The organism is Paenibacillus sp. N3/727 (assembly GCF_022637315.1).
Lineage (GTDB): Bacteria > Bacillota > Bacilli > Paenibacillales > Paenibacillaceae > Paenibacillus_AQ > Paenibacillus_AQ uliginis.
Window position 1 is genome coordinate 3,975,001 of record NZ_CP093336.1, and the last position, 57,671, is coordinate 4,032,671.

Below are 57,671 nucleotides of genomic sequence, written 5' to 3' on the forward strand. Positions count from 1 at the left end.
AATCGCGTATTACATTATCTTTCATTACATTCCAATGTACGGGGTGCAGATCGCATTCAAGGACTTCATTGCATCCAAAGGCATTACCGACAGTCCTTGGGCCGGACTCAAACATTTCGAACGCTTTTTTAACAGCTATTATTTTGAACGACTTATTATGAATACTCTCGAAATTGGCCTGTACGAACTTCTCGTCGGATTTCCCGTACCCATTATCCTAGCTTTACTTATTAATGAAGTCAGAAGCAAGCTTTTCCGCAAAACGGTTCAAACCATCACATACGCTCCCCACTTTCTATCTACCGTTGTGCTTGTTGGTATGCTATTCATATTTCTCGATCCCAATTCCGGATTTATTAACATGCTCATCCGTTTATTTGGAGGGGACCCAGTATCCTTTATGACCGAACCGGGGTGGTTCAAGACGATTTATGTATTCTCCGGCATATGGCAGCAGATGGGCTGGAGCTCCATTATCTACCTTGCAGCCTTAACAGGTATCGATCCACAACAGCATGAAGCAGCCAAAGTCGACGGCGCATCCAGACTCAAACGAATACGGCATATCAATCTCCCGGGCATTATGCCGACCATCATTATTTTGCTCATTATGAATGTAGGTTCTGTTATGGCTGTAGGCTTCGAAAAAGTATTCTTGATGCAAAATGACCTGAACCGGGAAAGCTCAGATGTCATTGCCACCTACGTATATCGCAGCGGTATCATCAGCGCCCAATATAGCTTCTCTGCAGCAGTCGGATTGTTCAACTCCATTATTAACTTCATTCTACTCCTTAGCGTTAACTTCATCTCCAGAAAGGTGGGACAGAACAGCCTATGGTAAAACAATCCAGGGGTGACCGAATATTTGATATCATCAATCTTCTGCTGCTCGGGTCTGTCCTAATAATCGTTCTGTATCCACTTGTCTTCGTAGCCGTCGCATCCATTAGCGATCCTGCAGCTGTTGTTAATGGAGAGGTATGGTTGATCCCTAAAGACATTACTTTTGCCGGATACGAAAAAGTATTCTCTAATAAAGAAATCCTGAGAGGATATATGAACACGATCATTTATACGGTGGTCGGTACCATCGTAAACATTATCATGACGATATTGGCTGCTTATCCGCTCTCTCGAAAAGATTTACGCGGGCGCAATCTCATTACAGCTATGTTTGTCTTTACGATGTTCTTCAGCGGGGGCCTCATTCCGACCTATCTGATCGTTAAGCAGCTTGGCATGGTGAACACCATGTGGGCCTTGATCATTCCTAATGCGGTTGCGATCTGGAATATTATCATCATGCGTACGTTTTTCCAGCAGAGCATACCTATTGAAGTTCAGGAATCTGCACAGATCGATGGCTGCAGCAATATTAAGATCCTATTTAAGATTGTGCTTCCGCTCTCCCTGCCGGTTCTTGCAGTCATGACGCTTTTTTACAGTGTCACGCATTGGAACTCATTTTTCAATGCACTCATTTATCTTACTGAACGTGAAAAATATCCGCTGCAGCTCATTTTGCGTGAAATCCTAATCCAGAGCAATATGCAGGATATGATTCAAACGAGTGAAGAGTCGCTTGCCAAGAGTGTTATGGAGGCGGAATCCATTAAATATGCCGTTGTTATTATCGCCAACTTACCTGTTCTTATGTTATATCCATTTTTGCAGCGTTATTTCGTTAAAGGCATGGTTATTGGAGCTATTAAAGGCTGATAACCCAATAACAATACATAGGGGGTATTTCTTTGAAGAAATTGAAGGCAATCTTTCACATGTCCATCACGGCTCTATTGGCTCTCTCCCTGCTCGCCGGTTGCTCCGGCAGCGGCTCTTCTCAATCACCAGGGGATACAGAACCGTCCAGCAACTTCAACCCAACAGGCTTGCCCATCGTAAAAGAACCAATTACACTAAAAATGATCGCCGGTAAAGCGCCAACAACAGCGCCAGACTGGAATCAGACGATGCTGTGGCAAGAATACGAAAAGATGACAAACATCAAAATCGAGTGGGAAATGGTACCGACCGACACCATGGCGGAGAAACGTAACATTCTGCTCGCAGGTAATGACTACCCGCATGCCTTCTTCACTGCAGGGATACCACCTGCTGATCTACAGAAGTACGGCCAGCAAGGTGTGTTTATTGAACTCAATGACCTGATCGATAAGCATGCGCCGAACTTGAAGGCCATTATGGATCAATACCCGGATGTTAAGAAAGGGCTAACGATGCCTGACGGGAACATTTACTCCTTTCCAACGATCTACGATCCGGAATTCACGTCGGTACTGTCTTCATCCAAGATGTGGATCAAGAAGGACTGGCTGGACGCCCTCAACCTTAAAGAGCCTGAGACAACGGATGATTTCTATAATATGCTGAAGGCATTTAAAGAACAGGATCCGAACAAGAACGGGCAAAAGGATGAGATCCCTTTCCAGGCCGTAGGCATCGATGCGCTCCACAATTATTTGAAAGGAGCTTGGGGACTAAGCAACCGTGGTGTCCGGAATGCCAATGTCGACGTTGATCCGGGTACCGGAGAACTCCGGTTTATCCCGACTCACCAGAACTATAAGGAAATGCTTCAATATATGAACAAGTTATATAAAGAAGGATTGCTCAGCCAAGACATTTTCACAATAAAGGCTAATCAATATTACGCCACTGGTTCAAAGGGAGTGTTCGGGTCCACCATAACAACAAGCCCATACACATTGATGGGCCAGCCGGATTATATCGGTGCCAACGCATTGAAAGGCCCTCACGGAGACCAAATCTGGTCAGCTACGGGTTCCCCCCTTGCTATACCGGGCGCATTCGTCATTACGGACCGCAATCCGAATCCGGTTGAAACGGTTCGCTGGATCGATCATCTATACAGCGAAGAAGGTAGCAAGATGTTCTTTATGGGTTTTGAAGGAAAATCATATAACGTGAACTCGAAGGGTGAGTATGAATATACCGATGAGATCAATAAGAACCCGAGTGGCCTGACGTTCGAGCAAGCGTTGGTTAAGTATGTGGTATGGCCGGGTGGTGGCTATCCGAATATTGTACAGCAGAAATATTTCAAGGGGGCTGAGAGCCGGCCGGAAGCTGTAGAAACAGCAACTCGATTCTCAGCGCACCTGCCAGAAGAAATCTGGCCAACCTTCACATTTACATCAGAGGAGAATGAAGATATGTCTACGATCGGTTCAGATATCGATAGCTATGTAACCGAGATGCGGGCCAAATTCGTCTCCGGTAACGCCTCATTCGATGAGTGGGATCCGTATGTGAAGACTTTGGAGCAGATGGGCGTTGAAAGGTATATGGAAATATATAAAAACGCTTTTGACCGTTATAAGCAAGGATAACGGCAGATTAGAGGCGGTCGAGGATTATCTTATATTCCTCGACCGCTCATGTATTTTCTATAAGATTATGAATAGGGGTGATCCATACACGGATGATCAAGAGTCAGCGATTCTACCGCTATTTGCTTTCTTATATCTTACTGACCGTCATTTCTCTGTTGATCATGAGCGGCGTCGTCTATAAGCAGTTTTTGAGCACTTTACGTTCAGAGGTCGAGCATTCGACCATCAATTCCCTTGATCAGTTCCGTCTGGCGATCGACCAACGCATACTGGAGATGGATCGGATGGCGATGCAAATATCGAGCAATGCCCAGCTGAAGCCATTCAAAGCAACCTCCCACGGATACGGTCCGTATGAAGCTATCGAAGAATTGAAGCAATATCTATCGACCAACATGTTCATTAGTGACATTATCATTCGTTATAATGGCCGCAATCCTGAGCAATTGTATGCAGCGAGCGGCACCTATGATGTCGACCTGTTCTTTGAAGACATTTTTCAGTTTAAGAACTGGGACCAATATGAATTTGTAAAAATGAGTAATACACTCAATGCACCTCTCATGCGGCCGATGGATACCGTGCAGTATAATCACATCGTCAATGAACGGTACGCGACCTATTCGGTACCTCTCATAGCAAGCTCTGACACCCCATATGGTGTCGTTATGTTTTTAATTAACGAAAGCGCTTTCCAAAAACTTGCGACAAACGTGCTTGGAGAATATAACGGGACACTGTATGTCCTTGATCATCAAGGCACTGTCTTGTATGAGTACACGAAAGGTAATCATGTCAGTGGGCTCTTAAACGCTACACTGGATACGATTCGAAGTCATAATGGGGCTTGGAATATTACCAGCCTCGAGCATAACAAAGATCATTACACGACGGTCAAGCATGATTCCGATCGACGCGGCTACAGTTATGTAGCTGTTATGCCTTCAGACCAGATTATGCACAAAGTTAATCAGGCGCGATTACTGTTTAATTTGACTGCGGCTGTCATTTTCCTAGTCGGCGTTATTTTGGCAATCGCTTTATCCGTCCATAATTATAAGCCTCTTCAGAAGCTGATCGGAGTAATCTCCAATCAGAACCAAGCTGTCCAGCGATCATCGGGTACATCAAGGGCAAAAGATGAGCTCGACTTTATCTCCAACGCGGTTGTGCAGATGGCAAAGGAAAATGAAGGCTTAATTCACCAGCTTCATAGACAGGCGATTGTCCTGCGAGACCAAGTGCTGCTCTCACTTATTACAGGCAAGTTCAAGTCGCGTGAGGAATGGGAAGATAATCTCCAATTCTCCAGTCTCCGTATGGATGGTCCACATTTTGCTGTACTGCTGTTTCTCATTGATAACTATCAGACGTTTCGTAGGGACAATTCAGATTCGATGCAGGATCATCTAAAAAGAAGCCTTATCAAGATTCTTGAGGAACTGTCTGAGGAAGGCGGACGTGGCTTCGGTGTGGAATTGATTGATGGGCGCAGCATTGTATTCTTGTTTAACTTGTATGAAGGCTATGACAAGGATGAAGTGTTGCATGATTTTGCAATGAAGACGAAACAAATTCTTCAGCAGTATTTCCGCTTTACAGTGACGACTGGCATTGGCAGTATCGGCAATGATATTACGTCTATCTCCCAATCATTCATTGAGGCAAGCCATGCCGCTCGCTACCGGCTCATCAAAGGAGAAGATCAAGTTATCTTCTATTGCGATATTGAGCAGGATAGCGCCCGAGAACGCTGGTATCCGGTCGAGACCGTGGAACAGCTTATCCGTGCGATCCGGCAAGGAGATAGTAAAGCTGTGGTAGAGGCTGTACATAAAGCATTCGGACAGATAACAGAGAAAAAAATGCCTATTGATGCGGCTGAGTTCATCTGCTTTGATATCGTCAACAACAGCGCGAAGACCCTTATCGAGCTTGATATCGATCTCGATGAAGTAACCAACGAGGCACTGGAGCGGCTATTCGTACCGCATCTCGAAACGATCGAAGAGCTCGAACGCCTTGTTACCGACATTTGCTGCAATGTGTGCCGCTTTGTTGCAAGCAAGAAGGAAAGCAAGAATGTGGTGTTATTACACCAGCTGAAAGACTACATTCATGACCAATACACGAACCAATCTATCTCCCTGGAATCCATTGCGAAGCATTTCGGAATATCTCCTTCGTATGCAACCCGTTTCTTCAAAGACCATACTGGTGATTCCCTTATGCGATATATCGATGGAATGCGAATGGATCAAGCCAAGCAGTTGTTAACGACAACGGATCTGAAGCTTAAAGATATTCTAGATGAAGTGGGGTATGTAGACTCAACTAACTTTATTCGAAAATTCAAGAAGAATGAGGGTGTAACGCCGATTCAGTACCGTAATATTATGAATTCAGATATTTAATAAATGGAAGTATCGACCCACCAAATTACGAAAAGCAGGCCTCACAAGAGTGAATTTCTCAGGTGGCCTGCTAGTAATCTATTTGATCGGAATAATAAGACGTATGGCGGTACCTTCTCCCGGTGCTGTTTCGATGTGGAACTTGGCGCCGATTCCCCGTGCACGTTCCTCCATGCTGAAAAGCCCTACTCCTTTTTTTCCACCATCCCGAATAATTCCTTTGCCTTTATCAATAATGCCAACCTCTATGTGTGTCTCATCCTGCTTAATCACGACTTTAACCTGATCCACATCAGCATATTTACCAACATTCAATAAGGCTTCCTGGATGATCCGGTATATGACCGTTTCCTGTTGGTAATTTAATCGTTTGGTCAAGCTGGACTGAAAATCCACCCTTATGCCGTAATGCTCCGTAAAATTTTCGATATAGGTTCGGATAGCAGGCACAACACCAAGATCATCCAGAATGGATGGCCGAAGCTCCCATGCAAGTCCGCGAACATCTTCAATAATATGAGAAACTTGTTGGCGGATAATCGATAGTTCCTCTACAGCTGAAGCGTTCTTCGCAACATCTGTCTCTAAAGAAACCTCTGAATGCTCCTGCTCGGCAATAAGGAGACGGTCCATACTTATTAGAAGTGAAAACAAGCTCTGGCCTATACCGTCATGTAATTCACGGGAAAATCGTTTGCGTTCTTCCTCCTGAATTTCCATAACCTTAGCCATCATATGCTTCAGCTCTTCTTCGACCTCTTTCAGTCGAGTAACTTCATGCCGGATCGCCAAATACTGTACGGGCTGGCCCGCTTCGTCAAGTAAAGGTACAATCGTTGTATCAACCCAGTAATATATTCCGTCTTTCGCTTTATTTTTAATTTCCCCGTGCCATACGAAGCCTGATTTAATCGTTTCCCACAGATTTTGCATAAAGGATTTGTCGTGGTGCCCTGAATTAATGATCCGATGATCCTGTCCCAGTAATTCTTCGCGTGAATATTTAGATATCTGGCAAAATTTATCGTTAACAAAAAGAATACGGCCTGTATGATCTGTAACAGCAACAATCGATGACTCATCCAAGGCGATTTTCAAATCGTTTAACTGCCGTAGCGAATTTTTCACATTTTCCAAAAGATGCTGATCAGCATGAATTTCATCCAACTGGTTCAAAAGCTCCATCACATGCTGACCAATCACCTCGGGATAATGAGCACCTTTATTTTTATTCAAAAGTAAGCAGCCCCTTTTTCATAGCATATTTAATTAAATCGGGACGCGTTTTGAGCCCTAATTTCTCCATCAGATTGCTTTTATGACTTTCAACCGTTTTGACGCTGATGATCAGATTTTCGGCGATTTCCTTGTTAGAATATCCTTTGGCAGTCCAGGACAGCACTTCCTTTTCACGCTCCGACAGAGATTCGAATTCATCCGCTCCCTCCCCGTTCTTCACCTTTTCAATATACTGACCCATTAATCGCTTCGTAGCTAATGGCGTCAAATAAGCGCTACCTGCAGCCACGTAACGGATTGCTGTTAGCAGCTCTTCATGAGGAGCGTTCTTCAAAATATACCCGGAAGCGCCTGCTTGAATCGCACGGAATAAATATTGCTCATCGTCATGCATTGTTAAGATTAATATGTATATATCCGGCAGCAGCTTTTTTAGCTCCTCCGTAGCTGTCATTCCGTCTTTACCATGCGGCATGCTAAGATCCATCAAAATAACGTCCGGCAGCAGAACTTTCGCCAAACGAATTGCTTCATCCCCATCCGCCGCTTCACCAACCACATCAATATTTTGTTTTTCCCCAAGAAGCAGCTTGAGTCCGGATCGAACAACTGCATGGTCGTCCACGATTAACAGACGTATCATAGTTCTCCCTCCTATATCCGTTCCAGCAAGTGTGACATATATCATGATATAAGAAAAAAACAATCCCGGCAATCGAGGATTGTTTGTCTGATTATATAAATAGGGTTTTCCTTTGTTAATTAACGTTGATCTACAACTGCTGCCTCTTGGTCTCTTCCCAAAAATGCTCGGCTGCAGATTCCAGCTGTGTCAGTTCAGACACCCCGTAAATCTCGCCCTTCCTTCTGCCCATCAGCAGTATTCCTGCGGTTTCGTTATGCTCTCGCTGTATAGGTGTCGCCGCTGATACGATAAGATGTTCAGCAAGCATCATATAATCACTATCTCGCCTCTGTTCATCCGATAAGCAGGTTTTCTGGACCGTCCGGCCGATTCGGATCACATCACCGGCTATACCTTGACCTGGACGATTCACCATATAACGAAATTTTTCATTGGTGTAACCGGAAGCTGCAACCCATCGAATCTGCCTCTCGGAAGCAGCATATATCGCAACTGCGCAAAAATCACTATCCGTCAGCTTGCGCAATTCCGATAAACGTTCTTCCCAATCCATTACTCCGGCCATCATAACGGGTCCCTCCATGCTTACATTGTACTTACATCATTTATTGTAGCCCTAACCGTCAGGATTGTACCTCAGGGTATTCCCTGAAAATAATCTAAGGGTGTAAGTATGAATGCGTGCTAGGATACCCGATAGCTTACGGGATTTCCCCGCTATCTTCTGTGATGAATCTCACAAAAAACAGGGAATGCCCCCATTAATAATTCAGAGCCTTCCCCGATGTTCCAAAAATGCCCCTTACGCTATGATAAATGTAACAAGACGACACGGGGGGCAACTTTCAATGGCTATGACAATTGAGCACCAACAAACTTTTAAAACATGCGGAAAACGTAAGGAAACAAAAATTGGATCATCGAATCAATATGGTATCGCACAATATTTGTCAGAGGAACAATTTCAATATTTGCAAGACATCATGCAGACGAGAAAAATAACAAAAGGCTCTTATTTGTTCTGGGAAGGCGATAAAGCCGATAAACTGTACTTCATCATTTCAGGTCAGGTGAAACTTCTAAAATCGACCGAGGAAGGTAAAGATCTGATCATTTCGATATTGCAAAACGGGGATTTCATCGCACAGTTCAACGGTTTGCAGAACGCCCAATACAGCTTTAGCGCCGAAACCATGAGCAATGTACAAGTAGGAGTGATTTTGCGTAAAGACCTCGATGAGCTATTGAATCTACACGGAGATATCGCTATACAATTTATGTATTGGCTCGGAATGAACAATCAGATTATCGAGACCAAACTGCGGGATCTGCTTTTATTTGGGAAAGCAGGCGCGCTTGCCTCGACATTAATCCGCATGAGCAACACATATGGGATTCCAGCAGTTGATGGATCTATCCATATTCAGCTTAAACTGACCAATACAGAACTAGGCGAAATGATCGGGTGTACCCGAGAAAGCGTTAATCGTATGCTTGGGGATTGGAAAAACGATGGGACGATTGAGTTTGAAGAAGGTAAGATGATCATCCGCCAGATTGCAAATTTGCGCGAAATTTGCAGATGTCCTGATTCTCCGAGATGCCCGGTTGCAGTTTGCCGGCTTTAAGCTGAACTTCATGCGCTAAAAGAAGGGGTGTTCCAAAGGTCCATTGACCTGGAACGCCCCTTTGTCTGTTGTAAGATGCTACGTGTACGAATCGCTTCAATCTGGATGAATACTTACTTTTGCATCAATCGCCCAACAATGACGTGAGCCGTCTTCTCACCATTAGCGATACAATCTGGAATTCCCACACCGTAATAGGAACAACCAGCCAGCAAAACATTCGGATAGCTTTGTTCCAGCTTCAGCTCCAGAGAATTCACAATTTCACGATGTTTCAGATGGTAGTTAGGCATATTTTCATGCCACTTCGTCACTTCTGCCGTAACTGGCTCTGCGGTCAGTCCCAAACTTTTCGTAATGTCCTGAAGTGCTACCGACTTTAGTTCTTCCTCCGACAGACGGATTAATCTTGCGTATTCCGGATTGGAGCTTTTATAAAAAAGTCTAAGCAGAAGCCGTCGTCCCTTGGACGTATGCTCCCATTTACGGCTAGTCCAAGTACAGGCGTCGCACAGCACATCACTTTCTTTTACGGAAATGAACCCGGTCCCATCACTCGGCAGCTCGCTGTCCGGTACATCAAATCCAAGGTAGATGCTAATCATCGATTTCGTATGAAGCTGTGAAAAATCCTCAGCAAGCTGGTTATCCTGAAGCAGCTCCTGAGCCTGCCGGCTGTTGTTGCTGAGCACAACATAGTCCGCTTCGATCTTCCGACCATCCTCCATGGTGATGATATAACGTTTATCCATTTTCTCAACAGACTCCGCTTTTATCCCTTTGTAAATTTGAGCATCCGCCAGCAACTCCTCCATCCGGTCGATCAGGACCGACATCCCATTTTTGAATGAGATAAACTTTTTGTTTGCTGCACCTAAATAGATGTGTTTGTTTTCGGATAAGCCCTTTATAATGCTGCCATATTTGTTTTTATATTCGAGCAAAAAAGGAAATGTGGATGCAATCGTTAAATCATTCAGCTCTCCGGAATATACACCCGAAACGACCGGTGCAATTTGCTTCTGAACCAGTTCCGTTCCGAGAAAAGTTTCCAGAAACAATCCAAGCGAATCATTAATCGTGAACGTTTCGTTTGTTGTATAAAAGTCTTTAAGCGCTTCCACTTTGCCCTCAGCAGAAATCAACTCACTCTGGACCAAAGATTCTAATCCGGTGGGAATGCCAAAAACGGCATCCGCGGGAATCTTTTTCAAGCCGTCTTCTGTGTAAATATAGGAGATTCCGGTCGCGTTATACACAACCTGATCGCTTAACCCCAGCTCTTCTAGAAAAGGGGAAACGTTCGACTTGCGGGCAACGATGGAATCAGCTCCGGTCTCCATGGTAAACTCCCCGTCTGAGAACGTGCGGATTTTCCCACCGAGCGTATCATCACCTTCCACCAGCACCAACTGCATGTCCAAATTGTTCGCATTCATCTCTTTCTGAAGATAATTTAATGTAGACAGACCGGTAATTCCTCCACCAATGACTACGGTTGTTGTCATTATGAATACACCTCGTATATATAAGTTAGGATCATGCATAATACCCCTGATAAACATTCTATCCAAATCAGAAGTATACCATAAGGGTAAGCGTCCCGTTCAGCACTTTCCCTTCAATTATGTGAACATGAGGGTGAAATATGTCCAATCGTTAGGCAGTATTTCACTTGATAATAGAAGGCCAAAAAAACTCTGCGAATGCTTAGCAGAGTTTTTTATCAGAGATGAAACACCAAATTCACATAAATTCGGCTAGCTCTAACTTGGCTTTAAGGCAGCCTTATTATTGTTAAATAGCTCCTCAATTCGGTTGCAGGTGTCTGTCGGGTTTTCCATACCAGCCCAAAGTAAATTCAGTTCATCAAACAGCATTAAAATTTCGGACTGACTCAAATTTAGTGAATGCAGAGGATGTGCATGTGGCAGAACATCCAAATACCGGTTATAATGCTTCGGGTGAATATCAGGAGTCAACAGTGAATCATCTTCTGCCACGGAACGAAGAACGGGAATCGTACATCCATATTGCTTAATCAGTTTCTGCGCTTCTTCCCCAGTCATAAAATCAACCAACCGCTCCGCAACACTTCGATGGCTGCTACTCGCACTGATGGAAAGGCCGCCACCGAGAAGAAGTGTTGCGGGTTTCCGCCCTTTCGGAAGCTGCATGACATCCCATTCGATGGAATGATCCCGGAATTCGTTCATGAAATAATACGTCGACATGATCATAGCCACTCTTTCTTTCATGAACAGCCTTTCCGCAAGATGACTGCTGCCGTGCGAATAAATCGGAGACACATGCTCTTTGTACATGAGTGACAGGCAGAATTCCAATGACTCAATATTTCTCTCATTCGCCATCGTACTGCGGCTTCGGTCTTCTGTCATCATCTTACCGTCATTCTGCATAAGGAACACGGGCCAACGGTTAGGCGAGGAAGAGAAACCGAAACCAAACTGCTCAATCATACCATCTTCATTAGGCTTGACTGTACATGTCTTGGCTGTATGCAGTAGGTCTGACCAGTTCTCAAGCAATGTCTCGTCCGACAGACCATACTGACGGAAGATCGATCGGTTAAAACAGATTACGACAGGCGAGAAAATAAACGGTGCTGCCAAGATGCGGTTATCATGTTGAAACAATCTGAATACCTCCGGGTAGGATACTCCCTCCTTTAATAAATGAGGGGGCACATAACCCGTGACCATATCCGTGCGTTTGCTTTCCACCCAGTGGCGGTAATGTGAATCAGACATCATAAACACGTCAGGCCCCTGCTGATCCTCTAGTAGAGCAATGATCGTGTCCGTGTAGTTGTCTTCCGAGTATAGGACAATCTCAACTTTTACAAACGGATGTTTCCGCTCAAAAGCTTCAATGATTTTTTGAACAATATGAATCTCATAAGAACTGGAGAACCAAGCCAATTTCAAGACGACAGGTGAAAGATCCTCACCCGGCAGCTTAACTCGGTTTCCTTTACCTGCAATTTTCTCAATTAATCCTTCATTAACCAGCTCTTCAAGTGCCTTACGTATAGAAACACGGCTCATTTCATACTTCTGGCTTAGCGTATTTTCCGGCAATATAAATTCACCAGGCAGCAGTGTGCCGCTGACAATTTCATTTCTAAGTTCCTGAAGAAAGCGTTCATAACGCTCGTTAAATTCATTTCTTCTACGCAACAATATATACCGCTCCTATACATGTCTATAAGTACCAGTATACCATGTGTGGCATGCCGTTTCCATAGTCTGTCATTTCTAATTCTCTGCTGTTATCGTCCGAGGTGTTGATCCAGAAAACGGTATGCTCTGTCGCGTATATCAAGCGGAAAATCATGCCCTTCCGCACCGAACCAGCATTCGAAAACCTGTTCCTTGTTCAAAAAACGGTAAAGACTTTCAATGTCGGCCAATCCTGCTGCATTCTCACGCCAGTTCGGAAAAATGTTGTCTCTCGTTCCGCACCACATGAACATTGGCGTAGGAACTGCTAGTGCAGCAATTTCATGCCATTCAAATGAGTAATGGTTTCGGTTGATCTCTTCGGTCAGCGATGGGATGTGGGAGAACCATTCCCGCTTTCCCCATCGATTCGGCTCCGGGTCCCCAGTAAACATGGAAAAGCCGCAGCTGGACACCACAGCATGAATTCTGCGGTCTATTCCTGCCAAAAACCAACCGTTATATCCGCCGAGAGAATGACCAATAACTCCGATCCGGTTCGCCTTTACCTGAGGAAGCGAGACCAGTATATTAACGCCGCGGATATGATCAGCCAGCATTTTTCCGACCGCGGTCCATGCCGGATTACGGTTATAGAAAGGCGCTGTCTGAAAAGGGTTCTCCCCTTCGTACACCCGATCCCCGAAGGTAATCGAATCCGGAGCGAGAACGACATATCCTCTCTTCACGAGCTCCAGTCCATATCTGCGATTGTCCCGTCCTTCCTTGAGAGAGATATCTGCTTTCCCAATCTCTGTGGTTGGATGAAGCGCCAGAACGGCAGAAAGATTCTTATTAGCCTCACCTGACTGCCGAGGTAATAATAGATAGGCAAAAACCTTATCTCCATCTCTTGTCTCATACCGGATATATAAGCGACGATGATCCTCTTCTTCTGCTTCGGAGATGACTTCATAACTCCCATCACTCCAAGCTTCAAAATTCATCCCTTCTATAGGAGGTGTACCGAGCATCTTCAGCCAGTTCGAACGGATTTGAGCTTCTTTAACCTCCCAATCTTCTATTGAATTGATACCTTGAAGAAGTGGCCTCATGATGCTGTCTTGACTATTAATCTCGGTCTGAGCTGCTTTTTGTACATGATCCATACTTTTGATTTCACTCCTCTCCCCATTCAAAGCGCCAGAGCTCGGCTCCGCTGCCGTAATAAACCCCGCCGTTTATATAGGCAATACCGCATGTCGCTTCTTTCGGCAGTTCAGCAAGTTGATCCGGAACGAACACTCCTGGTGTTACGGTAAACAACGCTCTGCTTAGCAGGCCAAGAACAATCGGTCGCCCCTGATAAATAGTCTTGATCAGTCCCTGTCTGACAACCGATCCCCAACAAGATAAATCCTGTTGATAGACAACGATCCCCTTTGAAAGGTCGAAGATGAAAAACATACTGTCAGAAGTTAGGCCATAGATGAGATCGTCATCACTCGCCGACAGTTGAGAGATTTCTCGGGCTTCAGGGATAGGTATCCACTGCTGTTCAACCTTACGGTTAGAAAAGTTCAACTCATAAAGAACAGCCTCGGAAGCGATTGGTTCGCCCCCACCCGGTGTTTCAATACTGCTTCCACCGATAATACGGCCATCCGATAAAGTTGTAAGTGAGACGGTGCTTTGACCATGTACAACCTGATGATGCTCCAGTATGGTCACTTGCTCTGTCTCCAGGTCAACGATTCCTAATCCGCCGCCAACCGCGCCATATCCCGGAAATCCGCCATACAGCACATGACGTCCATCCGGATATGAAACAGCGCATCTTGGTCGATGAATCCGATCATCAGCGTAAATAAGTCTCGGGTTTCGATTGGATCCGCTCTTTGTAGCCAGCAGCTTCGAAGTATCGAGCACATGAACCAGCCCGCCCGCATAAGCAGCTCCAATGAGCTTGCTGCCTTGTACAGCATACGCGGCAATATTACCTCCGCCGCCGCGCTCGATTATCCCGCTTCCATGATTCACTATACTGGACTCATCCACATCATACGTGTACAAATGTAGAGGATGATTTGACGTTCCGTACAATTTCCCATCTGGCCCTTTACATAATGGGGATAGCGCCGTACCATCGCCATCATAACGGAGAGGCAGTTCGGTAACCATTCCATCCGGCTCTTGGATCGTTACTTGCCTGTCGGAGAGTTCCCATTCTATTAAGGAGCGTCCACCAGCCAAATTACCGTGGAGCTTCTTGTACCCATCGCCGTTATACACTGAATCCGCGCAATCCTGTTCAGATATGGATACTGCTTTCCCGCTGTGCAACCTGTACCACTGGCCTGGACCGTGGCCATCCCCATCCGGAAGCCACCCGTAAACATTTCCATCAATGCCATTGAACACCCGTCCGCTTCCCGGTTGAATCATACCCGATTGTCCACGAACGATAACCTTCCGTAAGCCATCCTCCAGTCTCAAGCAAAGTAATGCGGGAGAAGTTGTGCCTAATCCAACATACACCCAGCCAGTACGATCGGCAGCCAAACTCATGGCATATTTTCGCTCACGGTCCAGACGTGTTACGACCTGGCACTCACCTGCTAAAACGTCCAGCTTCATTAAATAACTGCCTGGATATGTCGTTGCATAGACATGGCCAAATTCGTTCTCTACAAACGCAAATCCGGCCGATTCTTCCCCGGAAGGTACTGCGAAACGGCCGATATATGCGGGAATAAATGGATCAAGAACATAGATGTAGGATCCCGCCCCTGTATAGAATAAACCATCGCTTCCACTCATCGCAGCATAAGGGTATTCATGGATACCATCCGGAAACGCCAGCTGTTGGCATACTCCCGAGATGGGATGAACTACAAGTGAATACCCTCTTGCCGCAATCACAAGTCGTTCCTCGCCTTCTTTATTTCGACACACGGCCGCTGAACGGGTCTCGTCAGCTGTAACTGGTATGCCAAGACATGTGAATTGTTCTAGTTCCATCGCTCCCTGTTTACTCATGATGGCACCTTTAGTTTTTGCCGACTGCATAATGGGCCGCTACTTTCTGCAAAGCACGGATAATATCCTCAACGTCTTGCTCGGAATAAAATTCGTTTAACGGTATTTGTACAGCCGTCTGTAAAATCTCCTCCGCAACGGGACAAATTCCTTGTGAATAGGTCGTATCGCTTAAATCGAATGGAAAATGACTTCCTAAATAGGCCTGTCGGTTCTGAAATAACGGCTGCATATAACATACTTCCGGAATATAGCCTGCACGATTCGGTATCCCTTCGGCTTCAAGAGCCTTGCAGAACTCATCCCGATCACAGGTTAGCGCGTTCATCTCCAACCTGAACATATAAAACCAATAAGTACACTCGTCATGGGCGTTTACCTTGGGGATATGAATACCTGGCACGGATGATAACGTCGCATTCATTCGATCCCCGTATGTTCTTCGACGCTCACAAATCCATGGCAATTTTTTAAGCTGGGCGATACCCACGGCACCCTGCAGCTCGGTCATTCGGTAATTCGGGGCAATAAATTTCGTGCCTCGTTCCAGCGTCGTTCCGAGTCGGCGATAATTTTTATCTGCAAAAGCATGCGTTGTTGCATAATCCTTCTCTTCCCCAGAGTTGACCAGCACCATGCCGCCGTCTCCCGTGGAAATATGCTTAAAGTCATTTGTACTGAAACATCCGTAATTACCGATCGTTCCGACAAGTCTGCCTTTGTACTTCGTAAGATAAGCTTGAGCACAATCTTCAATTACTTTGATTCCGTATCGGTGTGCTATGTCCATAATAGGATCCATATCGCAAGGATTGCCTGCAAGATGAACCACAATGATGGCCTTCGTCTTTGGTGTAATCCGAGCTATTACGGATTTCGGATCCAAGTTGTACGTGTTCGGTTCAAGGTCGGCAAACACCGGCACGGCATTTTGATATAATATACCGATCAGTGTGCCTTGATCGGTGATCGGACTTGTAATCACTTCGTCGCCTACGGTGACACCAGCCGCACCTAACGCGACATGAAGGGCTGCAGTTCCTGATGAAGTAGCCACACTATATTTGCTTCCGTACATGACATTGAAGTCTGACAAAAAATGTTTCACTTTTTCACCAAAATGATAAAACAGCGTGTTCTGTTCCAATGCTTCTAGTAGCTCCGTCGCCTCTTCTTCTCCGAATCGCTTTCCCGTACTGAACGGTGTGGTCTTACTTTGAGGACCCCCGTAGAGTGCTAGCTGTTCCATCCTGCCTGAGCCTCCTTTATATCTGCTGTTCCGTTAAACTGCTGCTGAAGTCAACCTGTTTATGACAAGAAACGCCGAACCGTATCACTCGATTCTCCTCCTCTAAAGAACGCTCACCTTTGCTTACAGGAGTCAGCATCACCGCACCTGGCGGCAGTTGTTCCGCATAAAAGGATCTATCCGTTTCTACATATAACCTCGCCGAGCGGCGGGATTGTTCCCATTTCGTTATCTCTTCGCATGTCCAAAACACATAACCCATGCTACGTGCTGCAGCTACAAGTGACCTGACAGCATCTCGAACCGCCGGAAGCTGATGAATATGCTGCTGATGAAACAGGAAATGAGCCACGCCCCGAACGCCTGCCACCGCTTCCAAAAACGGCTTGATCACCGAGACGTCCGGCAGAGATGGATGCTCAAGATCCTGAGTCAAAAATCCAATCTGTAGCACACTGTAGATCCTATTGTGTTCATCGGCCCAAGCGATAGGATAGTAGGGGTGGCAGGTTCCGAACGGAAAACCAACATTTCCTTTTTTGCTGGGACCTCGGGTCTGGTCAGCTTGTATGCCGCTGTCCTCGCACCACCGAAAGAACTCTCCCCACCCTTCGAAACGGGTGTAGTGGTTTTTGTTCGAGATGATGGATGCACCAGTAGACCTCCTGATGACGTCTAGCTGACGATTAAACTCATCTTGACTCCAAATACCGTCTTCCTTTTCCAGAGCATTATAATGAAAAGCCAGCTCATGTCCTTGTTCCTGAATGAGCTTATAAATACTCGGAGAATAACCAAGTTCAATCATGCACCAAGTAGAACGAACACCACACTCTTCCAGCACCTGCAATGTGGTATGCGCAGCTTCCTCTACGTTAAAGTCACTGTCATGCGAGATCATAGCAACCTGTTCTGTTCCATCCGGCCAATAATCGAGTAACGGTAGAGTGAGTTCCAGCGCATCCGATTCCGCTATGAGCTGCTGTATCATCACTTCACGCCACAAATCGGCGTAAGGAATATGGAAGTATGGAACTCCCGTCCCGGTTACAGTACGGTCCTTCTCCCAATCCATCTCGGAGCCGTCATCGGCTTTGAGTATCCCTTCATCGATGTCCCCCGTGCCATCCAAGGATGGAATACCATCCTGAAATACGGGCTCTCTTCCCTGCTGCATCCAGACGATCGTCGAAGGAATATCAACGTTCCAGCGGATCAGCTTGCCCTTCCCGATGTGAAAGGTCAAACGGGCAGGTGCAATTTCTGTACCTTTTTTGCCAAGACGAAGTGTTCCATAGCTCTGTATTGCAGATGAACTCTGCTCTTGAGGAATCCAAGGCTTTACACGTACCGCTCGAAGTGAAGGGTAGTTGTCCCCAAAGCTCACTTCGTCCAGCTCGGCATATACCGCGTCACGGCATCGTATTTCTCTGCAACCCAGCTTGCTTGCCATTCGGTTTAAACCGCCGTAATCGATCACCGTGGCACCGTCTTTAATCCATTGTTCCAATCGGGCAATATCGGCTTCTTTCTCCCCATGATGGGCGATCAGTATAATATCGGGTTCGTAGTTCTTCAGCGAGTCAGCGTCCTTGAAATTCCGGTATGGAACCCCGGCATGAGACAGTATTTCTTCGATATAAAGCTGAAAAAGATTCTGCCCATGCTTCCAGCTGTAATCAGCTGAATTTCGATTTAGCCAAACCCCGATTTTTGCGGCATGATTCATTTCAATCATCGCTCCATTCTCTGGTGTTGATTTTATAAAAAAGAGAAATGGGGACAACAATATGCCCCTCATTTCCTTGCGGCTCATTTGAACAATGCCTTTGGATCCTTCTCTTTGATACCTGCATTGTATTCCTGAATAATCTTGACTCCGCCCTTGTCCTTATACTCCTGGACGAGTTTATCCCAGTCGCTGACCGGACGTGTGCCGGCAATCATCTTAACCTGCTCATCCATCACATATTTTCTAAGCTCTGCCCCGCTCGTATTGTCCGTCGGTGATTCCAGGCCGCTAATCGGATTCGCATAAAGTTTTATGTCTTTATACATCATTTCGATAGACTCTACCAAATCGGCAAGCTGTTTCGTCTGATATGTTATAGAGTAATCATTGTCGGAATCATTAGGTGCCCATGAGGTGTTATCCACGAAATAGGTGGATGGAGCAAGACCATCCGAAGCAAAATTCTCTTTGTTCACGGGAACTCCGTCCGTCACATCATAGCCAACGCCAATTTTACCTGACCACCAATCGAAGTCCGCATTCTTCTCGTTTCGCTCGTCCTGTGGATAGAACTTTCGGCCGAAATCGATCATTTCCAAGATACGCTTTACCTTCTCCGGTTCAGAGGATAACTTGGCGCTCAACACCGTAATACCGTTATAACCCGCACCGGATGTCAGAGCCGTGTTGCCGTATTTATCCTGGAACGGTGCAAGGCTTACAAACTCTGCATTGGGATGGATTTTCAGCAACCCGTCCATATACTCCTGTGACATGCCCCGCGGTGTCCCGATAAAAATACCAGCCTTGCCGGAATAAAACTCCTTGTTGGTGTCTCCCCAATTCAAAATGGCATAGTCCTTCGTCATCGCCCCTTCCTTATAAAGCTCGGAGAGCATCGTTATAAATTCCTTGCGTCCTTCTCCGATGATTCCCGGAATATAATTGCCGTCCTGATCTTGGTGATACCACGCATCCGGATCCCAGTATGGGCCTTGGTTGAAGTTAGGGTTGATATCTTGACCGATTGCGATACCGTAAGTATCTTTCTTGCTGTTTCCATCCGGATCATTATTCGTAAAAGCTAGAGCGACTTCTTTCAGTTCTTCATAACTCGTTGGCACTTTCAAGCCCAGTTTATCTAGCCAATCCTTACGGATGACCGTAACGACCTGGTATTTAGGCGAGTACTGCGGAATGGCGTATATCTTGCCATCTACACGAACAGCATCCCATATGAAATCAGGTACCATCTTGAGTGAAGGATATTCATTGATGTAGGGTTCAATCTCAAGAAATGCCCCCTGCTTCGCAAATTTGTTATACCGGTTTTTGATGTCCGCGGACATCAACCCTACAATATCTGGAATTTTACCAGATGCAAACGTAGCATTGATCTTCTCCTCGAAAGCTGTGTTCGGAACGAAGGTGGGCTCATACTTCACGTTGAACTTCTCGTTAATCATTGTCAGCCCCGGACTTGACGTTGGCGGTGGATCACCATACCGATAATCGATCGCTGTGATGGTATACGTCTCTTCTACATTTGTAGGCTGCTTCTCACCTGTTGTTGCGGTTGCGGGTTGTTCCTTTACACTCTGCGTATTCTGGCTGCATGCTACCAGGCTGACCGACATGATTGCAGCCATAATGACTGTGAATCTGCGTTTTCTGGACATTTACGTCCCCCCATTTTTTCATAATAATGTGGAGCTGAGGCTCCATCTATGATTCATTCAGATGATCGCCATGGTTCGATCATCTAAATGGTCAACCCTTTACAGCCCCCAGCATGACACCCTTGGCAAAATGCTTCTGCAAAAACGGATATACGATGAGGATTGGAACGGTTGCAAGCAGGATCGCTGCCATCTGAATCGTCTCCGGTGGTGGTGGATTATCCGTAAACATATTGTCTCCGCCAAGCGTACCGGTCGTTTCGCCAACAACAACAATTTGTCTGAGAACGACCTGAATTGTCCATTTAGCTGAATCATTGATGTAGAGGATCGGGGCGAAGTAATTATTCCAATGCGTTACCGCGTAAAACAAACTAAATGCGGCCAGCGCAGGTTTGGATAATGGGAGAATAATCCGAGCGAAAATTTGCAAATCGTTCGCACCGTCCACGATCCCTGCTTCAATCATGTCATTCGGAATATTAATGAAAAATTGCCGGATAACAATCAAGTTAAACGGAGTAATTGCAACCGGCAGGATGAGAGACCATATCGAATCGAGCAGACCTGTCGCCTGCACCACCAAATAGGTAGGAATCATTCCAGCCGAGAACAGCAATGTGAATACAACCATAAACATTATGGACTTTTGACCAACAATCGGTCTGGATAATGCGTAGGCCATCGTGCTCGTAAAGAACAGGTTAACCGCGGTTCCGATAATTGTTACCGTTGTTGTCGTCAGAAGAGCTTGACGGAATGTTCGTGATTTCCATATATACTCATAAGCATCTGTTGACCAGGAGGATGGCCAGAGCAGTAGCTTGCTGCCAAGAAAATCCTCATAAGACGAAAATGAGACCGAGAACAAATATAGAAACGGAAACAACATGACCACACAAATCAACAGCAGCAAGCCGATATTGACCGAATCAAACAGCCTTTCAACAATTGATTTTTGTTTCACTGTTTACAATCTCCTTTCCGGTGGCCCGATAGGACGATTCAATACACACCTTGTTCGCCAAACCGTTTAGACAGTTTGTTGGCGCACATAACTAGCACAAGGCCGACCAATCCTTTAAAGACCCCCACCGCTGTGGAAAAGCTGTAATCGGACTGCTGAATCCCTTTGTAATAAACGTACGTATCCAGCGTATTACCAATCTGCATGTTAAACGCATTGAGTTGGAGGAATACCTGTTCGAATCCGACCTCAAGCACGTCACCGAGCCGAATAATAAGCATGATGATAATCGTACTCCGAATGGCTGGTAACGTAATGTGCCAGATTTGCCGGAAACGACTAGCACCGTCCATAACCGCCGCCTCGTATAATGCCGGGTTCACGCCCGCGAGGGCGGCAAGGAATATAATCGTTCCCCATCCAGCTTCCTTCCATATGACCTCAAACACTAGAAACAGTCGGAAGTAGTCTGGTTCCGTTAAGAATCCGATACTTTGCTGTACACCGAACAATTCCCTTAATGCATCGTTAACCAATCCCTCATTTCTGAAAAAAATCGTAACGATACCAACAACAACAACCCACGATAAAAAGTGAGGCATGTAAACTACCGACTGCATCAAGCGTTTCAACAGCGGATTAGCCACCTCGTTAAGCATGATGGCGAGCAGAATCGGCGCAGGAAACGCAAATGCGATCTGTAAAAATGAGATGACCAGGGTGTTCCATATGACCTGCAGCACTTCGGGATTTTCAAAAATCCGGCGGAAGTTGTCTAACCCGACCCACGGACTATCCGCAATTCCCATGAAGGGGCTAAAATTTTTAAATGCGATGGTAATACCCAGCATCGGCAAATACCGATAAATAAGAAAATATAAGAGACCTGGAAGCAGCAGCAGATATAAATAACGGTCCTTCCACATTCTCGTTCGAACCTGCTGCCAGCGATTACGTTTTGGTACGGTGTGTTTCAACTCATCAGTGGTCTGTATGACGGTTTCCAATCCCTTCACTCCCTTCTTGCGGGATCATATTTGCATGGTTAGCTGCCGTTAACACATATTCTCCCGACGGTACGTTCCATTTAGACTGGAATTGGATGTCCGTTATCGAGAGCTCACATGTCACAAGTCGATTTTTCTCGTTATTCCGTTGTTTAATGAATAAAAATCATGGATGCTGTACCCCTCTCTCGAAAATGCACCGAAGCATTAAGTAAAGTAAACGCTATCATTTTATGTTGGATGTATTGACCGATTATGCATTCTGACAGAGCTATACATGCCTCATTCGCTAAATATCCTTTGGGTGTCATTCATGTCAGTCAATTCGCATACATGTATTTTACTTGTATATAAAGTTAAATGTCAATTCAATTTTTGGACATAATTTCATGAAATTTTAGTTAGAGATGACATAGACGCTTCTTTGGCTCGATTTGCAGATCATAAGAATCATAACAAAAGGACTCTACGATAGTTCGCAGAGTCCTCGATTCAGTTCCCAATGGCTACTAAGATAACAATTTATAAATCCTTCTTAAGCACTTCGATCAGCCCAGCAGGCAGTTTAAATTGTTGATTATTCATTTGAAAGCTTCGAAGTTCTTCTAACAGTGCTTCCTCAGCATGCGAGTCCTTGATAAGCTGAACATCACGCTGCAGCCGTTCCATTTGATGATCAAGGTCGTTTGCCGTATCCGCCGCAGCTTTCAGCTCAAGCAGCAGCTTTTCAGGTACAGACTGGTTGTACTTGTAAAATATTTTGTGCTCCAGACTTGCCCAGAAATCCATGGCTATAGTCCGTATCTGCACTTCCACACACACATTCTCTACACGGTCAGACAAGAACACGGGTACTTCGACGAGTAAATGAAGACTTTGGTATCCATTTGGCTTCGGATTTTTAATGTAATCCTTCACGTTTATCACTTTCAGATCGCTTTGCTTCTGCAGCATTTCACTGACTTTGTAAGTATCGGAGAGAAAAGAGCAAGTAATGCGCAAACCCGCAATATCTTTAATATTTTCTTCAATGGATTCCAGAGAAAGATCGTTTCCTTTACGGTACAACTTCTTTAAAATACTTTCCAAGGATTTTAACCTAGATTTTGTGTGCTCGATCGGGCTGTAGTCATGTAGAGCTTGAAACTCCTCTTTCAATATTTCGATTTTCGTCTCGATTTCATCCAAGGCGAATTTATATTTCATCATAAAACGGGTAATTTCATTTCGGATTGTTTTAAGTTGTCCTATTTGCTGTTGGTTCATCTCAAGTCGTCCTTTCGGTTACGTGATGGATCAAATGAGTAAATAGCATCATTTCTTCTCTCCCTTAGATTTTAAGCCTTTAAGGAGCATCACTGCAACTTTCTATGGTTATGATGGGCTGTAAGTATCCGTTTTCGTTCCGAACCTTCGGCTAATTGTCAAAAACTTTCACACTTATAATAGTAACATTCAAGATCTTTTTCCGCTTCTATCTGCCTTCACCATTTATATTTTTTGTGCTGTCTTAGCTCTAACAGTTGCTATTTGCGGATACGCGATACCTAAAAGGATGACCAATACCCCAATCCATTGCAATCCCGTGACAAGCTCATTCAAAAAAAGGACAGATACGATCACTGCAACCGGTAGCTCTCCTGCTCCAAGTATGGTTGCCAGCCCCGTGCTAATCTTAGGCGCACCCATGGCGAACAACAGAACTGGAAGCACCACCCCGAATGTCCCCAGTATTAGCCCATATACCCACAGGCCGCCGGCAGGCGATACTTCTAAAAATACTTTGGGTGTAAAAAGAATGGTTAACAGGATCAAGCCGCCACATGACATATAGAAGCTGCGGGTAATCGACGGCATGTGCGTCTCCACTCTCCCGCTGAAAAATACAAACAACGCCATCATGAGAGCAGCAGCGAGTCCCAGTAACGTGCCTTTCAGATTAAGCTGGAGATGATCTGCTCCAATCAATCCTCCTGCCAATATCGTACCGATGAACAATATAACGATAGACACCAGTTTTGATTTGTCAGGCATTGACCTGTTCACAATCGCTTCAATAATAACCCCCATCCATGTGAACTGAAACAATAGCACTACTGCAATAGATGCGGGAATACTCTGTAGAGACTGGTAGTAGAACACCCCTGTTAAACAGGTGCATAGACCGACACCCGCGAGTCTGACAAATTGTTTGAGCGATACTTTTCTCCTCGCAAAAAATAGCATCAGAACAAGCAGAATCATCCATCCCGTTCCGAATTGGCTTATCATGACTTCTTCGAACACAAACCCTTTACTATAAGCCAGCTTAACTACCGTCGACAGAATACCGAAACAGCAAGCTCCCAAAAATACATACAACGAATTCTTTAGTAATTGAAACAAGATTCTCTCCCCCATAGAAAAAACCCACTCCTTTTTGTTTTGGATACCAAAAAACAAAAAAAAGTGGGGTTGAAAAATGCGATATCAAATTATTGATATATTGTATGATAAATTATGGTGAATGTAAATGGTCGCGACTCTTATAATATTTTGCGCTTTACAAACCTTTTAAAATCTTACGCAATACCTCAACCGCCTTCATCTCTTCTTCTTTAATAAGACGCAATTGTTCAATATCCTCAGCTCTTGACTGTCCATTCGGCGTCCCTCCTTCAGGGAACGGATACCGTTCATGCAGCTTATCAAAATGTTTCGTGATATTATGGTAAGCAGCTTCCGCCTCACCGAACCAATCCCGGATGTTCCGATCTTGATCCTGTTCCGCCGGCCAGTTTTCCAGAAGCTCCTTGAAGAATGCAGCCGCATTTCCTCGAGCGTCCCTGACCACAGCGATATTGTAAGCATTCCCGTTCGGCTCTATGCTGCCATTCTCGAAAGCTTTCATCCACACATCGTATCCTGCCAAACCTTTAACACTATCAACTGGGATATTTTCCTCTTCCCCATCATAATGCTCCAAAATCGATTGCAGTGCATTTTGCAGCTGTTCACGTAATGAGACCTCGGTGTAGTCGTCAATAGCAAGTACGAAGATTTCTTCGAGCACACTGCGTCCTAGATTATCGTAAGACAGCGAATCTTTTCTTCCGCATTCCTCGGCGAACAGGGATCTCTGTGCATCATCATACCCATATATAATACCAAACTCCGGGAAAAATAGATCCCACGCCAGCACCGGCACTCCCCGGTCCAGGGAACGGTGTATAAGCTCCAATGCCTCCGGTAGCGCCTGATGGATATCACGTTTCTCCATAGCGTTAACGTTTAGTTGGTCTTGTTGAAGCAAGTTCTTATTGGGACCTATTCCAGCCAACTTCCCATCTACCGTCTTAGAGCGGAAGCCCATGTTTTTTAATCCCCTTGTCAGAACGTCTGCAAAGTTGTACGTTGTTGGGCCGGCGATATGAACGCTATCTGGTACGATATTGATTCGGAACGCGTGACCTGTAAGGCCCATGATCATAGGGAGTGACAGCTTATTATCCGTATATTGAAGCATTTTATAAATAGATTCTGCAGCCGATGTCCATGTTCTAGCTTCTAATAAAGTATTTTTATACGTAAGCATCGTTTTTTTCATAATCCCCAAATCCCTTCTCGATTTAATATAAGAGTCAACTGTGACACGGATTTTTTGTTGAATAACTTTTTTTCGCGATCGAGAAATAATCTGGTACACGTTGGATGTCTTAAGCTGAAACAAATTCGCGATTTCTTGTGGTGACAGCTGTTCGAAGAAATGGGATTCAAAAATCAGACGTTCCCTCGGCTTAAGACATTGAATGATCTCAGTCAAGACGCGAAGCGTTTCCTTCTGCATCAACCGGCTTTCCGGGACATCTGACATAAACATGTCCTCCATGTGGGTCTGGTTAAGACGCCGCAAAATACCATCGAGATCATACCAATTTGCGGAATCATCACCATTCCGTTCCATCATGGAAGCCAGCGCGGTAAACGACTGTTCCTTCACAGCTGCTGTGCTGTTCAGTCTAGAGAACGCCTGATTTCGAACAATTCGGTGTACCCAGGACAAGAATCGTTCAACATCGACCAGTTTACCAAGATGCATAAATGCTCGAATGAGAGCATCCTGCACAATATCCTCTGCCAGGGAGGATTCTTGAGTATACGCTCTGGCATAGCGGTACACCTTGGCGCGATGCCGACGAACCAGTTCTCCAAACGCCTCGTTTTCACCAGACTGAGCCCGCTTCACCAGTTCTCTGTCTTCTAGCTCTTCCCAATCCTTGATGCTGCTGTCTTCCAAAGTATTCAACATATAACCCCGCTTTCAAAAAGTTGACCTGCTATATAGACTCGGGAAGTTCTTGGTTTCTGACAATTTCTCAAAAAAATGATCCATAATTTAAGTTACCATATAGCACCTTTGATTTGGGGACATGATTTCTATCTCTTCTAGCAAATTTTGAACGAAAAAAAAGACTGCCATGACAAGCAGCCCGGTCTGATTCATATTGGTTTAATAGTTTTTTTCATTCCCTGTGTTTCCAGCGTATTTATGGGTATGTGGAATTGCTCCATTAACCGTAGTGTAGCCTTCAAAATGATGATAATGGCCCCCTTCCGGTAAAGGGAATGCAGGCCCTGTTGTACCCCTAATCGTATGCTTGTGCCCATCATTAAATGAAGTTAGGGCATAATAATTGTGGACATGCGGAACTCCGGTTGGTGCAGCCTCTGTAATACCGGCATAATGATGATAATGACCTACATCATACGAAGTATCACCGGAAAATGGATGAACATGAAGGTTAACAGGTCTACCGTCCCAGGAAGTAATAAACAGTTTATGAGAATGTTCATAATTAGTATCAGAATCGTTTAAACAGAACAAAACCTCCCTAGATCCCATATAAGATTCAATATATGTGAATTTAGAGAAGATGGTTCTATGTCATCATTTCAGCTCAAAAAAGCAATTCTTTTTTGTTAACATGATGACCTGATAAGGATCGATCAAACATTTCAAGAATGAAGAGGAACCTTTCGGCTTCGCGGAATACGTGGTCTGCCAACAACGGATGAATAATGCTCTTTATTCGGCACTGCTCAATCAAGTCAGCCGCTGTTTTCTTGAAATCGCGAAGGGACTTTACCGATACTTTGTTTTCATCGACAAATTGACTTAATAACGGAACAGTTTGTGATTGTGGTCGCATCGAGCTTAGATCTATAGCTTGAAACATCAATTGATCAAACTCATGACCGAACTCCCTAGCCTGCTCTACAAGCTTCCGCTCTGATGGGTCCAGCAAATGGCCTATAAATTTTGCATGGTCAGCCATGATTCTTAAGAAAAATACATTTTCGTCTATAATCGCATCATGCAGAGGCTCCAGTTGCCCACAATTCAGCTCATTAAGGCGGTTTCGAAAATAATTAGCTTCCCTGCTCACATGATCGACTAATAGCGGAAAATTGGTCCCCCCTGGAAGTTTGCATCGCAATATGAGACCGAGCACCTTTCTTTTAAACGCCCAAATATGGGTTGCTGCGTTTTGAACCTCGCAATTAAACTCCCTAATCGTGGAAGGATCCGTATTTAAAGAATATGCGTGGGATCTTCTCTCGATATCTTCGAAAGTGGCTTGAAATTGCATCGCCTCTGCAATAAGCTGGGTATCTTCGCATCTAAATCCTAATCGAAGAAACAGAGAATGCTCCTTCATGATTCTTGACCAAAACCGTATCTCGTCTAACGAGCGTGCCACGAAAGCATCTGTCAACCTCATCCCTCCTCCTGTAAATTTTATTTATCCTCATTTATTTGAAATATATGTAACATGCTTGTTTCAATATGCTGGAACTTGGGAATTAGGTATAACCCCACTATTTGATATATGGATTTTGACGGATCATCTGAATGAGGTTCATTGAGGAAGCTGACAATGTCTCGTTTTTTCGTGTACAAATGGCAATTGTATTTTTCAAATGGATCCCTTCAACATAAACGCGGGACAGCTCCCCACGTTCTACATATTCGCGTACAACCAATGATGAGACAAAGTTTGCACCGTATCCTGCAATAACAGCTGTGATCGCTTCATGCAGTCCGTTAAATTGCAAAGATATTGTAGGAACTGATGAATTGTATGTGCGACATAAAGATAGTAGTCTCTCCCGAGTTGAGCTACCTTCCTCACGCATGACAAAAGGTTCTTTCATCATTTCCGACAGAGTAACTTGCTGATTCGCATATCGGTGATTAGGTGCAACTACAAACCATAACTCGTCCTGAAACAATTCTTCTGTCAGAATCGTATCCGGATATTTCTCGGCTATCCCCCCATAAATAGCGATATCCACATCTACATTTAAAAGTTGCTTCAGCGCATCACTTGAATTGGTCGTAGTAATCATCATTTCAACCTGTTCATATTGTTGTTTGAACTTTGCGATCCATGCGGGTATCAGGAAGTGAGCGGGTAAATACGTTGCGGCTAATCTAATGCATCCTTTCGTACCATTACGATAATCCTGAGCGAATTGTTCGATTTGCTGTTCAACCGCGAAGAGTCTTTTTGCAAGTAAAGAAAGCTCTTCACCAGCATCTGTTAGTGCAATCCCTCTTCCTAGAGGTTTAAGCAGGGTGAGTAACAACTCTTTCTCAAATTTTTTAATTTGAGCGGTAATAGCTGGCTGACTTATATTTAACAATTCCGAAGCGCGTGTCACACTTCCAGTAGATGCGACCACATGAAATAAGCGTAATGCATGTAAATTCATTTATAAGCTCCCTTCGCTCCAAATATATATATTATATATATGAATCAACTATAAACATATATTATTTTTATGATTAATTCTCACATACAATACAGCTGAAGGTAAAAAATTAAAGAGGAGAAGTGATAAGTATGAATCAAACGAATACATGGGTGAAGGTTGATCAGTATATCACCGAGCGTCTGATTCCACATGATTCTGTACTGGAAAAAGTGTTATCCGCAAATCAACAGGCAGGGTTACCACCCTACGATGTTACACCAAGTCAAGGGAAGTTATTAAACTTATTAGCTCAAATGAAAGGCGCAAAACGAATTTTGGAGATTGGTACATTGGGGGGATTCAGTACAATCTGGTTGGCGAGAGCACTACCGTCTGATGGACAATTAGTGACATTGGAACTCAACCCAGTTCATGCTCAGGTAGCACAGGCGAATATATCCCTTGCTCAGCTAAGTGGTATTGTAGAACTTCGAGTAGGAGAGGCTTTAGATCAATTGGCTCAAATGGAAAGGGAGGGTGTAGAACCCTTTGATTTTATATTTATTGATGCTGACAAACCAAATAATCCAAACTATCTAAAATGGGCACTTCACCTCTCTCATCCTGGAACTGTTATTATTGGAGATAATGTCATTCGTGAAGGCGAGGTCATTAATGAAAATAATCAAGACCCCCGTGTCAAGGGAGTAAGGACGTTTTATGATCTGTTATCTGAGGAACCCAAGATTACGGCAACTGCCATTCAGACTGTTGGCAGTAAAGGTTATGATGGTTTTGTATTAGGTATTGTAAATAGCTAATACAATCTTCATCAGTAGCAAAAACCATCGTCTTCTGGTTTACAGAAGACGATGGTTTCATGAACACTGTTTTATCAACAAACGTAGATCGATCACCAGTACCGATTTTCGTATTGTCAAACGTTTTTCGACTTGCCTTTTGATGCTATGCTTGGTGAAGAATTTCACTGAAGCACTCCTGTCGGCAATCTGAAGTTACCGTCCTCGTCTGGTATAAACTCTACAATCTGGGTGACCGCATCTAAATTTAAAGGTCCATATATATGTGGAAAAAGCTTTCCTAACTCGTACAAATCTTCATATACGATGTTTGATTCAACCTTCTCTTCATCTATAAACATCAAGAAGAGTCCGGTTTGACCTTTGTATATAGAATTCGCAACGTCAACAACCTGATCCGGTTTGGAGCAGTGAATAAAGCCTTCCTTTTCTAAACTTGCTGGAGCGTACTCTCCATCCTGAAGGGTCTGCCTCCAAGCCGAATAACTCAAGATATGCATAATCATAGATTCGCCCACCTTTCATTCATATTAGTAAATCATACATTAACTTTAATAGGTCCGCTATATGAACCTCTCTCTAAAACTATCAATGAAACGCTGAGCACTTTTGGATAAATAATGGTCCTTGAGCCAGACAATCCCCACTTCGGATTGGAAGTCTGCATCTTCAATATCTAGCATCTGAACAACGCTGACGGGGTACGATGACATGACCGATTTAGGAAAGATCGTCGCTCCGATCCCGGTTGCTACAAGTGACATAATAATCGCCACACTCGAACATTCACAGATAATATTAGGCTGAAAGCCGTGACGCTTGCATTCATTCATGACCTGCTCATGCATACGTGTCGTCTTGTCCGTCTTCAGGGTCAGGAATGGAAAATGTGCAAGCTCCTTCATCTGTACGGTCTTTTTTCCGATCTGAGAAGTCCACGAACTTGGAATGACGGCTACATAAGGATCTGATGGAAGAGGAAGCACCTCACAATGATCAATATGTGTCAGTGCTTCAAAAGGAAGCCTGGCTACAACCAGTTCAATGACTCGTTTCTGCAGCAGCTCTCCCAAATAAATATGATCCCCCTCCAGAATCTTAAAGGTCACCTGCGGGTATGTTTCTCTAAACAGCTGGATGCGGTGCGGCAGCAATGATATACAGGATACCACGGATCCAAGTGAGAGAACTCCCCTTACACCTTCTTCTATCTCCTTGACTTCCTTAATGGTTTCATCGAACTGTGCCAGCAAAATCTCTGCTCTCTGCCTAAGAAGCTCCCCTGCTTCCGTCAGGTTTAGGCGTTTGGAGGTGCGGTCAAATAATCTGACGCCCAGCTCTTCTTCCATCAGCTTCAGCTGACGGCTAAGCGGTGGCTGCTCCATGTTCAACTGCTTGGCCGCACGGGTGACTTGACCTTCCCTGGCAATGGCAAGAAAATACTTCATTTGTCGCATGTCCATAACATTCACCTGTCCGCCCATACCTAAATGATATGATAATTAAACAAAATAGATACTTTAAATATACCTTCTGAAGTGATAGCATTCAATTAAGAATAAATATGTTAGGGAGCGATGGGAACAATGGCTAGATCAATAGATATCCAAACAACAACGAAGAAAAAACAAAAACCGCTTCAACATGAGTTAGGGTTCGGCATTCACTTTACAGATCACATGTTCATTATGGATTACACTGACGATCGAGGCTGGCATGAACCCCGGATCGTGCCTTATCAACCGATCGTACTGGACCCCGCTGCCAAAGTATTTCATTACGGCCAGACGATTTTTGAAGGATTGAAAGCATACAAAACCGCGGAAGGCAAGGTCCTTCTTTTCAGACCGGAAAGAAATATCCAGCGTCTAAACCGCTCGAATGAACGTCTGGGTGTGCCGGCATTGGATGAAGAGTTAGCTCTTGATGCATTGAAAAGCCTAATCGCCGTTGATCAAGAATGGATTCCTACGGAACCCGGAACCTCTTTATATATCCGTCCGTTTGTTATTGCAACGCAGCCGGCGCTTGGGGTTGATGCTTCAACCCATTATCAGTTCATCATCATCATGTCGCCAGTAGGCAACTACTACGCAGAAGGTGTGAACCCAGTTAAAATATTTGTAGAAAGTGAATATGTACGTGCGGTAAAAGGCGGAATTGGTGAAGCTAAGACCGCCGGTAACTATGCTGCCAGCTTGAAGGCACAAGAAGTTGCTAAGGAAAAGGGTTACTCCCAGGTTCTGTGGCTGGATGGTGTCCACCGTAAATATATCGAAGAGGTCGGCAGTATGAACGTCTTCTTCAAGATCAATGGAACCGTTCATACCCCTGCGCTAAATGGAAGTATCCTGGACGGCATTACCCGGAGCTCGATTATTCAGTTGCTACGGCATTGGGACATTCCCGTGGAAGAGAGTACGATGTCCATCGAAGACCTGTTCAACGATGCCAAGAGCGGCGCTCTGGAGGAAGCATTCGGGACAGGTACTGCAGCTGTCATTTCTCCAATCGGTGAACTTGACTGGCTTGATGAAAAACGTGTCATATCTGATGGTAAAACAGGTGAAATCTCCGGCAAGTTGTACGACACATTAACAGGCATTCAGCGCGGAATCATACCGGATCCGTTCGGCTGGATGGTAGAAGTAAATATCTAAATCGTAATAACAACAAGGTTCCTGGAGATGTTCATTCCTGGGAGCCTTGTTCTTTTTTATATTGTAGAAACTGGGTCTTCTGAAATCGGTAGCCTAATCGTGAAGACCGTTCCTTTCTCCAACTCACTTTGAACGGAAATCGAGCCTCCATGATCCTCCACGATTTTTTGGCACAAGGATAACCCAAGCCCTGTTCCTTCTTCTTTGGTTGTATAAAACGGATCAAAAATTTGATCGATATCTGCTTCGGCTATTCCCTTCCCTGTATCCGACACTTCAATTATTGCAGTCTTTCCCTCTATATGTAATGAGAAGTGGACATGACCTGTCGTCTCCATCGCCTGAAATGCGTTACGTATGAGGTTAATCATGACCTGGATGATTTTGTCCCTATCCATATAGACCATAGCCGAATCATCCAGAATATCCATCGTAAACGAATGACCGCGAGAGGCTGCTTCGGATTCACAAAGAGAAAAAACTCTGGTCATACAAGAACGTAAAGAGTCCGGCTTCATATTGCTCGCATGAGGTTTGGAAAACTGAAGAAACTCTGCCGTCAGCTCTCCGACCCGCGTTATTTCACCCATTATGACTTCATACCATGGCTCAATGTTGTAATTTTGAATTTTGGAGAGCTGGACAAACCCTTTAATCGCTGTTAATGGATTGCGGATTTCATGGGCCATACCAGCCGCTAATTCGCCAACCGTTTTCATTTTAGCGGAGCGCATGAATTCTTCCTGGGTTTTTAGCCAGCTTTCTCTGCGCATTTGGAATATCCTTTCTTCGGCCATGCTGATGATTTCTTGAAATGTTGATGCTTCTTGGGGGAATTTAGTTACGCTGTAGGTGATCTGTATGCCGAGTTCATCAAAAGGCATTAAATCCCTTACCCTGTCAGTAGATGGTAGAAGAATTGCAAACCGATCTCCTGCATATCGGGCGGAACCAAGCATGTTCGTGAAGTGGTTTTGTATAGAGCGTGAAAAATGAATAAGAATCTCATTTGCTGTGGCTATATCTTTGGCATTCAATGATTTGAAGTTGTTAATATCGAGCAGTACAAGCTGAAAGTTAGTCCTGTTATCGGTAAGCTCTTGAACGGTTTTCATGTAGCCTTCGTAATTCAGAAAACCGGTAAGCGAATCATGATTAATGAGGTAATCGTTCTGCTTCGTTAAAGTTCTTTTCTCAGCTTCAATACGGATCATAATATGGAATGTCATAATGATTACAAACGATGATATGATATCAAAAATCGATACGAGCAAGTTATATTCATCTAATGGCGTGTAGGAAAGTCGAATGATAGAGTATTGCAGGACTAACAGAAAGCCCACGGGCATCGTCTCTTTAAACTTCTCTTTGTCCTGGATTAGATTAATAATCACGATGTAGTAAAGCAGTATACACCAATTTAAATTGCTAACGAGATGAAATGCGCCTAAAAAGATAAACTGAAATGCTTTTAGTCTCGGGTATTTACGATCTAGAGCCAAACTTATTGATAATGACAAACCTGTAAAAATCATCAGTCCCAAACTCGCATCTTTCCCTAATGAAATCGATGAGACGATAATAAATAGGGATATAAAAGGAACAAACAGGAGTTTGATAATATTAATAGACAATCGAAATCACTCCCACACTCAACTTACAAATGTTACTAATCATTCACTTCCATATGTTATAACATAAATAGGTGTTCTGAACAGTTAAATTACAAAAAGCCGCGATAAATACGCTGAATTTCTCAATCAGTAATGATCCAGAGAAAACTTTAATCCATATGGGTATTGGCACAGGTACATCTATCCTTACCGTCATACTATACCCAAGATAAACACACAACTTAACGAGAAGGAGCTGTTGTAATGGCTGGTCTTGGAGGAGTAACAGGCGGAGCTGAAACAGGATACGTAAGAGGTGAAAAAGGTGTTCCTGATGTTCACATGAAAACAGAATGGGGTGGGCATTCCCATATGGCCGGCCCTGGGCATCACATGACTGGACATGGATATGGTCACGTCCATCACGAGCACATGCATGGTCACATGCATGGTCACATGCATGGTCACGTCCATCACGAGCACATGCATGGTCACATCCATGGTCACATGCATGGTCACGTCCATCACGGTCACATGCATGGTCATGGTTGTGTACCTGCCCCAGTCCATGTGCCTGTTGTTAAAAAAGGTGTCGCTCCAGAGCTGATTCTGTTTATTTTACTCGTAATCGTTATTCGGTGTTTTCACTAAACATAGGCTTGATTAGACTAAAGACTGCATCGTAGTCAAGTGACTTCAATGCAGTCTTTATTTTCATAAGAATTGTTATTTACACACACCACCTGATAATGAGAAAATGATATGTACTTTACATGTTCAACGGGAAAGGAAATGAGAATGGCACAGTTATATTTCAAATATGGAGCAATGAACAGCGGAAAATCGATTGAAATTTTGAAAGTCGCACACAACTATGAGGAACAAAACAAACCGGTCCTGATCTTCACTTCCGCCATAGATAACCGCGATGAAGTTGGATATGTCTCTTCCCGGATTGGCCTTAGAAGACAAGCTACTCCGATCATGGAGAATACCGATATATACGGAATTGTAAGCAGTCACGAACCTAAGCCTTACTGTGTTCTTGTCGATGAATGTCAATTCTTAAGCAAGGACAGTATCCTGCAGCTGGTTCGTATTGTCGATGAGCTGGATGTCCCGGTTATGGGTTTCGGACTCAAGAACGACTTTCAGAATGAGCTCTTTGAAGGAAGCCGCTTCATGCTGTCATATGCAGATAAAATCGAAGAAATGAAAACGATCTGCTGGTTTTGTGAACGTAAAGCGATTATGAACCTTCGGGTAAAAGACGGAAAGCCAGTCTACACCGGAGAGCAGATCGTCATTGGAGGGAACGACACCTACTTCCCCGTCTGCCGCAAATGTCACACCAATCCCCCACTATAATTAAAGGAGACACAACCAACGTCATGCCAATTGTCAGACCTCTGATTACAGACCAGGATTTTCAGGAAGCAGCGGATCTCCAATACAAAATTCGAATATTTAAAGATAATCATCTCATTGATTCCGGCACGATCGTTATCCGGTTTACGAATGAGACGATTATTACACAATCCGGTATCAGCTCTCTCGGTTACCATAAACGTGAAGAGTGCGAGTTTTTTGAGATTCGGAAATAAATCAATCTAAAACATGAAGCCCTTTGCTTAGGTTATACCTGTAAAGGGCTTTTTGTTGGATTTAAATGATTAAAATTTGTATGACTCTGACTCTCTTCATAATAAAAAAGCATCCCATGCGTTCTGACACATGAGATGCTTTCTGTAGTCTAATTCGTCTAATGAATATCTTTCTTCACGATGCTGCCGCCAAGTACATCCGCAACATTTTGAATCGAAATAAATGCGTTCTTATCAATTTCCTGAACGACGGTTTTCAGCTTGGAAACTTCAAGTCTGTTGACTACACAGTAAATCATTTGAGTCTCTTCCTTGGAGTAACCTCCTCTGCCATACAGCAGAGTCGTGCTTCGTCCCAGGCGGTCGTTAATCGCATCTGAAATATCCTCATAATCATTGGAGATAATTGTAACGGATTTGGACTCGTCCAAACCTTCAACAACAATGTCCATAACTTTTGCGGCGATGTAATAGGTGAAAATGGAGAACATCGCTGAATCGGCACCGAAGACGAAGCCAGCCACAATAAAAATAAATACGTTGATGAACATAACGATCTGGCCAACAGGTATACGCAATTTTTTGGAGAGAAGAATTGCAACGATTTCCGTGCCGTCAAGCGCCCCGCCGTAACGGATTACCAGCCCTACCCCAAATCCAAGTATCAGTCCGCCGAAGAGAACGGCCAATATTTTTTCATTCGTAAAAGGCTCAACATCATGAAGCAGCCCCGTTGTAACCGATAGGACGATAATGCCGTACAGCGTGGATAAGGCAAACGTTTTGCCAATTTGCTTGTAACCAATAAACAGAAAAGGTAAGTTGAACAAGAAAAGGAACAATCCAAGTGCTATTGGAGTAACTTTGGATAAAACGATAGAAATACCAGTTATCCCTCCATCAATAATGGTGTTAGGGACGAGGAATACTTCGAGAGCGACGGCCATCATGACAGCTCCGAGTGTGATGAAAATGATACGTTTGATGATCTCGCCGACAGATAGCTTTCGGTGTTTTTTGGACATTCAGAGAACCCCTTCGGTGTAGAATATTATCGCTTTGGCGATAATTGTCGAAAATTTACTTTATAATAATATAGGAATTCTAAGCAATGTACAAATATTGTTGCCTAATATCAACATTCTTTCCTGTACAACTTGAAAAAATCACCCATAATTAATATCTTCTAACAACTGCTCGTCGAACCTACCGTTTGCTCAGATGCGGTCAAATGGGTTAATATGATATAATAAAATTCATTGATTTTTTACATAAAACGACTACATAAGTTTAATTCAGTTTATCAAATCAAAACATTATTCAAATAAACAGATAACCATAGGGGAGATCGTACTTATTATGTTAGATTGGATTGAGCAAGTTTTAGCGTTCATGAAAAATATCGATATGAATCAGGTAGAATCCTGGCTTCACAAATATTCCAGTCTGGGCCCCTTGCCGGGCATATTATTTCCCTTCATTGAGGCATTTCTTCCGATTCTGCCACTCATCGTCATTGTAATGGGTAACGCAGCCGCCTATGGCTTATGGTTGGGATTCCTGTTCTCATGGATCGGCGTATGCGCCGGCTCTATTACTGTATTTTGGCTGGCACGTAAACTGGGAGGAAAGCTCGGACTGTACATCCAAAAGCGAATGCCGGGAACACAGCGCTTCTTTCACTGGATTGAGGAAAAGGGTTTTACGCCGATATTCATACTCTACTGCTTTCCCTTTACCCCATCAGCGCTCATCAATGTGGCCTCCGGAATTAGTACCGTATCCATAAGAACATTCATCATTGCCGTTATGGCAGGAAAGTCGGTCATGATTTTTATGGTCGCTTTTATCGGTCATGATTGGCAGGGATTCATTCATCAACCGTGGCGTTTACTTATTGCCATTGGCGTCCTTTGGCTGCTGTGGTTCGCAGGCAAAAAGATGGAGAACCGCTACCATCATGCCTAACACAAATACTTTTATACATTAAAAAACCGCCATATCGGCGGTTTTTTGTTCTTCTATTCCAAATCAACAAATTCATCGGGATGAGAACGGATATATTGAGCAAGCCTTTGATGAATTACCTCAGTATGTTTTTGAAGCCTATCATAGTAATCGCTAAATGAGTTCAGAAGTTCAAGGTTCTCAGCCATATCCGAACGGGAAACTTCAAAGCTCTCCAAGCTCACGGAATAACCTCTAGCTGTCAGAAAGCTTTCGATTTCTTCCAAAAGCTCGGCAGCCTTGTCATCTCCATGAACCCGAAAACTGCTTTTCAAAGCCAACCATCTCGGTGGCTGGGCAAGGAAATATGCGCTCCACCAAAATAATTCCTCCGGCGAGTGATGTACGTGATTATAATACACGCGAAAGATAAACAACTGCTGCTGCCCCTCTGATAGACCCTCGTAGAAAGTACGCTCATCCCCTCCACGCATACGAACTTCCTTGAAAGCTTGAATTAACGGTTCAAAACACGTTGTTCCGAGAGACATCTCATCCAGACTATTGAATTCATGACGGTTCAATTGGACCATTGACAATATATCAGCTCCTTCAGCGTTATTATATCGCCAACGATCCAGTAAATGTCAATAAACTTTTTTTAACGTGTGATCCTTCTAATTTGCACCTCTATCCTTACTGTTCTTATATTCCTTCTCAAGTGCAGGGCCAAGGTCATCATGCGTGCTTTGATTCCACAGTGGTACACCTGAGCGGTAAGCGGCTCTCCCATTCAGATGACCTGCAACCGGTGCCGTGATGAATACAAAGATAATACCTAGCAGAAGCTTCGCGCTAACATGGTCTACATAGAACATAAAGTACAGAAACGCACCTGTTAGTATTAAGAGAACGCCCAGCGTCGAGCTTTTTGTCGCCGCATGCGATCTCAAATACACATCAGGCAGACGGATTAAGCCAAATGCGCTCACAGCGCTTATCAACGCACCGATCAGCACAAATAGGCCGATCAACAGTTCTCCAACTTCACTCATCGTTACTCCGTTCAATGACATCACCTCTTTCAATAAATCTTGCCAAGGCTGTAGAGCCTATAAATGTCAGAATACCAATCAGCAATATGATGTCAAAATACGCTTCTGTCCGAAATAGCATCGAAAGAACAGCGATCATAGACAGTAAAATAATTCCGATCGTATCCAGCGCCATAATCCGATCATTCATGGAAGGCCCTTTGATCAAGCGATATAAACATCCGAGCATAGCAAGCGACAATATAACCAGAGAAGCGATAAGCATGTTATTAAGCATTACCTTGTCACCTCCAAAATTGCTTTTTCAAAGGTATCCTTGATCTGCCGAACAACCTCGCCCTTATCCTCTATATCCATGGCGTGAATATATAATGTCCGTTTGTCATGGGACACTTCCATGGTCAGTGTGCCAGGGGTCAGACATATCAGACAAGACAACACGGTGATCTCCCAATCACTTTTCAACTCCGTCTCATATGCAAAAATACCCGGGCGTATATTCAGCCTCGGTCTAATAACTTGACCGAGCACGGTAATGCTCGACTTAAACAGCTCTTTCAGAAACAGGAAGAGCAGTGCAATAACTGCCCATAACTTCCGCAAATAAAAATCATGCGGCCAGAATCGGTTCAATAGTCCAATGAGGATAGCACCGATCAGATATCCAAGGATGAATCGCTGGGGAGACCAGTCCGAATAAAGAAACATCCAGACGAAGGCGATGATTAGATTTAATACAATTTGAAGGCCCATCTCCACTACTCCTTTAATACGGCTTCAATGTATATTGACGGATTGGTTAGAACCTCAGCCGCCTGTCCGGCGAAGGAATAAATCCATTCCGAACCGACACCAAGTCCAATAACCAATACTAATAGACTGATTGCAGATACATAAGCCGAACTATGCCATTTTTTCTTTTCCCGAACAGGTAGCATGTGATCTTCCCGCCAGAATGCTCCTATAAATACACGCATTAAGGAGTACAACACAATCAGGCTTGAAGCTACCGCAACCGCCGTCAACAGGAATTCACCTTCACTCAGACCGCCGCGAACCATTAGAACTTTACCTGGAAAACCGCTAAGGGGCGGAATGCCGACCAGCGCTAAGGCTAGAATGAAAAACATCCATCCCAAAAGTGGGTAACGTTTAATTAATCCGCCCATCTCGTTCAGCTTGTTCGTACCAGCAGCGGAGATGATCATTCCTCCCAGAATGAACATCAGCGCTTTTGCAATCATGTCATGAATGAGATAAAGCACTGCACCGTCAAGCGAATCCTTCGTTGCCACTGCCAAACCGAAAGCAATAAATCCGACACTGATGACCACATTATAGTTAAGAATCCGGTGAATATCCTTGTACGCCACAGCTCCAAGCCCACCCAGAATCATTGTAGCCATTGCCATCCAAGCAATGATATTGTGCGTGAAGTCTTGATCGTGATAAAAGATGAGCGTAAACGTGCGGATGATCGCGTACAGCCCTACTTTCGTCAGCAGTGCACCGAATAACGCAGTTACAGCTGCGGGGGGAACACTATAGGACCCCGGCAGCCAGAAGAACAGGAACAGCCCTGCTTTCAATGAGAATACGATCAAAAACATGATGGCGATCACACTCAGTAAGCCGCCTTGTCCTGCTTCTGCAACACGAACGGATAGATGGGCCATATTCAGTGTACCGACCACACCGTAAAGATAAGCCATGGCAGCAACAAACAGTGCAGACGATATGATGTTGATCAAAATGTATTTTAGCGTCTCTCGAAGCTGTCGTTTGGTACCTCCCAGAACGATCAGCGCATAGGAAGATATAAGCATGACTTCAAAGCAAACAAACAAATTAAACAGATCACCGGTCAGAAATGAACCGATAACACCCGCTAATAGAAATTGAAAAAACGGATAGAAGTAATACTTCTCTCTCTGCTCGCCAATCGTGCGAAAAGCGTATAGGAGACATCCTGCCGCCACAATAAGTGTTGTCAGCACAAGCAGCACCGCAAACATATCCGCCACGAACACGATGCCGTAAGGCGGCAACCAGCCACCCATATATAACGTCTGGATCCCCTTCTCCTGAACCTGATCCATAATGAGCACAACTGATACCCCATTAAGGAAGACACTGATCAGGCTTATCCATCGCTGCACCTTCACTCTTTTGGACAGGAAAATGAGGATAACTGCTGTGAGCAATGGAATCAGGAGCGGAAGAACGATCAGATTATTCATCCTCTTCCCCCCTCAATTCTTCCATATCATCAGTCCCGAGCCGCTGATACGCTTTATAAGCAAGTACGAAAAAGAACGACGTCACGCCGAAGCTGATAACAATGGACGTCAAAATAAGCGCCTGAGGGAGCGGATCAACATACGATTCCGCCTGTTCCCCAAGCAGCGGTGCTGCACCTGTCTTAAGCTTGGCCGTTGTCAGCAGCAGCAAGTTAACCCCGTGTGAAATTAGAGAAGTTCCCAAAATAATGCGAAGCAGGCTTTTGGAGAGAATCAAGTATACCCCAACAGCAAACAAAACACCGATCGCAAGTGACATATATAATTCCATGGCTAGTTGTCCCTCCCAATTGAATAAATGATCGTCATGGTGACCCCTACAACTGCCAAATATACACCCATATCGAACAGCAAAGCGGTAGCAAGCTCAGTATCTCCCAGCAGCGGCAGTTCAAAATGCCCGAAAGCATGACTGAGGAACGGCATGTCAAACAGGAAGGATCCCATACCTGTAAAATACGCCAAAAGAAGGCCTATAGCCGTGACCGTTCTGAAGTTTACCGGAATCATTTTCTGGCTTACATTCATACCAAAGGCCATCGAAAGTAGCACCAACGCTGAGGAAGTCATTAATCCCCCGACGAAGCCTCCACCTGTGCTGTTGTGTCCGGCAAGGAATAAATAAAGAGCAAACGTCAAGACAATAAAGATGACCACTTTCGAGATCGTTTTCAGTATTACGTCGTTGCTTTTCGGTAAGAGGATATCCTGTCTCATCTCCCGTTGCCCCAGAATAGCATCACCTGGATCGATCTTGATCATGGCATAGATACCCAAAGCTGCAATACATAACACCGTGATTTCTAGCATCGTATCAAATCCACGGAAATCTACTAGAATGACGTTGACGACATTTTTACCTCCAGCTGACGTATAGCTTTCTTTCAAGAAGAAGTCTGAAATAGGTTCAAACATTCTGCCGCTGGTTGCTCCCAAAGCAATGAGTGTCACCACAACGCCTACACCGATCGAGATTAGCGCATTGGTCCATTTGAATCTCAGCGGAACATGCTCCTTCTTGAGTTTCGGCAGATGATAGAAGCAGAGCAGGAACAGCATGACGGAGACAGTCTCCACAACCATCTGTGTAAGAGCCAAATCGGGAGCCCGAAACAATACAAAGAACAATGTGACCATATAGCCTGACATTCCTGTCAAAATAATGGCAACTAGACGTGAGTGGACAAATGGAAGCGCAAGAACCGATATCACAAGCACGATAATGACGATCGATTCGTAGAACGATATCGGAGCGTATTGTGAAATATTAATCTTGATCCCATCCGAATACACCATGGCATATCCTAAAAGTAAGATCATGAACCCAAAAATATAAATCATGTAGTGCCGAATAGACCCGGTCATATAGCTACCTGTCAGCTTTTTCCCTCCCTGTTCAAGAGAAGTTAGTCCCCGGTCGTAAATCCGGTTAAACGTAACTCGGTTGAATAATGGGCGATTGAGCACACGAAGTCTTCCATAAAGCTTGTACAGAATCGTCCCCAGCACGATAATGCCTATCGTCATAAAAATCTCAGTTGTCCACCCGTGCCAGAACTCGATCTTCACCATGAATTTTTCACCTGGTGCGAGCATATCTGGCAAAATGGCAGCCATCGCCGGTTCAATAAGTGAGTAGGATAGCAGGTTCGGGAACAATCCGAATACAACGGCAAGTGATGCCAAAATCACTGGCGGTATCAGCATTCCAAGCGGCGCCTCATGTGGCTTCTTTTCCAACTTAGCCGGTTGCAGTTTGCCTGTGAAAGTCTTGAACACCAAAATCATGCTGTACAGGAATGTAAATACGCTCGCGATCCAAGCCACAACAGGAATGAGCACGCCCCAAGTCTGTACATTCCAGAAATCCATTTCCGTTGCATGGAGAACGGCCGTAAAGAACATTTCTTTACTCAAAAATCCGTTGAACGGTGGTAACCCGGCCATGGAGAAAGCCCCAATAGCAGCCACCGTAAATGTGATTGGCATCAGTGCCATCAGACCACCAAGCTTCCGGATATCACGCGTTCCGGTTTCGTGGTCGACAATACCAACCACCATAAACAGCGCACCTTTAAAGGTGGCATGGTTTATCAAGTGAAAAATAGCGGCTGTCGTTGCTTTAGTGTAAATCAGAGATTCGGGACTCCCGGAATAAAAAGCGGCAGCCGAGCCAAGCCCGAGCAAACTCATAATCAGACCGAGCTGGCTTATCGTTGAAAACGCAAGCAGTGCCTTTAGATCAGTCTGCTTAATGGCCCGGATGGATCCGTAAATCAACGTAGTAAGGCCGACAGTTGTAACTAGCCAGAACCATTCCGCCTGCCCGGCAAACACCGGACTAAAGCGAGCAACCAAATAAAGCCCTGCTTTAACCATTGTTGCCGAGTGAAGATAGGCGCTGACTGGAGTCGGTGCTTCCATCGCATCCGGCAGCCAAATATGAAACGGAAACTGGGCCGATTTCGTAAAGGCGCCAAGCAGAATCAAAATCATGGCGGGGATAAATAATGTATGATCTGTCATTTCAGGAACCTGACCAATGATCTCCCTTACGCTCATGCTTCCGGACATAATAGAAACCATCAGGAAGCCAGTAAACATGGCAAGACCGCCGAATACTGTAATGAGCATCGATTTCAGAGCTCCGTATCTTGATCGTTCACGGGAATACCAGAAAGCAATCAGCAGAAAGGATGAAACGCTAGTCAACTCCCAAAAGCCGTAAAGAACCATCACATTATCGGACAAAACGACACCAAGCATCGCACCCATGAACAGAAGCAGGTATACATAAAACCGATGAATCGCTTCCTTGTTCTTATCCATATAAAAGACGGAATATAGAATGACTAACAAGCCGATTCCAGTAATCATCAGGGCGAACAAAAGGCTGAGCCCATCCAGATATACCGTAAAATTGATGCCCAGGGAAGGTATCCACGGTAAGCTTGAGAACACTCCCTCACCTTCCTGTACAGAAGGAATTCTGCTTAGGAAATAAACAAATAAGATGACCGGTACAGGAAGGACAAACCATCCTGTGTGAATACGTTTCGTAAACTTGTAAATAAGAGGTACCAGAACGGCAAAAATAATAGGTGCCATAATGGCGGCATGAAGCAGCGACAAGTTGATTCCTCCTTAACCCAAATATGTTAATCTTTCCTCAGTATTGCCAATCCAATATTCGTAAGACCAAAAAAACGCAAAAAGAGCCTGCTGTTGGCAGGCTCCTCCGGTTATTTCCATATGTAATTATTAGCTTATAAGTAAACACATCACAAACTGTGAATCAGTATAGCCCATAAATAACGCTTTTGTCAAAGGCAATGTGAATAAAAATACACAAAATGGGCATCACTCTTAAGTGAGGAGTGATTAGAATGATCGTCCGAAAGATTACAGTATGCTGTGTTTTGTTTGCTTTTCTTGTGCTGGGAGCCGCTGTGCTGAACAGGCATGTCAGCCGGGTACACTACCCAGAACCCAAGTATGCACCACACAGTCCCAAGTATAATATAAACACAATCAGCGCAAAGGAAACGGATCTAGATCTAGGAGCCCAATCCTTTGGTCCACGTGAATACATCCGAATTATTCAACGTCCGGCTGACTAATTATCCCCGAACACAAACATACCGAGGGAGAAATATACAGCCGTCCAGAGAAAAGCTGCTGAATAGGAATATATGGCGAATCTCGGATATGACATTCCCTTCATCCCAATGACATAGGGAGTCAGTGTCCGAAAGTCAGGCACAAATCTTTGCAATTCATTTTGGTGTTATCAGTTTATAAAATCAGGCATATTCCGGGAACCTGCTTGAGCCAAGTCTTCATTTCCGACTTTGGTCCAGTTATTTACTGGACCGTGCGATCTTTATAGGCGCCCATAAGATAAAAAAACCGTCAGCTATGCGCTGACGATTTTTATCACATTACTATTCATTGTTATAAACTTTTAAAGGCTTCAATGAATCCGGATGGGTCTTCCTTGACAGTATAAGAATAAACTCCAAGCTTCGTATGCAGGTATAAAAATCCCCCTACATCCCCCATCTGACGGAAAGACAGGTCAAACACATCTACGATGGGAAATTCACGATAATGGGTTACAATCTTATCGCGATATAAATATAACGTCCGATGATCCTCATACATCACTTGTTCCGTACTTCCAACTTCCCTTTGAATCTTATAATAGGGCTGTACAGCCAACCACTCCATATCCGCCCTCCCTATAGTTAGTTTGAGAATAGGTCGATCCATGTTCTTACCTAACATATACTAATCAGGTGCATAATATCATAGCAATCGACTGCAAAACAACTTTCAGACATTCTCATATAACAAAAACGGCTTGCCATCCTTTTACAGGACAGCAGCCGTCTTAACATGCGCTCAAACTTATGCTTTCATCGATCTTTCAGCGGCATCAACCGTATGTTTCAGCAGTGTGGCAATCGTAACAGGTCCTACTCCGCCCGGAACTGGGGTAATTGCACTAGCATGCGGGAAGCAAGCTTCATAATCGCAATCTCCGATATTTCCTTCGTTGTAACCAGCATCCATAATGACAGCACCTGGTTTAATCCAATCTCCCTGTATGAAGTTCGGTTTTCCAACCGCTGCCACCACGATATCACCTTGGGACACCAGTTGATCCAAATTTTGTGTTCTGGAATGGCAAATTGTTACCGTTGCATTCCGGTTCAGAAGCATCATAGATACCGGTTTGCCGAGGATAGGACTTCTCCCAACGACAACCGCATGTTTTCCTTCAATCGGAATGTGGTAAGCATCCATAATTGCCATAATCGCTGCAGGCGTGCAGGAAGGAAATAGAGCCTGACCAAACGCATTTTGAGCAAAACCGAGCATTGTTACACCATCTACGTCTTTTTCAATCGATATCGCTTCAAACGCGGCCCGCTCATCAATGTGATGCGGCACAGGATGCTGCAGCAAAATCCCGTGCACAGAAGGGTCGTTATTCAGCTCTTTTATTACATGGATTAACTGTTCAGTAGAAGTCATCTGATCCAATACCACACGCTTGGAGTCAATCCCCAGCCTCTTGCATGCGTTGCCCTTCATACGGACATACGTTTCCGAAGCAGGGTCATCTCCGACCAGTACCGTCGCCAGGCAAGGTGTTGTCCCTTCCTGAACCAACTTTTCCACACGCTCTTTCAATGCTTCTTTAATGCTGTTCGCCACTTGATTGCCATCCAAAATCAACGTTTCCTTGCTCATGTGATCAGCCCTTTCGACAATTTATGTTTATAGAAACACAAAGAGGTAAGGAGATCCTATGGAATCTCCTTACCTCTGCCCAGGCGTACGGCTGTTATCTATGTGCTCCCTCATGGTATTCCATGTTACGCCAGTTACACATAGTGACTTTTTCTTAATATATCACGTTTTGCTGAGGGGCGCACCTTTAATTGCAGATGAATTTTTAACCTTTTTTTCGCTTGCCAAGCCGTTCCATAACTTCCAGCGCCGCTACAAACAAAACGAACAAAATGAACAAAGAAATAGATCTTCCATAGTCAATCAGTCCGAACTGTGGCGCAACCGCTGCGGTAATTCCAACGATAACGATGCCCAGCACAGAAAATTTCCAACCTTTAAGCATAATGAATGGCTCCTCGCTGCTTCACTTCCTGATTCGTCCATTATACTATGCGTAGGGATGAAAATTACATATCTCTTTTGAACCTATGCCTAAGTTGATCAACACATCACGTCAAACATGCGATACTCTAATTCACACCGCTTCACTAATCGAATCTCGCATAGATTTGGGAAGACTCTTAAATACCAGTTCGTAGGAGTGATCAATCATGTCCTGCAAATCTGATATCGTTAAGGAGCCGTCACAGATGACCGTATTCCAATGTTTCTTGTTCAGATGATAGCCGGGCTGAACAGCAGCATGCTGTTCCCGAAGATTCTCAGCGATTACCGGATCACACTTTAATGCTATATGGGTAAACCCGTTCTCTTCAGATTTGGAGATCAGCGCATACATTTTACCCCCGACCTTTATAACGAGCGGAGCTGGACCGAACGGGTAGTCTTCTACAGCTCCTTTTTTGGTTAGACAGTATGTTATTAGATGGCTATGCATGAGATTTCTCTCCTTCATCCTTCATTTTACCTAAATATAACATGTACAAAGGATCCAGAAAACCTAGCTATACTACGGCGCTGTCAACCGACAGTAAACCGAGCTGCCGAAGTCCATGCATAATGCCGTCCTGATCGACATCCTTTGTTACATATCTGGCTACTTCCTTGACTACAGAATCCGCGTTCCCCATTGCCACACCATGGCCGACGAACTGCAGCATTTCCAGATCGTTCAGATTGTCTCCGAAAGCAATAACCTCTTCCCGCTTATAATATCCGAGATGTTGAATAAACTTCTCGATTCCAGCTGCTTTGGAACCCCCGGTCGGAATTACGTCAACGGCCACTTCATCCCACCGCACAAGTCGGAGCAGATCATTATATTCCACGATATATGCTGACTCTTCCTCTTCAGTACAAAATAGAGCCGCCTGATAAATATGTCTGCCCAAATAGTAGTCGGGATCACATTCCGGTATAGGTAATTTATGTGGGGCATAGCTGGCTTCAACGCGCTTATGGTAAGTCACATTCATTTTCGTATTTTCTTCACTAGTGTAAATGATCGGCTGGCCGATGCTTACAGCATACTCTTTAAGTGAATGTAGAACCTCTGTCGGAATTGGATTGCTATAAACCAACTTTCCCTTATAAACAACATACTGACCGTTTAAGCTGACATAAGAATCGATACCTAGCTCTTCCCGTAGCTCCTTGAACAGAAACGGTGGCCGTCCTGTCGCAATCGCAACCTCGTGTCCGTTTGCTGTTAATTCTTGAATCGCTTCCTTTGTTGACAAGGGTACCTTTTTATCATGGTCCAATAGAGTCCCGTCTATATCAAAAAAAACTAGTTTTTTGTTCATACTTATTTCCTCCTCATGATTTCGGTCACTTATCAAGCATAATTCATGAAAAGCATTTCAGGTCAAGGAAACATGCTAACCATTTTTCAGAATCTTTTGCATAAAATGTACAAATTTGTGATAATGCACTAAAGCCCTTAAGAAAGGACATAACGATATGAGCAAAGGTCTTATTGTAATTCTCATAATCATGGTCGTGTTCAGCTTGGCTTCGATCAGCCTGTTTTTACGTAAAAGTCTGAAAGAAGTACGATCCCGCTCAAGGTTAAATATTACCCGTAGGTTACGGGATGCTCCTTCACCACCTGATCTGGTCAGAGTAGACAGCCCAGCGGTAGATCTGGCTAACAAACTGAAACAATCGATTCCCGTAAGCTTCAAAGATGCATTAAGACAGAGAATGATGTCTGAGCATCCAGGCATCTCCGAACGTGAGTACGAATGGCGATGGCTTGAGCTACAACGGTTCTTCATTCTTTGTGCTGTTCTTGATCAAGTGCCCATGTTCAGTAAGGCGGTAGATGAGTTGTGGCATGAGATGCTGATGTATACACAGGAATACCAACGATTCTCAGAACGTTTTCTTGGAAGAATGCTTCATCACATCCCTAATGCTGCTGAAGCGGTACCTATACCCGGGGAAAGAGCATGGTTTGACCTCGTTTATGTTGAACTGTTTGGATGGACGCCACAAAGTGCTCTGCTATGGGGACCATTCTTTCGAAATCCTGTACCAAGAAATGAGATGGAGCCGTATCAGTACAAGTCAGGCTCCCTACCAGCAGATAGAAGATTCAACGCTTGGACGTATGAGCATTCCAGTGAAGCCCACAAGGCTATCGATGCGGTACTAACAGGATTACAGGAGCGGATTGATACCTCAATTAGACGTCCGGTCAATCAACACAAAGTGAATTACCATCATCCCGAGATCCTGCTTGCATCCGCTGTCTTTTTTTCATGGAATGATCCAGATGATTTTACACGTCATATGGTTCCAGATGCCGAAATGATCAAGAAAGATGGAGCAGCTGTATACTCCGGTACTGCGTGCACTTCCGCCAATGATGACCGGCATGATCATGACAGCAATACTTCAGGCTGCGACGGAGGTTCCTCCTGCAGTGGCGGTTCATCCTGCAGCAGCTGCGGAGGCGGATGCAGCAGTTAAGCTAATCAAGTCACCTTTCATAAAGGCCTCATAATTGACCAGCTGCTGATTAAGCAGTTGGTTTTTCTATACATATGGATGGATTTTTGTTCTTTTCTCTGGGATAATGTGGGATAGTATTTATTTTCTATTTATCTACACATATCTGAATTAGGGGGATTTTAGCATGAGTGAAAAACGTGTCATTACCGCCGAAGACTTGCACCGTATGCACTGGGTGAATGATCCGGTCGTTTCTCAACAAAGCGGCGCGATAGCGTACGTCTCAAAAACAGTCAGCGATAAGCATGATGGTTATCGCTCCCATATTCGCCTGATGGATGCAGATGGACGCCGTGATATTCCTTTTACGGCGGGAGAACAAGATGCTGCACCCGCTTGGTCACCGAACGGTTCCCACATCGCTTTTCTTCGAAAACATGAAGATGCACGACAAGTATGGATCATTCCCGCTGATGGCGGCGAAGCTCGCGTAATCACGAATGTTGAGCATGGAGTCAGCGCATTTAAATGGTCTCCAGATGGAGAATCTTTACTGCTCAAAGCTGAAACAGCTGATGGGGAAGAACTGGAACTTGAAAACGAAAAAGCTGATCAGCCTAAAATGCCTGAGGAAAAAACGATAGATCGCATTAAATTTAAAGCCGATGGCGGCGGGTTATGGAATGGCCGTAGAAGTCATCTTTTCCTGTGGGACCTCTCAACGGAGCATTGTACTCAACTTACTTCCGGAACATTTGATGTATTTTCCTTTACCTGGTCAACGGATGGACAAGAAATTGCCTATACTGCTAAAATTTCATCCGACGATTATCAGAATCCTGATTTAAAGCTTACGAGTGATCTGTTTATCGTAGATCGTGAAGGCAAGTCGACTAGACAAGTGACGGACGGAAAATTATCGATTGATTCCATAACATACACACCGGATGGAAATTCCATTCTCATGCTGGCAGATAACTTGTCCCATGGATTTGCTACTCTGACCAGAATCTATCTGATACCTACACACGGCGGATCATATCGCGCACTGTACGATGATATTGATGTTCAGCTCGGTCACAGCTGTGTCAGCGATATGCGTTCTGGAGCCGGAACAGCGCCTTTGTTCAGCCAAGATGGGCGATATGTCTACGTACAGCTCAGCCGTAATGGCGGTGTTCATATTGGACGCTTTGCATTGGATGGTTCGGAACATCATGTAGAGGTCAGCGGGGATCGTGAGATTTACCAGTTTGCTCTGACGCAGGACGAGAACATCGTATTTGCAGCCGCAGATCCTTTGCAGCCAGGTGATTTGTTTACATACAACCGAACCAGCAGTGAAGAGAACCGTTTGACCCGCTGCAATGAAGAGTTATGGGCAGAGCTTGAGCTCAGCGAACCGGAAGTGTTCACGTTTGAAACTTCAGACGGCTGGCCGATTCAGGGATGGATGATGAAGCCTGCAAATTTCAAAGAAGGCTCTAAGGTTCCGGCCATTTTGGAAATTCACGGTGGTCCTCAAGTAATGTACGGCCATACCTTTATGCATGAATTCCAGCTGCTTGCTGCTGCAGGTTATGCTGTCTTCTATACAAATCCCCGAGGTGGTCATGGCTACGGACAGGTTCATGTGAATACGGTCCGCGGTGATTACGGCGGAAGAGACTATCAGGATCTCATGGAAGCAGTGGATTATGTTCTGAAGACATACACTTATGTAGATGAAACACGCCTCGGTGTAACGGGCGGCAGCTACGGAGGCTTCATGACTAACTGGATTGTTGGACATACGGACCGCTTTAAAGCAGCCGTTACTCAGCGCTCCATATCGAACTGGATATCTTTTTACGGGGTAAGTGATATTGGATATTACTTCACGGAAGATCAAATTTGGGGCAACCCTTGGGATGATCTAGAGAAGCTCTGGAAGCATTCCCCTATCGCTTATGTAAAAGATATTCATACACCTCTGCTCATCCTTCATGGCGAGCAGGATCTGCGCTGTCCGATTGAGCAAGGTGAGCAATTGTTTGTGGCGTTAAAACGACTCGGCAAGAAAACTCAATTCGTCCGTTTTCCTGCCGCGGACCACAATTTGTCCCGAGCCGGTCACCCGCACCTTCGCGTAAGACGATTAAGCCATATCGTCCGCTGGTTTGAAGAACATATTGAAAAATAAACGCAAAAAAGACTTTGACCGCCTTACTACGGGTCAAAGTCTTTTTACTTGCATCTGATCTACACAGTAACCATTGGGGATTGAGGTCCGATCTTAAGAACCTCAATGTTGTTTGACTCGGCCCATTTTAAAATTTCACGGATCCCTTCACAATTGGCATCCATAAATTTAAATGTGCTCCGAACCCACGGTCTCTTCTTCTCCTTCAGCTTAAGGCTGAATGCTGCACTTCGGCAGCCTGAAACCCGGATAACCTCAATGTCTTCAGCCTTTATAATCTCTCCATGAATACGAATTACATTAGAATCGCTTTGAATTTCAACACCGCGTCTTACCATTCTGGCGTATAATTCCACAATGAGTGCGATCACCATGATGACGTTCACTGCCATCTGAGCGTAGAACAGCACCGGGAATGATTGCTGGGACCAAACCCCGATCTGGAACATGATGATACTGAATACCAAGGAAACGAAAATAACTTCTTTCATACGGGTGGCATATTTGATTTGATAGTTCATAATAAATACACTCCAATCTGTGTGAATTAATCCATTGAATGAAAGTGCTTACAATTTATCATACCTTATTATACCACCGTTGTACATAATTTAGACACAATTAAGCCGCATTTTTGTCAATTATTTTTCGCGAATGTCCTTGTTCTAATGAATTTTATTGATCTAAATCACAAACCCACTATAGATTAATGAAAATTATGTATTTCATAATCCCGATTTGCGGTAGTATTATTTTTATAATTTCTTCAGAAATCATTACGGAGGGTTTACCTTTGGGAAATTCATCTAAGATGAAAATGCGGGAACGTCCTAAATTGAACTACTTTATATTGTTACTTGTTGTATTTGGTGGCTTTCTCATCTTTGGCTTCTCCGAGAACATTAAGGGACCTGCGATTCCTCGGATGCAGTCCGAGTTCCAGCTTGATGAAATGCAGCTCGGATTATTACTCGCCTTTAATTCTCTTGGTTACCTGATTGCTTGTTCGTTCACAGGTATACTATCCGCACGGATTGGCATCAAATGGACCGGAATTCTGGCTTTCAGCTCTATGACCGTTTCCGGGGTGCTGATGTATTTATCAACGAGTTATGCATTTTTGTCGGCATCCTATTTTCTTATGTACATAGGCAACGGTATGCTCGAGATCGGACTGGCCATTATGGCTGCCCGTATCTTCACGAAAAATACAGGCACGATGATGAATTTGTCCCATTTCTTCTATGGGCTCAGCTCCACGGTAGCGCCGATTATCGCCTCCTCCATGATGGGATGGAATGTATTTGGCGGCGAGCTTGGTTGGCGCGGTATGTATTTGATCATGCTGTCTCTTTCGTTGCTGCCCATTATTCCTTCTGTCATTGGCAAGTTTCCAAGTGATGACTTAAAAGCTGAGGACCGAATCCCGCTCAAGCAATTCTTTAAGGATAAGATCGCTTGGCTGATCGTCGCTATTTTGTCTTTCGGAGTAGTTTCGGAATTGGCTGTAGGAGGCTGGCTCGTTTACTATTTGGAAAAGGCGTAATTCGCAAAAAGGATGAATTGGTATAGTAACCTCCAAAACAAACAAAAGGCCTCCTTCTTGTCGAAGAGGCCTTTACCTTTTACCCATATTCATAATAAATCGATCATTTAATACGAGAAAGCTTCATACCTGTTGCAATGGAATCAATTACGGTGATGAGTGCGATGATATAAATAAGCCCTTCCCTTGAACGATCCCAGATCGTACTAATGGTTTGAAAGCTCTCAATGCCTTCTGTAGTGACGCCTGCCTGTATTAACTCATTCATAAACTGAGGATTCCAAATGGATGGGTCTGAAAACATGACCAATACAAAAATCAGCGATATAACATTAAAAAACAGATGAAAAACAACGATTTGACGGGTCCACTTTCTCGTAATCATTTTCATACAATCCCTCAGGACACCAATCGCTGTCAGTACCCAAATAAACGGAATGTATTTACGGAACACCTCTTCGTTAAACACAGGAATTACGGTGGACTGACCGTCCCTAAACAAATGTACTCCTACCAGATTTAGCGAATAGGTAAACAGCACAAGAAATACAATTGAAAAAATAATTCCGAGAATGGGCTCGATCGGCTTAATTACGGTTTTGGAATCAGGGATGGAAGGTAAATCAGATAGTTTCCACGTCTTCTTCGCACCAGCTCTGTTATCTGAAGTGCGATCTCCCCGGAGATCAAGCAGCGCAAACACGATTGTTACCCATGCAAAGCCTTGAAAAATTGCGGAAAACAAGGAAGCCAAGTATTCTGCAAAATGTTTCGCAATATTGACCGGTCCCATAAAAAATTCGATGACAAATCCGACGCTCATCGCTATCACAACCGAAAACATAACGATCTTGAGTACAGCTAGGTAAGGGTTAAACCGTTCTGGACTGATTAAATATCGTGCCTTCCCCCGATACTTATCTGCCAAGACAGATGGGTCACCGAGTTCAATTAGCACTTCTTCCACGTCGCTTTCTTGTACAGGCCCACCCTGAGTCCGTTCTTCCAGCATATCTTCGATCAGACCCGTCAATTCTTTTTCAATTTCCGATCTTTGCTGTGCAGGCAGCTTTTGTGTTACCGCATAAACATACTTTTTAATGAGCTCCATGTCTTATCCTCCTCCATGATCAATTAAGCCTTCCAGACTGCTGATCATATTTCTCCATTCCAGGCAAAGCTGTTGGTACACTACCTGACCTAAAGGGGAAAGTGAATAGTATTTTCGCGGGCGTGCTTCGTTGGTATCCCATTGACTTTCTAAGAGCTGTTGCTTTTCCAACCTGCGAAGGAGCGGATACAATGTTCCGGGATCCACACTGATCCCCTTTTCCTCTAGAACTGATACGAGTGAGTATCCGTATTGGGGCTCTGACAGTTGGCTTAGAACACCGAGAATAATCGTTCCTCGACGCAGCTCCTGCGTTAAACCATTGATGATTTCATTCACTTCAGTCATATGATCAACTCCTGTTGTTATCATACTGTACGCCACACACTATTGTAAACAAACAAATATCATATATCGCATAATATATTTTTACGAAAGCTCCCAGAACGCCATAACGCGTCGCATTAACAGTGGTCCAGAAATTGTCCTTATTAAAAAAAGCTGGCCCGATTTATTATCGGCACCAGCTTATTGTGATCATTTTATTCCACTATCTTTCTAATCGCAGTCTACTTCCCACCATCTAACGTATTGCCCCGTATAACAGCTGCTTCCTGTTCCCACTTAATGTTCAAGGACATCGATCCGTCTTCAAAAAGATCAGGATTGTCCGATACCTGAAAATGCAAGTGAGCTTCCGTGGAGTTACCTGAATTGCCGCATAATCCGATTAGATCACCTTGGCTCACCTGATCCCCCGCGTTCACTGTCACAGAACCTTGTTTCAGATGGGCGTATATACTGTATTCGCTATTCCCATGATCAATAATTACGTAATTACCCATAGGCTGATCCTCGTTCGTAACACCTACCGGAGTATTGTCCGTAATATCATTTTCCGACATAAAAACTTTACCTTCAGCTGCGGCTATTATATCTTGACCAAACGCATAATAGCTCTCACTGTGCATTGGATCACCCTGATATGTGTACCCATTCTTCATCTGTACTAAGTCCACAGCATAACGCTGACTCTCATGTTCGTAATGATAGTTGTTCATCACGTGATGGCCTCCCCAAAAGACAAACCACTCCCCCCGAAAAGGAAGCTTGAATGTCGTCTCGGTCTGTTGTTGATCGGTCTCCGGAAACCTTTCAAGCGGACACAACAAAAGGCCGACTATCGTCCCCGAGCCATCCATAGCAGCTTGAATCCCCTTCAAACCACTATCGTCGATCCAGCTCATTATTGTGATTCCATCGAAATTACTCTTCAGTTCCACCTGAAATGAAATTACACCTTGTGTGTATTCGTCGCTCATCGACTTGAATTGGCCAAAAGTTACAATGGATTGAAGTTCTTCACTCATGTTTTGATAGATTTGGCTGTGCTGCCCTATCATCATTAAAGCGGTTATATCTTCTATAAATATTTTTTGTAACATGAACATATCCTCCATCGTAAAAATTTATTGCCGGATTGAATGTTTGTATTTTTTTATATTTTTCTCCAATCCAGCGCCTTCTCATATCTATAGCAACAGTATAAACTTGGAACCTTATGGCAGCAAAAACACGATCTTAACAGACATTGAATTTTTCAAAATTTCTTGTAAGCATGTTAAGCGGCTGTTAAGGTACCTAGAGAGAAGGACAGAAGATTGCGGGAAGCAACACCCCATATCGGCTTATGGCTGGATACATCGAAGTTGACACCTGTGGAAACCGTTGAAGAAATCTGGAACAGAGCTTGGAATGAAGCCAGAATATAGCAGCTACACCTTAGATGTTCTCTTGTATTGATCAGGTATTTTTCCATATGTTCCGATTCTCCACAGCAGCTCCATCGGCCCCATCATGAATTTTTTTAACCAGATGGAACTGAGCACTATTTGAAAGATCAGAATTCCTGCTGCTATGGATGCAAGCGTCATGTAGAAGACGTTATTTTCTAAATCAAACACGGCATTTAAACTTAAAATAATGACAGTCTGCATCAGGTAGTTGGTTAATGCCATTCTGCCTAATTTGTTAAGAGGCATCAGCCATTTCTGAACCGAAGTACGTTCCAGAAGAAGAGTTAACGTAGTCACGTAGAACACGTCGATCACCAAGCCGCCTACAGTCATTCCAATGTCCACATATCCCGTATGAGAGATAATCTGTTCTTGAGCCCACAGAGCCAGAGGAATAAGCAGCAAGGAGAGAACCTGCATGATTCTAAAAATTTTCTTATGTTGGTGAATGTTCTCAAAAACTCTGCTCTGACCCACAGCCAAGCCTAATATAAACATAACGATCGTTGATCCTATAGCCCCCAGCCATAGAGCTGGAATCCACAACACAATCGCAATCCCAAAGTTCACTCTAGACTTTAAACGATATAACGGCAATAACAGAAAACCCAGTATCGAATACAGAACTAAGGCTTCTCCTGGCTGGAACTGATGATGAATAAACCCGATAACAAATAATACGATCAGTCTGCGGACAAACAGAATGTTGGCCTTTTCCCCTCTCGCCCTTGCCCGTGTTATAAATAAATAAAAGCCGATGCCGAACAGAAAGCTGAATATCGTGTAAAAACGTTGGTACACCGCATTGTTAATAAATGTTCTGATGTTACGATCCATAATACTAAGAAGGTCCGTCGCACTCGGGTCAAAAAAATACGGAACCATTTGGTATATATTAATAAAAATAATGCCGACTAAAGCAAATCCCCGCAAATAATCAAGCGTATCTATTCGTTTCAACATAAACTCCCTTTCGTTCTGATATATTTCACGTTCTGAATTTCATTTTAATTCACACCTCCTATCGGGAGTATCGATACAGCTTACGCCAAACTTAATTTATTGTAAGGTTATGTTCGTTCACACCCCAGATTTTACCAAAGTTTCGATTCCTGTCTGCTCGTCAATCCGATTTCATTACTCCCAGTGATGTGAACACTAAAAAGAGCCTTGAATCAAATTCAAGGCTCTTTTCGGTAAATCATTGAATCTAAAATAGACTAGCTTTTTCGTGCTTGTACTTCCTCTACTGAATCCCAGCGATGGCTGAACTTCTCGAGACGTGAATGAACCTGTTCCGGCTTCGACGACAATATAAGTCTCAACTTGACGATCCATTCCTCGAATGAAGAAAAGGAAGCAAAAACATTAGCCATCTCCGGCGACATATAAACAAAATGTGGTGCCTGGTATTTATCTGTCAGATGACGAAGCGCCGCATCAATCGGGGTATATTTTTTACGCTTCCCTTCCCACAACTCTACAATGACATTGCGGCGGTTTAACTCCTCTGTCCATGCAACCAACGGTTTTTCTCGTTTATAAAATGCACTGGCTGGCTCCTTCGACATCCGTTTTACGGTCTCTTCATGCAGCGGATATAGAACCAGCTTGGCAAAAGACTGGCTTTCCAGAAGCCCAAATGCTATATCCAAGTCCGACTCCCGGGCATTTTCAAATATATCATAATATATTAGGGTTCCTTTAACTCCTTCTTTTGGTGACTCGTAGCCGTACGGAACATGCTGTAAATTGCGTTTCATACAACTTTCCCCCTCTCTCTTGATGTTACTGTTACCTCGTATCGTGCTGTCCTACTTAACTATTCCCCATTATTGGAGAATCATTAACACGACGGATCCATAACGGGAGGTTTGCGATGCTTGGTTGCCTGCTCGTAACCATAAGCAAGCTTGAATAATGTAGGCTCATTGAAAGCAGTTCCTACAAAGGTAACGCCCTGCGGTCCCTTTGTGTTG

General features: G+C 44.2%; 55 protein-coding genes, 1 pseudogene and 1 riboswitch (2 of these 57 only partly in view). Of the genes and pseudogenes, 15 read left to right on the forward strand and 41 right to left on the reverse strand.

Going from position 1 to position 57,671, the window contains the following annotated elements; translation table 11 throughout:
• The 4 genes from MNQ98_RS18185 to MNQ98_RS18200 form a co-directional block, all read left to right on the forward strand.
• Window positions 1-844: the 3' portion of an ABC transporter permease gene (locus MNQ98_RS18185; RefSeq protein ID WP_241929525.1), read on the forward strand. Its footprint begins 122 nt before the window's first position; 844 of the gene's 966 nt are visible here — the last part of the coding sequence; the start codon falls outside the window, past its left edge; the stop codon is at window positions 842-844.
• Complete coding sequence (locus MNQ98_RS18190; RefSeq protein ID WP_241929526.1) at window positions 838-1,722, forward strand: carbohydrate ABC transporter permease; 885 nt, start codon at window positions 838-840, stop codon at window positions 1,720-1,722. Before MNQ98_RS18185 ends, MNQ98_RS18190 begins: the two co-directional genes overlap by 7 nt.
• A 32-nt stretch (window positions 1,723-1,754) precedes the next feature.
• The gene (locus MNQ98_RS18195; RefSeq protein WP_347272219.1) at window positions 1,755-3,374 is read left to right on the forward strand and encodes an extracellular solute-binding protein; all 1,620 of its coding nucleotides are present in this window, start codon (window positions 1,755-1,757) and stop codon (window positions 3,372-3,374) included.
• A 92-nt stretch (window positions 3,375-3,466) separates the two neighbouring features.
• A complete protein-coding gene (locus MNQ98_RS18200; RefSeq protein ID WP_241929527.1) occupies window positions 3,467-5,791 on the forward strand; it encodes a helix-turn-helix domain-containing protein in 2,325 nt (774 codons plus the stop codon).
• A gap of 78 nt (window positions 5,792-5,869) precedes the next feature.
• On the opposite strand, the gene MNQ98_RS18205 is transcribed toward MNQ98_RS18200, so the two are convergent.
• From MNQ98_RS18205 to MNQ98_RS18215, 3 genes are all read right to left on the reverse strand, one after another.
• A complete protein-coding gene (locus tag MNQ98_RS18205; RefSeq protein ID WP_481856651.1) occupies window positions 5,870-7,027 on the reverse strand; it encodes a PAS domain-containing sensor histidine kinase in 1,158 nt (385 codons plus the stop codon).
• Window positions 7,020-7,673, reverse strand: a complete 654-nt coding sequence (locus MNQ98_RS18210; RefSeq protein ID WP_241929528.1) for a response regulator transcription factor — start codon at window positions 7,671-7,673, stop codon at window positions 7,020-7,022. The genes MNQ98_RS18205 and MNQ98_RS18210 overlap by 8 nt, the downstream gene beginning before the upstream one ends.
• 130 nt (window positions 7,674-7,803) lie before the next feature.
• On the reverse strand, window positions 7,804-8,244 hold the full coding sequence (locus MNQ98_RS18215) for a GAF domain-containing protein (RefSeq protein WP_241929529.1): 441 nt from the start codon (window positions 8,242-8,244) through the stop codon (window positions 7,804-7,806).
• Window positions 8,245-8,524: 280 nt separating this feature from the next.
• Here MNQ98_RS18215 and MNQ98_RS18220 point away from each other — a divergent pair, with 280 nt between their 5' ends.
• Entirely contained in the window at window positions 8,525-9,304 is a 780-nt protein-coding gene (locus MNQ98_RS18220; RefSeq protein ID WP_241929530.1) for a Crp/Fnr family transcriptional regulator, read from the forward strand.
• A 113-nt stretch (window positions 9,305-9,417) separates the two neighbouring features.
• Here MNQ98_RS18220 and MNQ98_RS18225 read toward each other — a convergent pair whose 3' ends face one another.
• The 15 genes from MNQ98_RS18225 to MNQ98_RS18295 form a co-directional block, all read right to left on the reverse strand.
• Window positions 9,418-10,812 carry a protoporphyrinogen oxidase gene (locus MNQ98_RS18225; RefSeq protein ID WP_241929531.1) on the reverse strand — a complete coding sequence of 465 codons (1,395 nt, stop codon included), beginning with the start codon at window positions 10,810-10,812 and terminating at the stop codon, window positions 9,418-9,420.
• 258 nt (window positions 10,813-11,070) lie between these two features.
• On the reverse strand, window positions 11,071-12,507 hold the full coding sequence (locus MNQ98_RS18230) for an extracellular solute-binding protein (protein WP_241929532.1): 1,437 nt from the start codon (window positions 12,505-12,507) through the stop codon (window positions 11,071-11,073).
• 89 nt (window positions 12,508-12,596) lie between these two features.
• On the reverse strand, window positions 12,597-13,655 hold the full coding sequence (locus tag MNQ98_RS18235) for an alpha/beta hydrolase family protein (RefSeq protein WP_241929533.1): 1,059 nt from the start codon (window positions 13,653-13,655) through the stop codon (window positions 12,597-12,599).
• A gap of 10 nt (window positions 13,656-13,665) precedes the next feature.
• Window positions 13,666-15,525 (reverse strand): hypothetical protein, encoded by a 1,860-nt coding sequence (locus MNQ98_RS18240; RefSeq protein WP_241929534.1) that lies wholly within the window; start codon window positions 15,523-15,525, stop codon window positions 13,666-13,668.
• 10 nt (window positions 15,526-15,535) lie between these two features.
• Entirely contained in the window at window positions 15,536-16,774 is a 1,239-nt protein-coding gene (locus tag MNQ98_RS18245) for a DegT/DnrJ/EryC1/StrS family aminotransferase (protein ID WP_241929535.1), read from the reverse strand.
• Window positions 16,775-16,790: 16 nt separating this feature from the next.
• Complete coding sequence (locus MNQ98_RS18250; protein WP_241929536.1) at window positions 16,791-18,560, reverse strand: polysaccharide deacetylase family protein; 1,770 nt, start codon at window positions 18,558-18,560, stop codon at window positions 16,791-16,793.
• A 26-nt stretch (window positions 18,561-18,586) separates the two neighbouring features.
• Entirely contained in the window at window positions 18,587-20,185 is a 1,599-nt protein-coding gene (locus tag MNQ98_RS18255; RefSeq protein WP_241929537.1) for an extracellular solute-binding protein, read from the reverse strand.
• Window positions 20,186-20,276: 91 nt separating this feature from the next.
• Window positions 20,277-21,152, reverse strand: coding sequence for a carbohydrate ABC transporter permease (locus MNQ98_RS18260; RefSeq protein WP_241929538.1), 876 nt, complete (start codon window positions 21,150-21,152; stop codon window positions 20,277-20,279).
• A gap of 38 nt (window positions 21,153-21,190) precedes the next feature.
• Window positions 21,191-22,159 carry an ABC transporter permease gene (locus MNQ98_RS18265; RefSeq protein ID WP_208919299.1) on the reverse strand — a complete coding sequence of 323 codons (969 nt, stop codon included), beginning with the start codon at window positions 22,157-22,159 and terminating at the stop codon, window positions 21,191-21,193.
• Between the two features lie 522 nt (window positions 22,160-22,681).
• On the reverse strand, window positions 22,682-23,425 hold the full coding sequence (locus tag MNQ98_RS18270) for a GTP pyrophosphokinase (RefSeq protein WP_241929539.1): 744 nt from the start codon (window positions 23,423-23,425) through the stop codon (window positions 22,682-22,684).
• Window positions 23,426-23,650: 225 nt separating this feature from the next.
• Entirely contained in the window at window positions 23,651-24,559 is a 909-nt protein-coding gene (locus MNQ98_RS18275; RefSeq protein ID WP_241929540.1) for an EamA family transporter, read from the reverse strand.
• Window positions 24,560-24,701: 142 nt separating this feature from the next.
• Complete coding sequence (locus tag MNQ98_RS18280) at window positions 24,702-26,447, reverse strand: RNA polymerase sigma factor (protein WP_241929541.1); 1,746 nt, start codon at window positions 26,445-26,447, stop codon at window positions 24,702-24,704.
• Between the two features lie 201 nt (window positions 26,448-26,648).
• The gene (locus MNQ98_RS18285) at window positions 26,649-27,023 is read right to left on the reverse strand and encodes a YmaF family protein (RefSeq protein WP_241929542.1); all 375 of its coding nucleotides are present in this window, start codon (window positions 27,021-27,023) and stop codon (window positions 26,649-26,651) included.
• A gap of 73 nt (window positions 27,024-27,096) precedes the next feature.
• Entirely contained in the window at window positions 27,097-27,858 is a 762-nt protein-coding gene (locus MNQ98_RS18290; RefSeq protein WP_481856775.1) for a DUF2935 domain-containing protein, read from the reverse strand.
• 160 nt (window positions 27,859-28,018) lie between these two features.
• Entirely contained in the window at window positions 28,019-28,915 is an 897-nt protein-coding gene (locus MNQ98_RS18295) for a LysR family transcriptional regulator (RefSeq protein WP_241929544.1), read from the reverse strand.
• A gap of 131 nt (window positions 28,916-29,046) precedes the next feature.
• Here MNQ98_RS18295 and MNQ98_RS18300 point away from each other — a divergent pair, with 131 nt between their 5' ends.
• Complete coding sequence (locus tag MNQ98_RS18300) at window positions 29,047-29,718, forward strand: O-methyltransferase (protein WP_241929545.1); 672 nt, start codon at window positions 29,047-29,049, stop codon at window positions 29,716-29,718.
• Between the two features lie 164 nt (window positions 29,719-29,882).
• Here the strand turns inward: MNQ98_RS18300 and MNQ98_RS18305 are convergent, their stop codons facing one another.
• Together MNQ98_RS18305 and MNQ98_RS18310 are read right to left on the reverse strand one after the other, a co-directional pair.
• A complete protein-coding gene (locus tag MNQ98_RS18305; protein WP_241929546.1) occupies window positions 29,883-30,224 on the reverse strand; it encodes a DUF952 domain-containing protein in 342 nt (113 codons plus the stop codon).
• A 57-nt stretch (window positions 30,225-30,281) separates the two neighbouring features.
• Window positions 30,282-31,181 carry a LysR family transcriptional regulator gene (locus MNQ98_RS18310; RefSeq protein WP_241929547.1) on the reverse strand — a complete coding sequence of 300 codons (900 nt, stop codon included), beginning with the start codon at window positions 31,179-31,181 and terminating at the stop codon, window positions 30,282-30,284.
• A gap of 123 nt (window positions 31,182-31,304) precedes the next feature.
• On the opposite strand from MNQ98_RS18310, the gene MNQ98_RS18315 reads away from it, so the two are divergent.
• The gene (locus MNQ98_RS18315; protein WP_241929548.1) at window positions 31,305-32,378 is read left to right on the forward strand and encodes a branched-chain amino acid aminotransferase; all 1,074 of its coding nucleotides are present in this window, start codon (window positions 31,305-31,307) and stop codon (window positions 32,376-32,378) included.
• A 56-nt stretch (window positions 32,379-32,434) separates the two neighbouring features.
• Here MNQ98_RS18315 and MNQ98_RS18320 read toward each other — a convergent pair whose 3' ends face one another.
• Window positions 32,435-34,012 (reverse strand): sensor histidine kinase, encoded by a 1,578-nt coding sequence (locus MNQ98_RS18320; RefSeq protein WP_241929549.1) that lies wholly within the window; start codon window positions 34,010-34,012, stop codon window positions 32,435-32,437.
• Window positions 34,013-34,255: 243 nt separating this feature from the next.
• Here MNQ98_RS18320 and MNQ98_RS18325 point away from each other — a divergent pair, with 243 nt between their 5' ends.
• The 3 genes from MNQ98_RS18325 to MNQ98_RS18335 all read left to right on the forward strand — a co-directional run bounded on the left by MNQ98_RS18325 (window position 34,256) and on the right by MNQ98_RS18335 (window position 35,595).
• Complete coding sequence (locus MNQ98_RS18325) at window positions 34,256-34,642, forward strand: hypothetical protein (protein WP_241929550.1); 387 nt, start codon at window positions 34,256-34,258, stop codon at window positions 34,640-34,642.
• A 147-nt stretch (window positions 34,643-34,789) separates the two neighbouring features.
• Window positions 34,790-35,359 (forward strand): thymidine kinase, encoded by a 570-nt coding sequence (locus MNQ98_RS18330; RefSeq protein WP_241929551.1) that lies wholly within the window; start codon window positions 34,790-34,792, stop codon window positions 35,357-35,359.
• Between the two features lie 23 nt (window positions 35,360-35,382).
• Window positions 35,383-35,595: a hypothetical protein gene (locus tag MNQ98_RS18335; RefSeq protein WP_241929552.1), complete on the forward strand. Its 213-nt coding sequence runs from the start codon at window positions 35,383-35,385 to the stop codon at window positions 35,593-35,595.
• A 158-nt stretch (window positions 35,596-35,753) separates the two neighbouring features.
• On the opposite strand, the gene MNQ98_RS18340 is transcribed toward MNQ98_RS18335, so the two are convergent.
• On the reverse strand, window positions 35,754-36,620 hold the full coding sequence (locus MNQ98_RS18340) for a YitT family protein (protein ID WP_208919284.1): 867 nt from the start codon (window positions 36,618-36,620) through the stop codon (window positions 35,754-35,756).
• Window positions 36,621-36,954: 334 nt separating this feature from the next.
• On the opposite strand from MNQ98_RS18340, the gene MNQ98_RS18345 reads away from it, so the two are divergent.
• On the forward strand, window positions 36,955-37,563 hold the full coding sequence (locus tag MNQ98_RS18345) for a TVP38/TMEM64 family protein (RefSeq protein WP_241929553.1): 609 nt from the start codon (window positions 36,955-36,957) through the stop codon (window positions 37,561-37,563).
• A gap of 53 nt (window positions 37,564-37,616) precedes the next feature.
• Here MNQ98_RS18345 and MNQ98_RS18350 read toward each other — a convergent pair whose 3' ends face one another.
• From MNQ98_RS18350 to MNQ98_RS18380, 7 genes are all read right to left on the reverse strand, one after another.
• Window positions 37,617-38,141: a hypothetical protein gene (locus MNQ98_RS18350; RefSeq protein ID WP_241929554.1), complete on the reverse strand. Its 525-nt coding sequence runs from the start codon at window positions 38,139-38,141 to the stop codon at window positions 37,617-37,619.
• Between the two features lie 78 nt (window positions 38,142-38,219).
• A complete protein-coding gene (gene mnhG / locus MNQ98_RS18355) occupies window positions 38,220-38,597 on the reverse strand; it encodes a monovalent cation/H(+) antiporter subunit G (RefSeq protein WP_241933967.1) in 378 nt (125 codons plus the stop codon).
• The gene (locus tag MNQ98_RS18360) at window positions 38,590-38,874 is read right to left on the reverse strand and encodes a Na(+)/H(+) antiporter subunit F1 (protein ID WP_241929555.1); all 285 of its coding nucleotides are present in this window, start codon (window positions 38,872-38,874) and stop codon (window positions 38,590-38,592) included. The genes mnhG and MNQ98_RS18360 overlap by 8 nt, the downstream gene beginning before the upstream one ends.
• A complete protein-coding gene (locus MNQ98_RS18365) occupies window positions 38,874-39,350 on the reverse strand; it encodes a Na+/H+ antiporter subunit E (protein ID WP_241929556.1) in 477 nt (158 codons plus the stop codon). Before MNQ98_RS18365 ends, MNQ98_RS18360 begins: the two co-directional genes overlap by 1 nt.
• Window positions 39,351-39,355: 5 nt before the next feature.
• Window positions 39,356-40,837 (reverse strand): Na+/H+ antiporter subunit D, encoded by a 1,482-nt coding sequence (locus MNQ98_RS18370; RefSeq protein ID WP_241929557.1) that lies wholly within the window; start codon window positions 40,835-40,837, stop codon window positions 39,356-39,358.
• Window positions 40,830-41,168, reverse strand: coding sequence for a Na(+)/H(+) antiporter subunit C (locus MNQ98_RS18375; RefSeq protein WP_241929558.1), 339 nt, complete (start codon window positions 41,166-41,168; stop codon window positions 40,830-40,832). The genes MNQ98_RS18370 and MNQ98_RS18375 overlap by 8 nt, the downstream gene beginning before the upstream one ends.
• A 2-nt stretch (window positions 41,169-41,170) precedes the next feature.
• Window positions 41,171-44,029, reverse strand: coding sequence for a Na+/H+ antiporter subunit A (locus MNQ98_RS18380; protein WP_241929559.1), 2,859 nt, complete (start codon window positions 44,027-44,029; stop codon window positions 41,171-41,173).
• 254 nt (window positions 44,030-44,283) lie between these two features.
• On the opposite strand from MNQ98_RS18380, the gene MNQ98_RS18385 reads away from it, so the two are divergent.
• On the forward strand, window positions 44,284-44,517 hold the full coding sequence (locus tag MNQ98_RS18385) for a hypothetical protein (RefSeq protein ID WP_241929560.1): 234 nt from the start codon (window positions 44,284-44,286) through the stop codon (window positions 44,515-44,517).
• Window positions 44,518-44,851: 334 nt separating this feature from the next.
• Here MNQ98_RS18385 and MNQ98_RS18390 read toward each other — a convergent pair whose 3' ends face one another.
• From MNQ98_RS18390 to MNQ98_RS18410, 5 genes are all read right to left on the reverse strand, one after another.
• Window positions 44,852-45,127 carry a hypothetical protein gene (locus MNQ98_RS18390; protein WP_241929561.1) on the reverse strand — a complete coding sequence of 92 codons (276 nt, stop codon included), beginning with the start codon at window positions 45,125-45,127 and terminating at the stop codon, window positions 44,852-44,854.
• A gap of 180 nt (window positions 45,128-45,307) precedes the next feature.
• Window positions 45,308-46,156, reverse strand: coding sequence for a bifunctional 5,10-methylenetetrahydrofolate dehydrogenase/5,10-methenyltetrahydrofolate cyclohydrolase (locus MNQ98_RS18395; RefSeq protein WP_241929562.1), 849 nt, complete (start codon window positions 46,154-46,156; stop codon window positions 45,308-45,310).
• Between the two features lie 70 nt (window positions 46,157-46,226).
• Window positions 46,227-46,304, reverse strand: a riboswitch (ZMP/ZTP riboswitch).
• 57 nt (window positions 46,305-46,361) lie between these two features.
• A complete protein-coding gene (locus MNQ98_RS18400) occupies window positions 46,362-46,541 on the reverse strand; it encodes a hypothetical protein (RefSeq protein WP_241929563.1) in 180 nt (59 codons plus the stop codon).
• A gap of 132 nt (window positions 46,542-46,673) precedes the next feature.
• Window positions 46,674-47,036, reverse strand: a complete 363-nt coding sequence (locus MNQ98_RS18405; RefSeq protein ID WP_241929564.1) for an MmcQ/YjbR family DNA-binding protein — start codon at window positions 47,034-47,036, stop codon at window positions 46,674-46,676.
• 67 nt (window positions 47,037-47,103) lie between these two features.
• Entirely contained in the window at window positions 47,104-47,904 is an 801-nt protein-coding gene (locus MNQ98_RS18410; protein WP_241929565.1) for a Cof-type HAD-IIB family hydrolase, read from the reverse strand.
• A 157-nt stretch (window positions 47,905-48,061) separates the two neighbouring features.
• Between MNQ98_RS18410 and MNQ98_RS18415 the strand changes: the two genes are divergently transcribed.
• Both MNQ98_RS18415 and MNQ98_RS18420 read left to right on the forward strand, forming a co-directional pair.
• Window positions 48,062-49,075 (forward strand): glycine-rich domain-containing protein, encoded by a 1,014-nt coding sequence (locus MNQ98_RS18415; protein WP_241929566.1) that lies wholly within the window; start codon window positions 48,062-48,064, stop codon window positions 49,073-49,075.
• Between the two features lie 166 nt (window positions 49,076-49,241).
• Window positions 49,242-51,239 (forward strand): S9 family peptidase, encoded by a 1,998-nt coding sequence (locus MNQ98_RS18420; protein WP_241929567.1) that lies wholly within the window; start codon window positions 49,242-49,244, stop codon window positions 51,237-51,239.
• 59 nt (window positions 51,240-51,298) lie between these two features.
• Here the strand turns inward: MNQ98_RS18420 and MNQ98_RS18425 are convergent, their stop codons facing one another.
• Window positions 51,299-51,760, reverse strand: a complete 462-nt coding sequence (locus tag MNQ98_RS18425; RefSeq protein WP_241929568.1) for a hypothetical protein — start codon at window positions 51,758-51,760, stop codon at window positions 51,299-51,301.
• A 290-nt stretch (window positions 51,761-52,050) separates the two neighbouring features.
• On the opposite strand from MNQ98_RS18425, the pseudogene MNQ98_RS18430 reads away from it, so the two are divergent.
• Window positions 52,051-52,782: pseudogene (locus tag MNQ98_RS18430) on the forward strand (MFS transporter); the annotation flags it as partial.
• A gap of 106 nt (window positions 52,783-52,888) precedes the next feature.
• Here the strand turns inward: MNQ98_RS18430 and MNQ98_RS18435 are convergent.
• From MNQ98_RS18435 to MNQ98_RS18460, 6 genes are all read right to left on the reverse strand, one after another.
• The gene (locus MNQ98_RS18435) at window positions 52,889-53,896 is read right to left on the reverse strand and encodes an HAAS signaling domain-containing protein (RefSeq protein WP_241929569.1); all 1,008 of its coding nucleotides are present in this window, start codon (window positions 53,894-53,896) and stop codon (window positions 52,889-52,891) included.
• 3 nt (window positions 53,897-53,899) lie between these two features.
• Window positions 53,900-54,244: a PadR family transcriptional regulator gene (locus tag MNQ98_RS18440; RefSeq protein ID WP_241929570.1), complete on the reverse strand. Its 345-nt coding sequence runs from the start codon at window positions 54,242-54,244 to the stop codon at window positions 53,900-53,902.
• A gap of 221 nt (window positions 54,245-54,465) precedes the next feature.
• On the reverse strand, window positions 54,466-55,341 hold the full coding sequence (locus tag MNQ98_RS18445; RefSeq protein WP_241929571.1) for a M23 family metallopeptidase: 876 nt from the start codon (window positions 55,339-55,341) through the stop codon (window positions 54,466-54,468).
• A gap of 330 nt (window positions 55,342-55,671) precedes the next feature.
• Complete coding sequence (locus MNQ98_RS18450) at window positions 55,672-56,655, reverse strand: DUF418 domain-containing protein (RefSeq protein ID WP_241929572.1); 984 nt, start codon at window positions 56,653-56,655, stop codon at window positions 55,672-55,674.
• A gap of 257 nt (window positions 56,656-56,912) precedes the next feature.
• Window positions 56,913-57,455: a hypothetical protein gene (locus MNQ98_RS18455; protein ID WP_241929573.1), complete on the reverse strand. Its 543-nt coding sequence runs from the start codon at window positions 57,453-57,455 to the stop codon at window positions 56,913-56,915.
• Window positions 57,456-57,538: 83 nt separating this feature from the next.
• A protein-coding gene (locus MNQ98_RS18460) for an amidase family protein (RefSeq protein WP_241929574.1) crosses the window boundary here: on the reverse strand, window positions 57,539-57,671 show its end. Its footprint extends 1,358 nt past the window's final position; only the last 133 of its 1,491 coding nucleotides appear in the window; its start codon lies off the right edge, out of view; its stop codon occupies window positions 57,539-57,541.

Coding starts and splice junctions, on each gene's coding strand:
- MNQ98_RS18190 (WP_241929526.1), top strand. CDS start 838: ATGGTAAAACAATCCAGGGGTGACCGAATATTTGATATCATCAATCTT.
- MNQ98_RS18200 (WP_241929527.1), top strand. CDS start 3,467: ATGATCAAGAGTCAGCGATTCTACCGCTATTTGCTTTCTTATATCTTA.
- MNQ98_RS18210 (WP_241929528.1), bottom strand. CDS start 7,673: ATGATACGTCTGTTAATCGTGGACGACCATGCAGTTGTTCGATCCGGA.
- MNQ98_RS18215 (WP_241929529.1), bottom strand. CDS start 8,244: ATGATGGCCGGAGTAATGGATTGGGAAGAACGTTTATCGGAATTGCGC.
- MNQ98_RS18220 (WP_241929530.1), top strand. CDS start 8,525: ATGGCTATGACAATTGAGCACCAACAAACTTTTAAAACATGCGGAAAA.
- MNQ98_RS18225 (WP_241929531.1), bottom strand. CDS start 10,812: ATGACAACAACCGTAGTCATTGGTGGAGGAATTACCGGTCTGTCTACA.
- MNQ98_RS18235 (WP_241929533.1), bottom strand. CDS start 13,655: ATGGATCATGTACAAAAAGCAGCTCAGACCGAGATTAATAGTCAAGAC.
- MNQ98_RS18240 (WP_241929534.1), bottom strand. CDS start 15,525: ATGAGTAAACAGGGAGCGATGGAACTAGAACAATTCACATGTCTTGGC.
- MNQ98_RS18245 (WP_241929535.1), bottom strand. CDS start 16,774: ATGGAACAGCTAGCACTCTACGGGGGTCCTCAAAGTAAGACCACACCG.
- MNQ98_RS18255 (WP_241929537.1), bottom strand. CDS start 20,185: ATGTCCAGAAAACGCAGATTCACAGTCATTATGGCTGCAATCATGTCG.
- MNQ98_RS18270 (WP_241929539.1), bottom strand. CDS start 23,425: ATGAACCAACAGCAAATAGGACAACTTAAAACAATCCGAAATGAAATT.
- MNQ98_RS18275 (WP_241929540.1), bottom strand. CDS start 24,559: ATGGGGGAGAGAATCTTGTTTCAATTACTAAAGAATTCGTTGTATGTA.
- MNQ98_RS18280 (WP_241929541.1), bottom strand. CDS start 26,447: ATGTTGAATACTTTGGAAGACAGCAGCATCAAGGATTGGGAAGAGCTA.
- MNQ98_RS18290 (WP_481856775.1), bottom strand. CDS start 27,858: ATGAAGGAGCATTCTCTGTTTCTTCGATTAGGATTTAGATGCGAAGAT.
- MNQ98_RS18295 (WP_241929544.1), bottom strand. CDS start 28,915: ATGAATTTACATGCATTACGCTTATTTCATGTGGTCGCATCTACTGGA.
- MNQ98_RS18300 (WP_241929545.1), top strand. CDS start 29,047: ATGAATCAAACGAATACATGGGTGAAGGTTGATCAGTATATCACCGAG.
- MNQ98_RS18305 (WP_241929546.1), bottom strand. CDS start 30,224: ATGATTATGCATATCTTGAGTTATTCGGCTTGGAGGCAGACCCTTCAG.
- MNQ98_RS18310 (WP_241929547.1), bottom strand. CDS start 31,181: ATGGACATGCGACAAATGAAGTATTTTCTTGCCATTGCCAGGGAAGGT.
- MNQ98_RS18315 (WP_241929548.1), top strand. CDS start 31,305: ATGGCTAGATCAATAGATATCCAAACAACAACGAAGAAAAAACAAAAA.
- MNQ98_RS18325 (WP_241929550.1), top strand. CDS start 34,256: ATGGCTGGTCTTGGAGGAGTAACAGGCGGAGCTGAAACAGGATACGTA.
- MNQ98_RS18330 (WP_241929551.1), top strand. CDS start 34,790: ATGGCACAGTTATATTTCAAATATGGAGCAATGAACAGCGGAAAATCG.
- MNQ98_RS18335 (WP_241929552.1), top strand. CDS start 35,383: ATGCCAATTGTCAGACCTCTGATTACAGACCAGGATTTTCAGGAAGCA.
- MNQ98_RS18340 (WP_208919284.1), bottom strand. CDS start 36,620: ATGTCCAAAAAACACCGAAAGCTATCTGTCGGCGAGATCATCAAACGT.
- MNQ98_RS18345 (WP_241929553.1), top strand. CDS start 36,955: ATGTTAGATTGGATTGAGCAAGTTTTAGCGTTCATGAAAAATATCGAT.
- mnhG (WP_241933967.1), bottom strand. CDS start 38,597: ATGAGTGAAGTTGGAGAACTGTTGATCGGCCTATTTGTGCTGATCGGT.
- MNQ98_RS18360 (WP_241929555.1), bottom strand. CDS start 38,874: ATGCTTAATAACATGCTTATCGCTTCTCTGGTTATATTGTCGCTTGCT.
- MNQ98_RS18365 (WP_241929556.1), bottom strand. CDS start 39,350: ATGGGCCTTCAAATTGTATTAAATCTAATCATCGCCTTCGTCTGGATG.
- MNQ98_RS18370 (WP_241929557.1), bottom strand. CDS start 40,837: ATGAATAATCTGATCGTTCTTCCGCTCCTGATTCCATTGCTCACAGCA.
- MNQ98_RS18375 (WP_241929558.1), bottom strand. CDS start 41,168: ATGGAATTATATATGTCACTTGCGATCGGTGTTTTGTTTGCTGTTGGG.
- MNQ98_RS18385 (WP_241929560.1), top strand. CDS start 44,284: ATGATCGTCCGAAAGATTACAGTATGCTGTGTTTTGTTTGCTTTTCTT.
- MNQ98_RS18390 (WP_241929561.1), bottom strand. CDS start 45,127: ATGGAGTGGTTGGCTGTACAGCCCTATTATAAGATTCAAAGGGAAGTT.
- MNQ98_RS18395 (WP_241929562.1), bottom strand. CDS start 46,156: ATGAGCAAGGAAACGTTGATTTTGGATGGCAATCAAGTGGCGAACAGC.
- MNQ98_RS18400 (WP_241929563.1), bottom strand. CDS start 46,541: ATGCTTAAAGGTTGGAAATTTTCTGTGCTGGGCATCGTTATCGTTGGA.
- MNQ98_RS18405 (WP_241929564.1), bottom strand. CDS start 47,036: ATGCATAGCCATCTAATAACATACTGTCTAACCAAAAAAGGAGCTGTA.
- MNQ98_RS18410 (WP_241929565.1), bottom strand. CDS start 47,904: ATGAACAAAAAACTAGTTTTTTTTGATATAGACGGGACTCTATTGGAC.
- MNQ98_RS18415 (WP_241929566.1), top strand. CDS start 48,062: ATGAGCAAAGGTCTTATTGTAATTCTCATAATCATGGTCGTGTTCAGC.
- MNQ98_RS18420 (WP_241929567.1), top strand. CDS start 49,242: ATGAGTGAAAAACGTGTCATTACCGCCGAAGACTTGCACCGTATGCAC.
- MNQ98_RS18425 (WP_241929568.1), bottom strand. CDS start 51,760: ATGAACTATCAAATCAAATATGCCACCCGTATGAAAGAAGTTATTTTC.
- MNQ98_RS18435 (WP_241929569.1), bottom strand. CDS start 53,896: ATGGAGCTCATTAAAAAGTATGTTTATGCGGTAACACAAAAGCTGCCT.
- MNQ98_RS18440 (WP_241929570.1), bottom strand. CDS start 54,244: ATGACTGAAGTGAATGAAATCATCAATGGTTTAACGCAGGAGCTGCGT.
- MNQ98_RS18445 (WP_241929571.1), bottom strand. CDS start 55,341: ATGTTACAAAAAATATTTATAGAAGATATAACCGCTTTAATGATGATA.
- MNQ98_RS18450 (WP_241929572.1), bottom strand. CDS start 56,655: ATGTTGAAACGAATAGATACGCTTGATTATTTGCGGGGATTTGCTTTA.
- MNQ98_RS18455 (WP_241929573.1), bottom strand. CDS start 57,455: ATGAAACGCAATTTACAGCATGTTCCGTACGGCTACGAGTCACCAAAA.